The organism is Micromonospora sp. NPDC047465 (assembly GCF_040643125.1).
Lineage (GTDB): Bacteria > Actinomycetota > Actinomycetes > Mycobacteriales > Micromonosporaceae > Micromonospora.
Genome location: NZ_JBEYTP010000003.1, coordinates 158,112 through 214,301, shown reverse-complemented (window position 1 = coordinate 214,301; position 56,190 = coordinate 158,112). Strand labels below are relative to the sequence as shown.

The 56,190-nt window shown below is 73.3% G+C and carries 50 protein-coding genes (2 of these 50 running past the window's edge); 25 read left to right on the top strand and 25 right to left on the bottom strand.

Annotated features, from left to right (window positions below):
- From ABZ793_RS04980 to ABZ793_RS04965, 4 genes are all read right to left on the bottom strand, one after another.
- A protein-coding gene (locus ABZ793_RS04980; RefSeq protein WP_357452040.1) for a Na+/H+ antiporter crosses the window boundary here: on the bottom strand, window positions 1-1,183 show its 5' portion. It extends 392 nt beyond the left edge of the window; only the first 1,183 of its 1,575 coding nucleotides appear in the window; the start codon lies at window positions 1,181-1,183; its stop codon lies off the left edge, out of view.
- Between the two features lie 27 nt (window positions 1,184-1,210).
- The gene (locus ABZ793_RS04975) at window positions 1,211-2,176 is read right to left on the bottom strand and encodes a TIGR03885 family FMN-dependent LLM class oxidoreductase (protein WP_357452037.1); all 966 of its coding nucleotides are present in this window, start codon (window positions 2,174-2,176) and stop codon (window positions 1,211-1,213) included.
- Between the two features lie 68 nt (window positions 2,177-2,244).
- Entirely contained in the window at window positions 2,245-3,657 is a 1,413-nt protein-coding gene (locus ABZ793_RS04970) for an NADP-dependent succinic semialdehyde dehydrogenase (RefSeq protein ID WP_357452034.1), read from the bottom strand.
- Between the two features lie 12 nt (window positions 3,658-3,669).
- Window positions 3,670-3,933: a DUF6343 family protein gene (locus ABZ793_RS04965; RefSeq protein ID WP_350682876.1), complete on the bottom strand. Its 264-nt coding sequence runs from the start codon at window positions 3,931-3,933 to the stop codon at window positions 3,670-3,672.
- A 158-nt stretch (window positions 3,934-4,091) separates the two neighbouring features.
- Between ABZ793_RS04965 and ABZ793_RS04960 the strand changes: the two genes are divergently transcribed.
- Window positions 4,092-4,703: an antibiotic biosynthesis monooxygenase gene (locus ABZ793_RS04960; RefSeq protein WP_357452030.1), complete on the top strand. Its 612-nt coding sequence runs from the start codon at window positions 4,092-4,094 to the stop codon at window positions 4,701-4,703.
- A 156-nt stretch (window positions 4,704-4,859) separates the two neighbouring features.
- Window positions 4,860-5,711, top strand: coding sequence for a GDSL-type esterase/lipase family protein (locus tag ABZ793_RS04955; RefSeq protein WP_357452027.1), 852 nt, complete (start codon window positions 4,860-4,862; stop codon window positions 5,709-5,711).
- Between the two features lie 111 nt (window positions 5,712-5,822).
- On the opposite strand, the gene ABZ793_RS04950 is transcribed toward ABZ793_RS04955, so the two are convergent.
- The 3 genes from ABZ793_RS04950 to ABZ793_RS04940 all read right to left on the bottom strand — a co-directional run bounded on the left by ABZ793_RS04950 (window position 5,823) and on the right by ABZ793_RS04940 (window position 7,582).
- Window positions 5,823-6,590, bottom strand: coding sequence for an EcsC family protein (locus ABZ793_RS04950; protein ID WP_357452024.1), 768 nt, complete (start codon window positions 6,588-6,590; stop codon window positions 5,823-5,825).
- A gap of 34 nt (window positions 6,591-6,624) precedes the next feature.
- A complete protein-coding gene (locus ABZ793_RS04945; protein ID WP_350706387.1) occupies window positions 6,625-6,768 on the bottom strand; it encodes a hypothetical protein in 144 nt (47 codons plus the stop codon).
- A 103-nt stretch (window positions 6,769-6,871) separates the two neighbouring features.
- Complete coding sequence (locus ABZ793_RS04940; protein ID WP_357452019.1) at window positions 6,872-7,582, bottom strand: peptidase M23; 711 nt, start codon at window positions 7,580-7,582, stop codon at window positions 6,872-6,874.
- Window positions 7,583-8,121: 539 nt separating this feature from the next.
- Between ABZ793_RS04940 and ABZ793_RS04935 the strand changes: the two genes are divergently transcribed.
- The 3 genes from ABZ793_RS04935 to ABZ793_RS04925 all read left to right on the top strand — a co-directional run bounded on the left by ABZ793_RS04935 (window position 8,122) and on the right by ABZ793_RS04925 (window position 10,251).
- Window positions 8,122-9,042, top strand: coding sequence for a PAC2 family protein (locus ABZ793_RS04935; RefSeq protein ID WP_357452016.1), 921 nt, complete (start codon window positions 8,122-8,124; stop codon window positions 9,040-9,042).
- A gap of 68 nt (window positions 9,043-9,110) precedes the next feature.
- The gene (locus ABZ793_RS04930) at window positions 9,111-9,908 is read left to right on the top strand and encodes an exodeoxyribonuclease III (RefSeq protein ID WP_357452013.1); all 798 of its coding nucleotides are present in this window, start codon (window positions 9,111-9,113) and stop codon (window positions 9,906-9,908) included.
- 28 nt (window positions 9,909-9,936) lie between these two features.
- Window positions 9,937-10,251 (top strand): antibiotic biosynthesis monooxygenase, encoded by a 315-nt coding sequence (locus tag ABZ793_RS04925; RefSeq protein ID WP_357452010.1) that lies wholly within the window; start codon window positions 9,937-9,939, stop codon window positions 10,249-10,251.
- A 16-nt stretch (window positions 10,252-10,267) separates the two neighbouring features.
- On the opposite strand, the gene ABZ793_RS04920 is transcribed toward ABZ793_RS04925, so the two are convergent.
- Window positions 10,268-10,945, bottom strand: coding sequence for a class F sortase (locus tag ABZ793_RS04920; RefSeq protein ID WP_357452007.1), 678 nt, complete (start codon window positions 10,943-10,945; stop codon window positions 10,268-10,270).
- A gap of 8 nt (window positions 10,946-10,953) precedes the next feature.
- On the bottom strand, window positions 10,954-11,592 hold the full coding sequence (locus ABZ793_RS04915) for a hypothetical protein (RefSeq protein WP_357452331.1): 639 nt from the start codon (window positions 11,590-11,592) through the stop codon (window positions 10,954-10,956).
- A 225-nt stretch (window positions 11,593-11,817) separates the two neighbouring features.
- Here ABZ793_RS04915 and trmB point away from each other — a divergent pair, with 225 nt between their 5' ends.
- Together trmB and ABZ793_RS04905 are read left to right on the top strand one after the other, a co-directional pair.
- Window positions 11,818-12,447, top strand: a complete 630-nt coding sequence (trmB, locus tag ABZ793_RS04910) for a tRNA (guanosine(46)-N7)-methyltransferase TrmB (protein ID WP_357452326.1) — start codon at window positions 11,818-11,820, stop codon at window positions 12,445-12,447.
- A 109-nt stretch (window positions 12,448-12,556) separates the two neighbouring features.
- Window positions 12,557-15,061: a DUF3516 domain-containing protein gene (locus tag ABZ793_RS04905; protein WP_357452004.1), complete on the top strand. Its 2,505-nt coding sequence runs from the start codon at window positions 12,557-12,559 to the stop codon at window positions 15,059-15,061.
- Window positions 15,062-15,229: 168 nt separating this feature from the next.
- Here ABZ793_RS04905 and ABZ793_RS04900 read toward each other — a convergent pair whose 3' ends face one another.
- The gene (locus ABZ793_RS04900) at window positions 15,230-15,958 is read right to left on the bottom strand and encodes a class I SAM-dependent methyltransferase (protein WP_357452001.1); all 729 of its coding nucleotides are present in this window, start codon (window positions 15,956-15,958) and stop codon (window positions 15,230-15,232) included.
- A 190-nt stretch (window positions 15,959-16,148) separates the two neighbouring features.
- Here ABZ793_RS04900 and ABZ793_RS04895 point away from each other — a divergent pair, with 190 nt between their 5' ends.
- From ABZ793_RS04895 to ABZ793_RS04885, 3 genes are all read left to right on the top strand, one after another.
- Window positions 16,149-16,958, top strand: a complete 810-nt coding sequence (locus ABZ793_RS04895; RefSeq protein WP_357451998.1) for a hypothetical protein — start codon at window positions 16,149-16,151, stop codon at window positions 16,956-16,958.
- A gap of 191 nt (window positions 16,959-17,149) precedes the next feature.
- Window positions 17,150-17,794 carry a hypothetical protein gene (locus ABZ793_RS04890; protein WP_357451995.1) on the top strand — a complete coding sequence of 215 codons (645 nt, stop codon included), beginning with the start codon at window positions 17,150-17,152 and terminating at the stop codon, window positions 17,792-17,794.
- Window positions 17,795-18,191: 397 nt separating this feature from the next.
- A complete protein-coding gene (locus ABZ793_RS04885) occupies window positions 18,192-18,638 on the top strand; it encodes a DoxX family protein (protein WP_357451992.1) in 447 nt (148 codons plus the stop codon).
- Window positions 18,639-18,719: 81 nt separating this feature from the next.
- Here the strand turns inward: ABZ793_RS04885 and ABZ793_RS04880 are convergent, their stop codons facing one another.
- From ABZ793_RS04880 to ABZ793_RS04865, 4 genes are read right to left on the bottom strand one after another with little or no spacing between them, the layout of a single operon-like run.
- Entirely contained in the window at window positions 18,720-19,664 is a 945-nt protein-coding gene (locus tag ABZ793_RS04880; protein WP_357451989.1) for an iron-siderophore ABC transporter substrate-binding protein, read from the bottom strand.
- A complete protein-coding gene (locus ABZ793_RS04875; protein WP_357451986.1) occupies window positions 19,664-20,575 on the bottom strand; it encodes an ABC transporter ATP-binding protein in 912 nt (303 codons plus the stop codon). Before ABZ793_RS04875 ends, ABZ793_RS04880 begins: the two co-directional genes overlap by 1 nt.
- A 25-nt stretch (window positions 20,576-20,600) precedes the next feature.
- Complete coding sequence (locus ABZ793_RS04870; RefSeq protein WP_357451983.1) at window positions 20,601-21,704, bottom strand: iron ABC transporter permease; 1,104 nt, start codon at window positions 21,702-21,704, stop codon at window positions 20,601-20,603.
- Window positions 21,701-22,747: an iron ABC transporter permease gene (locus tag ABZ793_RS04865; protein ID WP_357451980.1), complete on the bottom strand. Its 1,047-nt coding sequence runs from the start codon at window positions 22,745-22,747 to the stop codon at window positions 21,701-21,703. Before ABZ793_RS04865 ends, ABZ793_RS04870 begins: the two co-directional genes overlap by 4 nt.
- A gap of 125 nt (window positions 22,748-22,872) precedes the next feature.
- On the opposite strand from ABZ793_RS04865, the gene ABZ793_RS04860 reads away from it, so the two are divergent.
- A complete protein-coding gene (locus ABZ793_RS04860) occupies window positions 22,873-23,232 on the top strand; it encodes a YciI family protein (protein ID WP_357451977.1) in 360 nt (119 codons plus the stop codon).
- A gap of 4 nt (window positions 23,233-23,236) precedes the next feature.
- Here ABZ793_RS04860 and ABZ793_RS04855 read toward each other — a convergent pair whose 3' ends face one another.
- Window positions 23,237-23,677, bottom strand: coding sequence for a cytidine deaminase (locus ABZ793_RS04855; RefSeq protein WP_357451975.1), 441 nt, complete (start codon window positions 23,675-23,677; stop codon window positions 23,237-23,239).
- 133 nt (window positions 23,678-23,810) lie between these two features.
- On the opposite strand from ABZ793_RS04855, the gene hrpA reads away from it, so the two are divergent.
- Entirely contained in the window at window positions 23,811-27,845 is a 4,035-nt protein-coding gene (gene hrpA / locus ABZ793_RS04850) for an ATP-dependent RNA helicase HrpA (RefSeq protein ID WP_357451972.1), read from the top strand.
- Window positions 27,846-27,878: 33 nt separating this feature from the next.
- On the opposite strand, the gene ABZ793_RS04845 is transcribed toward hrpA, so the two are convergent.
- Complete coding sequence (locus ABZ793_RS04845) at window positions 27,879-29,201, bottom strand: FAD-dependent monooxygenase (RefSeq protein WP_357451970.1); 1,323 nt, start codon at window positions 29,199-29,201, stop codon at window positions 27,879-27,881.
- Window positions 29,202-29,288: 87 nt separating this feature from the next.
- Window positions 29,289-30,218 carry a LysR family transcriptional regulator gene (locus ABZ793_RS04840; protein ID WP_357451968.1) on the bottom strand — a complete coding sequence of 310 codons (930 nt, stop codon included), beginning with the start codon at window positions 30,216-30,218 and terminating at the stop codon, window positions 29,289-29,291.
- Window positions 30,219-30,295: 77 nt separating this feature from the next.
- Here ABZ793_RS04840 and ABZ793_RS04835 point away from each other — a divergent pair, with 77 nt between their 5' ends.
- The 6 genes from ABZ793_RS04835 to ABZ793_RS04810 all read left to right on the top strand — a co-directional run bounded on the left by ABZ793_RS04835 (window position 30,296) and on the right by ABZ793_RS04810 (window position 37,447).
- Window positions 30,296-30,985: a succinate dehydrogenase cytochrome b subunit gene (locus tag ABZ793_RS04835; RefSeq protein ID WP_357451965.1), complete on the top strand. Its 690-nt coding sequence runs from the start codon at window positions 30,296-30,298 to the stop codon at window positions 30,983-30,985.
- A gap of 1 nt (window position 30,986) precedes the next feature.
- Window positions 30,987-32,924 (top strand): fumarate reductase/succinate dehydrogenase flavoprotein subunit, encoded by a 1,938-nt coding sequence (locus ABZ793_RS04830; RefSeq protein WP_357451962.1) that lies wholly within the window; start codon window positions 30,987-30,989, stop codon window positions 32,922-32,924.
- The gene (locus ABZ793_RS04825) at window positions 32,921-33,685 is read left to right on the top strand and encodes a succinate dehydrogenase/fumarate reductase iron-sulfur subunit (protein ID WP_350706426.1); all 765 of its coding nucleotides are present in this window, start codon (window positions 32,921-32,923) and stop codon (window positions 33,683-33,685) included. The genes ABZ793_RS04830 and ABZ793_RS04825 overlap by 4 nt, the downstream gene beginning before the upstream one ends.
- Window positions 33,686-33,855: 170 nt before the next feature.
- Window positions 33,856-35,037 (top strand): zinc-dependent alcohol dehydrogenase, encoded by a 1,182-nt coding sequence (locus ABZ793_RS04820; RefSeq protein ID WP_357451958.1) that lies wholly within the window; start codon window positions 33,856-33,858, stop codon window positions 35,035-35,037.
- A gap of 134 nt (window positions 35,038-35,171) precedes the next feature.
- Window positions 35,172-36,185 (top strand): serine hydrolase, encoded by a 1,014-nt coding sequence (locus tag ABZ793_RS04815; protein WP_357451956.1) that lies wholly within the window; start codon window positions 35,172-35,174, stop codon window positions 36,183-36,185.
- A gap of 116 nt (window positions 36,186-36,301) precedes the next feature.
- Complete coding sequence (locus tag ABZ793_RS04810) at window positions 36,302-37,447, top strand: MBL fold metallo-hydrolase (protein WP_357451953.1); 1,146 nt, start codon at window positions 36,302-36,304, stop codon at window positions 37,445-37,447.
- A gap of 6 nt (window positions 37,448-37,453) precedes the next feature.
- On the opposite strand, the gene dgt is transcribed toward ABZ793_RS04810, so the two are convergent.
- The gene (gene dgt, locus ABZ793_RS04805; RefSeq protein ID WP_357451950.1) at window positions 37,454-38,965 is read right to left on the bottom strand and encodes a dGTP triphosphohydrolase; all 1,512 of its coding nucleotides are present in this window, start codon (window positions 38,963-38,965) and stop codon (window positions 37,454-37,456) included.
- Window positions 38,966-39,220: 255 nt separating this feature from the next.
- On the opposite strand from dgt, the gene ABZ793_RS04800 reads away from it, so the two are divergent.
- Together ABZ793_RS04800 and ABZ793_RS04795 are read left to right on the top strand one after the other, a co-directional pair.
- Window positions 39,221-41,677 carry a Tex family protein gene (locus tag ABZ793_RS04800; protein ID WP_357451947.1) on the top strand — a complete coding sequence of 819 codons (2,457 nt, stop codon included), beginning with the start codon at window positions 39,221-39,223 and terminating at the stop codon, window positions 41,675-41,677.
- Window positions 41,678-42,019: 342 nt separating this feature from the next.
- On the top strand, window positions 42,020-42,454 hold the full coding sequence (locus tag ABZ793_RS04795; protein ID WP_357451944.1) for a hypothetical protein: 435 nt from the start codon (window positions 42,020-42,022) through the stop codon (window positions 42,452-42,454).
- 6 nt (window positions 42,455-42,460) lie between these two features.
- Here ABZ793_RS04795 and ABZ793_RS04790 read toward each other — a convergent pair whose 3' ends face one another.
- A complete protein-coding gene (locus ABZ793_RS04790) occupies window positions 42,461-43,420 on the bottom strand; it encodes a DUF389 domain-containing protein (protein ID WP_357451941.1) in 960 nt (319 codons plus the stop codon).
- Window positions 43,421-43,649: 229 nt separating this feature from the next.
- On the opposite strand from ABZ793_RS04790, the gene ABZ793_RS04785 reads away from it, so the two are divergent.
- The 4 genes from ABZ793_RS04785 to ABZ793_RS04770 all read left to right on the top strand — a co-directional run bounded on the left by ABZ793_RS04785 (window position 43,650) and on the right by ABZ793_RS04770 (window position 48,150).
- Window positions 43,650-44,345 carry a sugar transferase gene (locus ABZ793_RS04785; protein ID WP_357451938.1) on the top strand — a complete coding sequence of 232 codons (696 nt, stop codon included), beginning with the start codon at window positions 43,650-43,652 and terminating at the stop codon, window positions 44,343-44,345.
- Window positions 44,342-45,490, top strand: coding sequence for an aminotransferase class I/II-fold pyridoxal phosphate-dependent enzyme (locus ABZ793_RS04780; protein ID WP_357451935.1), 1,149 nt, complete (start codon window positions 44,342-44,344; stop codon window positions 45,488-45,490). Before ABZ793_RS04785 ends, ABZ793_RS04780 begins: the two co-directional genes overlap by 4 nt.
- Window positions 45,487-46,131, top strand: coding sequence for an acetyltransferase (locus ABZ793_RS04775; RefSeq protein WP_357451932.1), 645 nt, complete (start codon window positions 45,487-45,489; stop codon window positions 46,129-46,131). Before ABZ793_RS04780 ends, ABZ793_RS04775 begins: the two co-directional genes overlap by 4 nt.
- 147 nt (window positions 46,132-46,278) lie before the next feature.
- Window positions 46,279-48,150 (top strand): polysaccharide biosynthesis protein, encoded by a 1,872-nt coding sequence (locus ABZ793_RS04770; RefSeq protein ID WP_357451929.1) that lies wholly within the window; start codon window positions 46,279-46,281, stop codon window positions 48,148-48,150.
- A gap of 142 nt (window positions 48,151-48,292) precedes the next feature.
- Here the strand turns inward: ABZ793_RS04770 and wecB are convergent, their stop codons facing one another.
- From wecB to ABZ793_RS04750, 4 genes are read right to left on the bottom strand one after another with little or no spacing between them, the layout of a single operon-like run.
- Entirely contained in the window at window positions 48,293-49,417 is a 1,125-nt protein-coding gene (gene wecB / locus ABZ793_RS04765; protein WP_357451926.1) for a UDP-N-acetylglucosamine 2-epimerase (non-hydrolyzing), read from the bottom strand.
- Entirely contained in the window at window positions 49,414-50,652 is a 1,239-nt protein-coding gene (locus tag ABZ793_RS04760) for a glycosyltransferase family 4 protein (protein WP_357451923.1), read from the bottom strand. Before ABZ793_RS04760 ends, wecB begins: the two co-directional genes overlap by 4 nt.
- The gene (locus tag ABZ793_RS04755) at window positions 50,649-51,776 is read right to left on the bottom strand and encodes an NAD-dependent epimerase/dehydratase family protein (RefSeq protein WP_357451920.1); all 1,128 of its coding nucleotides are present in this window, start codon (window positions 51,774-51,776) and stop codon (window positions 50,649-50,651) included. Before ABZ793_RS04755 ends, ABZ793_RS04760 begins: the two co-directional genes overlap by 4 nt.
- Window positions 51,770-52,810, bottom strand: coding sequence for an SDR family NAD(P)-dependent oxidoreductase (locus tag ABZ793_RS04750; protein ID WP_357451916.1), 1,041 nt, complete (start codon window positions 52,808-52,810; stop codon window positions 51,770-51,772). The genes ABZ793_RS04755 and ABZ793_RS04750 overlap by 7 nt, the downstream gene beginning before the upstream one ends.
- A gap of 538 nt (window positions 52,811-53,348) precedes the next feature.
- Between ABZ793_RS04750 and ABZ793_RS04745 the strand changes: the two genes are divergently transcribed.
- Window positions 53,349-54,533 carry an O-antigen ligase family protein gene (locus ABZ793_RS04745; RefSeq protein WP_357451913.1) on the top strand — a complete coding sequence of 395 codons (1,185 nt, stop codon included), beginning with the start codon at window positions 53,349-53,351 and terminating at the stop codon, window positions 54,531-54,533.
- A 66-nt stretch (window positions 54,534-54,599) separates the two neighbouring features.
- On the opposite strand, the gene ABZ793_RS04740 is transcribed toward ABZ793_RS04745, so the two are convergent.
- Window positions 54,600-55,997 carry a glycosyl transferase family 1 gene (locus ABZ793_RS04740; protein ID WP_357451910.1) on the bottom strand — a complete coding sequence of 466 codons (1,398 nt, stop codon included), beginning with the start codon at window positions 55,995-55,997 and terminating at the stop codon, window positions 54,600-54,602.
- Window positions 55,978-56,190, bottom strand: the final stretch of a protein-coding gene (locus ABZ793_RS04735; RefSeq protein ID WP_357451907.1) for an oligosaccharide flippase family protein. It continues 1,188 nt past the right edge of the window; the window shows 213 of its 1,401 coding nt (coding positions 1,189-1,401); its start codon lies beyond the right edge, outside the window — the gene reads right to left on this strand; the stop codon is at window positions 55,978-55,980. Before ABZ793_RS04735 ends, ABZ793_RS04740 begins: the two co-directional genes overlap by 20 nt.

Genomic DNA, 56,190 nt, shown 5'->3' with positions numbered 1-56,190 from the left:
CGCCCTGGCCGACCAGGGTCACCACGATCACCGCGAAGGCCAGCCAGATGAACAGCGCGCGCGGGTAGGACCGGCCGTCGGCGAGGGTGAGCGGCAGGGCGAGGGCGGCGGCCAGGGTGACCACGCCGCGCATGCCGGCCCATCCGAGCACGATCGGGTAGCGCGGCGACGGCGGGGACTCCCGGCGACGGATCCTGGGCACCAGCCGGGCCAGGTAGGTGGCCGGGAAGAGCCAGACGAACCGGGTCAGGAAGACGGCGAGCAGCACCGCCGCGGTGATCGCGACCAGGAATCCGGCCGGCTCGTCGAGTTCCCGGAGCACCTCCGGCAGTTGGAGGCCGACCAGCAGGAAGACCAGGCCCTCCAGCAGGAACCGGGTCAACCGCCAGAACGCGCCGACCTGGAGTCGGGACGCGGCCGACATCAGCCGGGGCAGCCGGTGCCCGAGCGCCAGTCCCGTGACCACCACCGCGACCACCGCGGAGGCGTGGATCTCCTCGGCGGCGAAGGCGACCGCGAACGGGATGATCAGCGACAGCGCGTTGTCCAGCAGCGGATCGGTGATGTGCCGGTGCAGGAAGCCGAAGACGACCGCGCCGAGCACGCCGACCACGATGCCGCCGCCGGTGGCCGTGACGACCTCCACGGCCACCTCTGTGACGCCGACGGCGGCACCGATGCTGGCCAGGGTGGCGACCCGCAGCAGCACCAGCGCCGTCGCGTCGTTGAGCAGGCTCTCCCCCTCCAGGATCGTCACGACCCGTCGGGGCAGCCCGATGCGTCGGGCTACCGCGGTGGCGGCGACCGCGTCGGGCGGTGCCACCACCGCGCCGAGGGCCAGGCAGACCGCGAACGGCACCGCCGGCAGCATCAGGTGTACGACGAGGCCGACCGCGAACGCGGTGAACAGCACCAGCCCGACGGCGAGCAGCAGGATCGGCCGCAGGTTGAGCCGGAACGCCGGCACCGAGGTCTCGAGTGCGGCGACGTAGAGCAGGGGCGGCAGGATGCCCACGAGCACCAGTTCGGGGTCGAGCCGCACCTGCGGGAAGCCCGGCACGAAGGCGAGGGCGAGGCCGAGCACCACGAGCAGGATCGGCGCGAGCAGCCCGAGCTTCCGGGCCAGGGCCGCACCCAGCGTCGCGATCGCGAGGAAGACGACGACGTCGAACAGAGCTTCCATGACGTACGAGCCTAGGGCGCGCTCCGCTCACCCGACGCCGCGCAGCTTCGGCAGCACCTCCGCCCCGAACGTGTCGATGAAGGCCCGCTGTTCCTGCCCGACGTGGTGCAGGGCGACCTGGTCGAAGCCGAGGTCCAGGTACTCCTCCAGCCAGCCGACGTGCCGGCCCAGGTCGGCGGAGACGTTGACGACCTCGCGGACCCGCTCCATCGGCACCTGCTCCGACACCACGTCGAAGTGCTCCGCCGTGTCCAGGTCCCAGCAGACCGGCGGCGCGAAGACGTTGCCGCGCCACTGGTCGTACGCGAGCCGCTCGGCCTCGGCCTGCTCCCGCGCCCAGCTCAGGTGCACCTGCAGGTGCAGCGGCCCGCGCCCGCCGGCACCCCGGTACGCCTCGATCATCTGCCGCAGGTGCGCGGTCGGCGCGTTCACGGTGATCAGCCCGTCCGCCCACTCGGCGCACCAGCGGGCGGTGGCCACGCTGACCGCCGCGCCGATCAGCGCCGGCGGCTGCTCCGGCCGGGTCCACAGCTTCGCCCGGTCGACCCGGACCAGGCCGTCGTGGCTGACCTCCTCGCCGGCCAGCAGCGCGCGGATCACGTCCACGCACTCCCGCAGCCGCGCGTTGCGGACGTCCTTGCGCGGCCAGCCGTCGCCGGTGATGTGCTCGTTGCTCGCCTCGCCGGTGCCCAACGCCGCCCAGAACCGGCCCGGGTACATCGCCGCGAGGGTGCCGATCGCCTGCGCGATGATCGCCGGGTGGTAGCGCTGGCCGGGCGCGTTGACCACGCCGAAGGGCAGGTTGGTGGCCTGGAGGGCCGCGCCGAGCCAGGACCAGGCGAAGCCGGACTGGCCCTGCCGCTCGCTCCAGGGCGAGAAGTGGTCCGAGGACATGGCGGCGTCGAAGCCGGCCCGCTCGGCGTGGACCACCGCGTCCAGCAGGGCGCGGGGATGGATCTGCTCGTGGGACGCGTGGAAGCCGAACACCGTCATGGCGTCCCTCCGTACCCATGACGGTGTCCGGCTAAAGCTGCCCCCCGCCCGGCCGCGCCCGGGCGCTGCTACTCGGCGTGCGCGCCCGCGCCGGCCGTGGCGGCCCCCTCGCCCACCCAGACGGTCTTGGTGTTGCAGAACTCGCGCATGCCCAGCGCGGAGAGCTCCCGGCCGTAGCCGGAGTTCTTCACCCCGCCGAAGGGCAGTTCCGGATAGGACGTGGTCATCCCGTTGACGAACACGTTGCCGGCGTCCAGGTCGGTGGCGAAGCGCTCCTGCTCTTCGGGGTCGCGGGTCCAGGCGTTCGACCCGAGTCCGAAGGCGGTGCCGTTGGCCACCTCGATCGCCTCGTCGTACGACGACACGCGGTAGAGGCCGGCGACGGGCCCGAAGACCTCCTCGGACCACATCCGCATCTCCGGCCTCAGGTCGGTCACCACGGTCGGCGGGTAGAACCAGCCGGGGCCGGTGGGCGGCTCGCCGCCGCAGAGCACCGTGGCACCCCTGTCGACCGCGTCCCGCACCTGGGCGTGGATCTCGTCGCGCCCGCCCTCGCTGGCCAGCGGGCCGACGTCGGTGTCGGGGTCCATCGGGTCCCCGACCCGCAGGGCCGACATGTGCGCGGCGAACTTCTCGGCGAAGGCGTCGAACACGTCGGCGTGCACGATGAACCGCTTGGCGGCGATGCAGGACTGGCCGTTGTTCTGGCAGCGGGCGGTGGTCGCCACCTCGGCGGCCCGGTCGAGGTCCGCCGAGGGCATCACCACGAACGGGTCGCTCCCACCCAGCTCCAGCACCGTCTTCTTCAGCTCCCGGCCGGCGATCTGGGCGATCGAGCGGCCGGCGCCCTCGCTGCCGGTCAGCGTCGCCGCGCGTACGCGGGGGTCGCTGAGCACCCGGTCGACCTCGGCCGAGCCGACCAGCAGCGTGGTGAACGCCCCCTCCGGGAAGCCGGCACGGCGGAAGAGGTCCTCCAGCAGCAGCGCGGTCTGCGGCACGTTGGAGGCGTGCTTGAGCAGGCCGGTGTTGCCGGCCATCAGCGCCGGCGCGGCGAAGCGCATCACCTGCCAGAGCGGGAAGTTCCAGGGCATCACCGCGAGCACCGGCCCGATCGGCTGGTAGCGGACGAACGCCCGGGTGGCCTTGACCGCCGCCGCGTCGGCGGGCTCGTCGGCGAGGAACTCGGCGGCCTTCGCCGCGTAGAAGCGGCAGGCGGTGGCGCACTTGGTGACCTCGGCCTTGGCCGCCGCGTACGTCTTGCCCATCTCGGTGGTCATGAGCCGGGCGGTCTCGTCGCGTTCGGCCTCCAGCAGGTCGGCCGCCGCGGTCAGCCACCGCTCGCGCTGCGCGATCGTGGTGCCCCGCAGCTGGCGGTACGCCAGGTCGGCGCGCTCGATGGCGGCGTCGATCTGTTCGGCCGACATCGGGTCGTAGCTCTTGAGCACCTGTCCCGTGGCGGGGTTGGTGGTCGCGATGGGCATCTCGTACTCCTGTCACTCGAAGAGTGAGTGGCGGGCGCCCGGCTCCTCCCGGCGGCGGGCGGCACGGCGGCGCTGGATGATGATCAGGTCGACCACGGCGACCACCGCGAAGACCACGCAGAGGACCCCCAGCCACACCAGGTCGGCACGGAACGCCAGCACCGCGAACACGGCCATGGTGACCAGCCCGAACCCGGCGAGCAGGAGCCGCATGTTCAGCGCGCTGTAGGCGTGGCCGACCGTGCCACGGGCGCGCCGGGGCTGCGATCTCGTCATTGCACGGACCTACCCCCGATCGGCCGGCTTAACCCGCTCCGCGGCCACCCCGGCCCCCGCCGCGGGCCGCGTGGGCCGCGTCACGCCGCCGGTAAGGTGCGTTACACCCGGGCGCCATGAGCCGCCGGATCCGGCCCGGGCCGGGGAGGATGGTCGGCATGACCATGACCCACGCCCTGCCGGTGACCGTCGCCGTCGCGCGGCGCACCGATCCCGCCCGGACCAGCGAGATGGTGGCCTGGATGCGGGCCGGCACGGCGCTGGCCGAAGCGTTCCCGGGGTTCCTCGGGTCGGGCTGGGTACGCAGCGCGCCCGGCTCCGGCGAGTGGCACATCATCTACCGCTTCGCCGACCACGAGACGCTGCGCCGGTGGGAGGAGTCGCCGCAGCGGCACTGGTGGCTGTCCTCGGCGCAGGGCATCGTGGAGCACACCCGGGTGGAGCGGCGCACCGGGATCGAGGGCTGGTTCGACCCGCCGCGGGAGCACGTCGTCGAGACGGTGCCGGTCAGCGCCGATCCCACCGTGCCGCCGCCGTCCCCGCCACGCTGGAAGCAGGCCGTGACGATCTGGTTGGCCTTCTTCCCGCTCAGCCTCACCGCGACGCTGCTGACCAGCCGGCTCCTCCCCGACGTGCCCCTGGCCGCCCGGGTGCTGCTGATGACCCTCACGCTGACCCCGCTGATGACCTACCTGGTGCTGCCCCGGATCACGGCGTCCCTGCACTGGTGGCTGCACGGGCAGCGGCCGCCGTGGCGCCCGGCCCGCTGACCCCCCGTCGCCTGCCCCGCAGGCGGGCTGCCAATAGCAGGTCGAGGCGCGGCGGTACAGGGTTGTGCCGCATAGCCGACAGCAGCGGGTGACCGCACCCCGACCCGTGCGTACAGTTACCGCGCTGTTGCTCTCCGCTGCGGGACTGGGGAAGAGATGCCTCGACGCTGGGTCACCGCCGTCGCCTGTCTGCTGGCACTGGTCGCCCTCGCCTGCGAGGGCGGCGGGGACCCCGGCTCCCGCCCGCCGCGCGGGACGCCGTCGCCGGGCGGGTCCGGCGGCATCGCGGCGCTCGGCGACTCGATCAGCACCGGCTTCGGCTCCTGCCTGGTGCTGACCTCATGCCAGCGCAACTCGTGGTCCACCGGGGACGGGCTGCGCGTGGACAGCCTCTACCGCCGACTGCTCGACCGCACCCCCGCCATCCGCGGCCGGGCCTACAACCACGCCCGCCCGGGAGCGCGCGCGGCGTCGCTGGAGGGACAGGCCCAGCAGGCGGTACGCGACCGCGTCGACCACGTGACCGTGCTGATCGGGGCCAACGACGTGTGCCGGGGCGGCATCGAGGCGATGACACCCGTGACGCGGTTCCGCGCGGAGGTGGACCGGGGCCTGCGGGTGCTGCGGCAGGGCCGGCCGAAGGCACGGGTGCTGGTGGTGAGCATCCCGGACCTGTACCGGCTCTGGGAGGTCGGGCACACCGACGCCCGGGCGGTCCGCGCCTGGAAGCGGGGCGTCTGCCCGGCGCTGCTGGCCGACCCGGCCTCGACGGACCCGCTGGACCGGGCCCGCCGGGCGGCCGTCCGGGAGCGGATCGACGACTACAACGCCCAGCTCGCCGCCGCCTGCAAGGCGTACGGCTCACGCTGCCGCTACGACGGCGGGGCGGTGCACCGGGTGCGGTTCGACCTGGATCTCGTCAACCCGCTGGACTGGTTCCACCCCAACGCCGCCGGCCAGGACCGCCTGGCCGACGTGGCCTGGCGCGCCTCAGGCCTCGCCTCCTGACCGGCCCGGACCGGCCGTCACCGGCACGGACCGGTCGTCACGGGCACGGACCGGCCGTCACCGGCACGGACCGGCCGGGAAGCCGGCACGGGCGGGGAACCGACCCAGGGATCAGGGTCGGCGGGGTTCGGGGACGGCGCGGGTGCCGTAGTGGCGGTAGAGGGCGCGGGAACGGGCGGCCAGGTCCTTGGTGGCCGACGAGTTCGCCCAGGTGCCGAGGATGATCGCCGCCCCGGGCACCACCTTGGCGAAGAGCCGCTTCGCCGCGCGCACCCCGGCCATCTGGGCCAGGCGTACGCCCAGGCGCAGCATCACCTTCCCGAGCGGGTTCTGCCCGCCGCTGCCGAACAGGGCGCCGGCGCGCTCCCGCCCGGCGGCCACCCCGAGCGCGAGCCGGGCGCTCTCGGCCACCTTGTGCACCTTCTGCAGCACGAGCAGGTCGGTGGCCCGGTCGGGGTGCAGCGGGTCGACGCCGTACGCGGCGGCGACGTGCAGCACCATCCGAGCCTGGGTCCAGGCCAGCACGCCCACGTCGATCACGGCACCGGGCAGCCCGGCCGCCCCGGAGACGGCGCCGGAGAGCCGGGCATGGTTGACGAACTTGCGTACGGCCTGCTCCGCCAGGGCCTCGACGGAGGCCCCGGGCTGCTCGGCCCGGGCCCGCGCGGCCCACTGCGCCGCCTCCGGCCCCAGCCGGCGCACGGCCTCCAGGGCGAGGTGCTCCGGGGCGTACTGCGGATCCTCCCGCATCCGGTCCCAGAGCTTGAGCGGCGGCGCCTCCGGGACCTCCTGCGGAGGCGCCGGCACCACCGCCGGCGGCTGGGGCGCTCCCGCGGCGGGCTGGGTGGGCTGGCCGTCGACGGGCGCGGAATCGGTCACGGGTTCTCCCGGGGGTCGGAGAGGTCGTCTGGGGTCAGCGGCGGTTCTGGAGCTTGGCGGCGAGGCCCTTCAGCTTCTGCTGGGTGCCGGGCTTGGCCAGCTCGCGCCGGCCACGGTCGATCAGTTGCTGGCCCTTCGGCGAGCGCAGGAAGGTGCTGATCCGCTGCATCAGAGACATGTCGTCCTCCTGTCGGTGGTGCCTCTTCCATGTGTACCCCGGAACGACAACATCCGTACCCCGGACACCCGAACCGCAACCGTCCACTGTGGTCGGCGGAAGACTACTGGCCGGCCTCCAGGATCGCCTCCACGACCTCCGCGGCCCGCCACTCGTGCTTGGCGTAGTGCTCCGGGTAGGCCGAGATCTGCACCGCCTGGGCGGCGTCGGTCAGGCGCATCTGCCGCCAGCCGGGCACCTGCGCCAGCGCGGCGAGGAACTGCCGGGTGGCGAACTCCGGATCCATCAGCTGCCCCACCTCGCCCCACCCGCTGCTGGAGCGCTGCTGGAACAGCCCGACCGAGTCGTGGTCCCAACCGATGCCCTGGTGGGGGTAGTTCCGGGACTCGGGGAGCACCCCGCTGGCGACGTTGTAGAGGTTGCTCTCCCGCATCGCGGTGGCGACCGCGATGACGAACGCGCGCCGGGGCATGTCCATCTTCCGCCCCGTCCGCACGATCACCTCGGCGTTCTCCATCTGGGCGTTGTCGAGACCGGCCACGGGCGCGGGGTCGACGGGCCTGCGCTTGGTCTTCTTCGGGGCGGGGCTGGCGGTGTCCGGGTCGGCGGCGGGGGTGGAGGCGGGGGCGCGTTCCAGGCTGCGGGAGGCAGCGTCCGCCTCGGCGCGCTCCGCGAGCGCGGAGGGGGCGGCGACGGGGGCCGGGTCGGCGGCGGAGTCGTCCCGGGCGCCCTGGGCGACGGCGGCCAGGGCGAGGCAGCACAGCACGCCGGCGGCGAGGGCGACCCGGGCCCGGGCCGGTGCGGGCAGCAGCATCCGGGCGTACGTCCCGACGGAACGGAGGCCAGCCGGCCGATCGTGCGAGGGGTACCGTCCGAACGGTCAATCGGGTCACCAGGGGTGATCTGATTGTCGAGGGTGCGGTCGTCACGCATCAGCCGAGGCTAGGCAGACCCAAACTCCGATCACCCCGGGTGATCTCGTGGCATTTTTCACGAAAGCGCCCCACCTGCGGGACGCCTCGGCCCTCTCGGGTGAGCCGGGGACGCACCTCGCGCACCGGGCATACCTCGCGGCGGCGTCCGGGCGCCCCCTGGCCGCACGGGAGGGGACGTAGCGTCGACGCCGAGTGCATGATCCCCGGGTTCACCCTTTCGGCCGATAGGCTGGTCCACCTCACGGCCATCGCTGGGCGTCCGACGGTGGAGTTGCGGGGATACGCCCTGATTGCTGATCACGCGGCGGCCCCCCGGAAGCCGCCGGCAGGAATGCATGAGGATGGCGGGTACGTTCCCCGAACGGGTGCCGTCCCCCGCGCGGCGACCCGTACGCACGACCCAGGGAGGTCCACACCGGTGCTCGACCCACACGAGCTCTACGAACTCATCGACGAGCTGCCCGACCTCGGTCAGCCCGTCCTGATCCAGGCCCTCACCGGGTTCGTCGACGCCGGCAGCGCCACCCGACTGGCCAGGGAGCAGCTGCTCACCTCGCTGGACGCCCGCCCGATCGCCCGGTTCGACGTCGACCAGCTCTTCGACTACCGCTCGCGCCGGCCGGTGATGACCTTCGTCGAGGACCACTGGGAGTCGTACGACGCCCCGGCGTTGGAGCTGCACGTGCTGCGCGACGACGACGAGACACCCTTCCTGCTGCTCACCGGCCCGGAGCCGGACCTGCAGTGGGAGCGCTTCGTGGCCGCCGTCGGCGCGCTCACCGCGCGGCTGGACGTCCGGCTCACCGTGGGGCTCAACGCGATCCCGATGGCCGTGCCGCACACCCGCCCCGCCGGGGTGACCGCGCACGCCACCCGGCGCGAGCTGATCGCCGGCTACGAGCCGTGGTTGCAGCGGGTGCAGGTGCCGGGCAGCGTCGGGCACCTGCTGGAGTTCCGCCTCGGCGAGCTGGGCCGCGACGCCCTGGGCTTCGCCGCCCACGTGCCGCACTACGTGGCGCAGACCGAGTACCCGGCCGCCGCCGAGGTGCTGCTCGCCTCCGTGTCCCGCAGCACCGGGCTGCTGCTGCCCCGCGACGGGCTGCGCTCGGCCGCCGAGGTGGTCCGGCTGGAGATCGACCGGCAGGTCGCGCAGACCGACGAGGCCGCCCAGCTGGTGCAGGCCCTCGAGGAGCAGTACGACGCGTTCGCGCGGGGCCGGGGCGAGCGGAGCCTGCTCGCCAAGGAGACGGGGCCGCTGCCGACCGCCGACGAGCTGGGCGCAGAGCTGGAGCGGTTCCTGGCCGAGCAGACCCGCCCGGGCGACACCCCGAACACCTGACGGGCCGCCGGCGCGACACCCCGGGAGCTGACGCGGCGGCGCGGGCGCGGATGGGGCAGGCTGGACCCATGCGCCTGGCGACCTGGAACGTGAACTCGGTGAAGGCCCGCCTGCCCCGGCTGCTGGAGTGGCTGGCCGGCACCGGGCCGGACGTCGTCTGCCTGCAGGAGACGAAGTGCCCGGACGGGGCCTTCCCGGTGGCCGAGGTCGGCGAACTGGGCTACCACGTGGCCAGCCACAGCGACGGCCGGTGGAACGGGGTGGCGATCCTGTCCCGGGTCGGCCTGGCCGACGTGGTGGTGGGGTTCCCGGGCGAGCCGGGGTTCCCCGAGCCGGAGGCCCGGGCCATCTCCGCGACCTGCGACGGGTTGCGGGTCTGGTCGGTGTACGTGCCGAACGGCCGCACGCCGGACGACCCGCACTACGCGTACAAGTTGTCCTGGTTCGCGGCGCTGCGGGACGCCCTGGAGACGGAGTTGGCGAGCGGGGTGCCGCTGGCCGTCTGCGGTGACTTCAACGTCGCCCCGACCGACGCCGACGTCTGGGACCCGGCGGTGTTCACCCACTCCACGCACGTCACCCCGGCCGAGCGGGCGGCCCTCGCGGCGCTGCGCGACCTCGGACTCTCCGACGTGGTGCCCACCCCGATGAAGGGCCCCCACCCGTTCACCTACTGGGACTACCGGGCGGGGATGTTCCACCAGAACAAGGGCATGCGGATCGACCTCGTGTACGCCTCGGCGCCGTTCACGCGGGCGGTCCGCTCGGCGTACGTGGACCGGGAGGCCCGCAAGGGCAAGGGCCCGTCCGACCATGCCCCGATCGTGGTGGACGCCGACCTGGTTCCGGCGGTCGAGTCGTTCTGAGCCCCGACGGCGTGACTAGGGTGGAGCCATGGCAGTCGTGAAGATCAACGCGATCGACGTCCCTCCCGGCGCGGGCGAGGAGTTGGAGAAGCGGTTCGCCGCCCGGGCCGGCGCCGTGGAGAACTCCCCCGGGTTCCTCGGCTTCGAGCTGCTCCGCCCGGTCGCCGGGGAGAACCGCTACTTCGTCTACACGCGGTGGGAGAGCGAGGAGGCCTACCAGGCGTGGGCCGCCGGGCCCTCCCGCGCCGCCCACGCCGGCACGGGCGAACGGCGCCCCCCGGTCGCCTCGGGCGCCAGCCTCCTGGAGTTCGAGGTCGTCCAGCAGGTCCCGCCCCGCCCCTGACCCCGTCCCGGGTGGGTCAGGCGGGGCGGGAGGAGGTCAGGGTGGCGAAGGCGATGATGTTGTCGGCGTAGCCCGTCCCGCCGCCGAGCCAGTCGCCGCCGCAGGTGATGAGGCGCAGACCCGGCGGGCCCTCGTCGCCGTAGACCCGCTCCGCCGGCAGCCGCTCCTTCGGGAAGTGCTCCACCGAGTCGACCCGGAACACCACGACCGAGCGGTCCGCCCGGGTCACCTCGACCGTGTCGCCCGGGCGCAGCCTGTGCAGGTCGTAGAAGACCGACGGGCCCCTCTTGGTGTCCACGTGCCCCACGATGACCGCCGGGCCCGGCTCGCCCGGGGTCGGGCCCCGGTCGTACCAGCCGGTCTCGTCGGCCCGGTCGAGCGGCGGGACGGCGATCGAGCCGTCCCGGGCCTCGCCCACGGGCGCCACCGGCGCGGCCACCTCGATCGAGGGGATCGACAGGCGTACGGGCCGGCTGGCCGACAGGGCGCCGCTCTCGCCGCGGGCCGGACGCGACTCCCCCACGCCGGCGGCCCAGTCGAACGGCCCGGCCGTCCTCCCCAGCCCCGCCCCGGTGGCGAAGACCCCGACCAGCACCAGCACCACGGCCAGCGGCACCGACCAGGGGCGGCGTCCGGGCGGCGGACGCCGGCGGGCCGCTGCGGCGGGCGACTGGGGGGCGGGCGAGGTGGCCATGAGCGGGCTCACCGTCGGGCGGCGTCACGGGCGGAGCGCGGGCGGCGCGCCGCGACCACCGCGAGGACGATGCCGGCCACGGTCAGCGCGAGACCACCGGGAAGCAGCAGCCCGCCGGTGAACCCGCCGTCGCCTCCGCCGAAGCCCGTCGCCGGGCCGCGACTGGGCTTCACCGCCTTGACCACCTGGAGCATGGTCGAGGCGGTCTCCCCGTCGGGGCACTCCAGCTTGACCCGGTAGTTGCCGGGCCGGGTGCGCTCGCGCACCATCGGCGCGGCGGTCAGCAGCCCGAACTGCGGCTGCACCTGCACCCGGCCGAAGGCGTCCGAGACCACGATCGCGGGGATCGAGTTGTCCCGGCAACTGGCCCGGATGCCGACGAGGAAGCCCGGCTGCACGGTGCTCGGGCTGACCTCGACGAAGACGGTGGGCTCCGGCGGCTTCGGCTGCGGCGGGCCCCCCGGCGCGGGCTCCGCCCGCAATCCGGCAACGGGGAGGCCGACGGCGACAGGGAGGCCGACGGCGACAGGGAGGCCGACGGCAGCGGGGAGGCCGGTGGTCGGCGGGGCGGCCCCGGCCGGCCAGGCCGCGAGCAGCGGGCCGGCGAGCGCGGTCGCGATCGCCAGCGCCAGACCGCCGCGGTGCACTGACACGACGCCACCTCCCGGCGCGTTGAGGCAGTGCCGGGCAACACCAGGAGCCCGGTCTGCCGTACGGGATGGATCCTCTCATCCCCGGGCGAACATCACATCCGATCCGGCGCGGTCGTCGCGTACGCTCGGGTCGTTGTGACCTCCATCGACTCTCCCGCCGCCGCGCCCGCGCCGCCCGCCGCCCGGACGATCCGCACCTTCCATCCGCGCCGCGGCCGGATGAGCAGCCGCCAGACGGAGGCGTTGGACCGGCTCTGGCCGGTCCACGGCCTGCTCGTCCCGGACGAGCCCGGCACGCCGGTGGACCTGGCCGGCCTGTTCGGTCGTCGGGCCCCGGTGGTGGTGGAGATCGGGTCCGGGATGGGCGACACCACCGCCGCGATGGCCGCCGCCGACCCGGATCGAGACTATCTGGCGGTCGAGGTGCACACGCCCGGAATCGCCAACCTGCTGGACCTGGTGGACCGGCACGGCCTGCGCAACGTGCGGGTGGCGCAGGGCGACGCGCTGGACCTGGTGGCCGGCCTGCCGGCGGCGTCGCTGGACGCGGTGCACGTCTTCTTCCCGGACCCGTGGCCCAAGTCGCGGCACCACAAGCGGCGGATCATCCAGCCGGCCCACGTCGCGCTGCTGCGCTCCCGGCTGGCGCCCGGCGGCACCCTGCACTGCGCCACCGACTGGGCCGAGTACGCCGAGGCGATGCGGGAGACCCTGGACGCCGACCCGGGGCTGGTCAACGCGCACGACGGCTTCGCCCCCCGCCCGCCACACCGCCCGGTCACCAAGTTCGAACGCCGAGCCCTGACGGCCGGCCGCCCGGTCTTCGACCTGATCTACCGGCGGGCGTGACAGAAGGCCCGGTCACCGTATTCCATGGTGCGGGGTCTCCTTCCCCACGCCCGACGGTCCGGGGCCGGTTGGCGCGCGGGGGCATGATCCAGGCACCATGGGACCCGCTATGACGCTCACCGCCGCGCTGCCGACCAGCGCCGACCCCGACACCCTCTTCGACGCGTTCGCCGGCTGGGCGAAGGAGCGCGGCCTCGACCTCTACCCCCACCAGGAGGAGGCGGTCATCGAGATCGTCTCCGGCGCCAACGTGATCATGAATACGCCGACCGGCTCCGGCAAGAGCCTGGTGGCGATCGCGGCGCACTTCGCGGCCCTGGCCGACGACCGGACCACCTTCTACACCGCCCCGATCAAGGCCCTGGTGTCGGAGAAGTTCTTCGCCCTCTGCGAGGTCTTCGGCGCCGACAACGTCGGCATGCTGACCGGCGACGCCAGCGTCAACGCCGACGCCCCGATCATCTGCTGCACGGCGGAGATCCTGGCCAACCTGGCGCTGCGCGAGGGCGACCGGGCCGACGTCGGCCAGGTGATCATGGACGAGTTCCACTTCTACGCCGAGCCGGACCGCGGCTGGGCGTGGCAGGTGCCGCTGATCGAGCTGCCGCAGGCCCAGTTCGTCCTCATGTCGGCCACGCTCGGCGACACCACCCGCTTCGTCGACGACCTGACCCGGCGCACCGGCCGGCCCACCGCCGTCGTCCGCTCGGCCGAGCGGCCGGTCCCGCTCCTCTTCTCGTACGCGATGACGCCGCTGCACGAGACCCTGGAGGAGTTGCTGGAGACGAAGCAGGCGCCGGTCTACGTCGTGCACTTCACCCAGGCCGCCGCCCTGGAACGCGCCCAGGCCCTGATGAGCGTGAACGTCTGCACCCGGGCCGAGAAGGACATGATCGCCCAGGCCATCGGGAACTTCCGGTTCACCTCCGGCTTCGGCAAGACCCTGTCCCGGCTGGTCCGGCACGGCATCGGCGTGCACCACGCCGGCATGCTGCCCAAGTACCGCCGGCTGGTGGAGACCCTCGCCCAGGCCGGCCTGCTCAAGGTCATCTGCGGCACGGACACCCTCGGCGTCGGGATCAACGTGCCGATCCGCACCGTGCTGTTCACCGGCCTGTCCAAGTACGACGGCGTGCGCACCCGGCTGCTCAAGGCCCGCGAGTTCCACCAGATCGCCGGACGGGCCGGTCGGGCCGGCTTCGACACCATCGGCCGGGTGGTGGTACAGGCCCCGGAGCACGTCATCGACAACGAGAAGGCCCTGGCCAAGGCCGGCGACGACCCGAAGAAGCGGCGCAAGGTGGTGCGCAAGAAGCCACCGGAGGGGTCGATCGGCTGGGGCAAGCCCACCTTCGAGCGCCTGGTCGAGGCCGAGCCCGAGCCGTTGACGTCCAGCTTCCAGGTCAGCCACTCGATGCTGCTCAACGTGATCGGCCGCCCCGGCGACGCGTTCGCGGCGATGCGGCACCTGCTCACCGACAACCACGAGGACCGGGCCGCCCAGCGCCGGCACATCCGGCGCGCCATCGCCATCTACCGGGCGCTGCGCGCCGGCGGGGTGGTCGAGCAGCTCGACGAGCCGGACGAGACCGGACGGCGGGTCCGTCTCACCGTCGACCTCCAGCTCGACTTCGCCCTCAACCAGCCGTTGTCACCGCTGGCCCTCGCGGCGATCGAGCTGCTCGACGTCGAGTCCCCCTCGTACGCCCTCGACGTCCTCTCGGTGATCGAGTCGATCCTCGACGACCCGCGCCAGGTGCTCTCCGCGCAGCAGTTCAAGGCCCGCGGCGAGGCGGTCGCCGCGATGAAGGCCGAGGGGATCGAGTACGAGGCCCGACTCGAACTGCTCGACGAGGTGACCTGGCCCAAGCCCCTCGCGGAGCTGCTGGAGTCGGCGTACGAGATGTACCGGCAGGGCCACCCGTGGGTGGCCGACCACCAGCTCTCCCCCAAGTCCGTGGTGCGGGACATGTACGAGCGGGCGATGACCTTCACGGAGTACGTCCAGTTCTACGGGCTGTCCCGCTCCGAGGGCCTCGTGCTGCGCTACCTCGCGGACGCGTACAAGACGCTGCGGCAGACCGTGCCCGAGGACGCGAAGACCGAGGAGCTGGTCGACCTCATCGAGTGGCTCGGCGAGCTGGTCCGCCAGGTCGACTCCAGCCTGATCGACGAGTGGGAGCGGCTGCGCAACCCCACCGACGCCGCCGAGGCGGCCGAGGCGCTGGACGACCGCGTCCCGGCGGTCACCCGCAACGCCCGCGCCTTCCGGGTGCTGGTGCGCAACGCCCTGTTCCGCCGGGTCGAGCTGGCCGCGCTGCGCCGCTGGCACGACCTCGGCGAACTGGACGCCGCGTCGGGCTGGGACGCCGACGCCTGGGCCGACGCGCTGGAGCCGTACTTCGAGGCGTACGACTCGATCGGGGTGGGGCCGGACGCGCGCGGGCCGGCGCTGCTCATGATCGAACAGGGTCGGGAGAAGTGGAGCGTACGGCAGATCCTGGACGACCCCGAGGGCGACCACGACTGGGGCATCAGCGCCGAGGTCGACCTCGCCGCCTCCGACGAGGCGGGCGCCGCGGTGGTCCGGATCACCTCCGTCGGCCAACTCTAGGTCGTTCCATGGGACCGCCCGGGATGCCCCGGGCGGTGTCCCGTCCGATCGAGGATGACGAGTCACGCCGGTGCGGAGCTGAGGTCCGTCACGTAGACAGGGGCGACCGGACCCGTCCAGGTCTGGTTGGCTGGCTCAGCGGATCTTGCGCGGGCACGGTGCCGATGGTCATTCGGGACGCTGTGCGATGAAGACCATCTCGCGACCTGGCCGATCCGGTGCCTGCCGTACCTCGCTGACGAGATAGCCCGCGCCGGCGAGGGATGCGGCCACCTCGTCGCGGCGACGAAACCGCAGGGTGGAGTCGGACGTCAGCCGCGTGCCGTCCGACGTGAAGACGAACGTCCAGCGGAAGGAGACCAGGTCGCCGCTGACGTCGATCAGGTCGACCCACGTCTCGACCTCGCCAACGCCTGGGATCATCGTGTGCTTGTGCGATCGTTCGTGGTTCCACTCCAACCACGCTTTCGCCGTCGGGTCGCGGGTCTCGAAGACCAGGCGTCCTCCTGGGCGCAGCGCCGCGTGCGCCGCCAGCAGAGTCGAGGCCCAGTCCTCGTCGGTCAGGAAGACCTGGGCGACGTTCGCGGTCATCGTCGCCAGATCCACCTGGAGCGGGGGCAGGTCCACCGCGTAACCGTGCAGCCACCGCACCCGATCGGCACCGGGCTTGGTCCGTGCGACCTCCAACGATGCCGCCGCCGGGTCCACCGCTGTCACGTCCAGGTCCTGGTGGGCGAGCAGACACGCGAAGGTGCCGGTGCCGCAGCCGATATCGAGGACGCTGTGCGCGCCGAACTCCCGGGCCATGGCCGCGTATACGTCCAGGTCACTGCGGTCGGGGTCCAGGGGGTCGTAGACCTCGGCCAGACGGCGCTCCGCGAAGATCGGGTCAGCCACGCGGTCACCGTATCCTCTTGGTCCGGAGTGGACGAGCGAGATCGCGTTGTCCAGGCCGGCAGACAAGTCGGCGGCGTGACCACGGCTTTTGGGGCAACTCTGGGCGTCGGCCGGGTCGGCTACGCTGCGCTGGCTCACTGCCCGGCGATCGTGGTCGGCCGGGTCCCACCCTCCTGTGAAGAGAGACGACGTGAACATTCGACGGTGGGGCGTCGGCGTGCTCGCCGCCACCCTGTTCGTGCCCGGTCTGGCCGCTTGCAAGTCGGACGAACCGGCGCCGGCTGCCGGCGGCCCGGCCGCGTCGGCCGTCCCCTCCGATCCGAAGGAGGCGCTGCTCGCCTCCATGAAGGAGATCGAGAAGGGCAACTTCACCTTCGTCGTGACCAGTGACGGGGACTTCGCCGTAAGCGGCACGGTGCACCTGCCGTCGAAGAGCGCCGAGATGAAGATGGGTGGCCAGGCCACCGAAGACCTCACCATGCAGACGCATTTCGTCCACATCGACGCCGACACCTGGGCCCTGCTCGAGTTCGGTGGCGCGATGGCCGAGATGATCCCCGAGGTCAACGCCCTCAAGGGCAAGTACCAGCATCTCGACCGGTCGAAGATCAAGGACGTCAAGGATCTCCAGTTCGACTTCGTCGATGTCGACCCGGCCGGCACCAAGCCACTCATCGAGGCGATCACCGAGGTCGAGAAGACCGGCGAGGGCGCGTACGCGGGAACGGTTGACGGGTCCAAGGCCACCGACTCGGATTGGTTCGACGCCGACACGCTGAAGGAACTCGGCGGCAAGGCTGGAGCGGTTCCCTTCACCGCGCAGCTCGACGGCCAGGGGCGGCTGAGCAAGATGACCCTTCAGATGCCCGCGTCGGCCACGAGCAAGGCGCAGGAAATCACCGTCACCTACGCCGACTACGGAACCGCCACCCCGGTGCGGAAGCCACCGGCGGACAAGATCGTCGAGGCGTCCGACGACGTCTACGACATGCTCACCTGAGCATCGGTCTGCGGGGACGGGGCGGCGTTCTGCCGCCCCGTCCCGCGTCACACCCAGCTCCTCGTGCCGCTCGGCGGCCATCTCATCGCAAGTTGCTCGGTCACAGACAACCTCGTTCGCCGCCTGGGCGATGTCACACCGGTCGATTAGAATGTATGTACTAATCGAGTTCCTGACCTGGGAGGACGTCCGTGACCACGCCCGCCTCCGGCTCACCCACCCCCTACGCCACCCTGCTCGGCTTCACCCGCTACGTCGACCGCACCGGCCCCACCAAGGCCACCTTCGTCGGGGGCCTGCGCAAGCAGCGGGTCAGCCGCTCCGGCTTCAACCCGCACGGCCAGTTCGTCAAGGCGCTCAAGGCCGACATCGCCTTCCACACCGGCGGCACCCACCTCGACCAGGTGGTCGACGTGGTCAAGCCCCGCTGGCGCCCGCTCTACGAGGCCCTCGTCCCCGGCGCGCGGGCCTGGCTGCACTCCCTCGGCGAGCCGAGGGCCGTCGACCTCGCCCAGACCCGCGACGCGCTCGCCATGCTCGGCGACCTGCCCGTCAAGATCAACCCCCAGTTCGGCGTACGCCACGCCGACGGTCGCGTCGAGGCCGTCCGCCTGCACTTCGACGAGGCCCCGCCCAGCCCGGAGGCGGTGCTCGCCACCCTGCACCTGATGGCCCGGCACATGGACGCGGTGCTCCCGCACGCCGAGCCGGTCCTGGTGGACGTCCGCCGGGGCGAGGCCCACCGCATGCCCGCCGACGCCCGGCCCGAGCAGATCGAGCGTTGGCTGGCCGGCGAGGCGGCCGCCTTCCAGGCGATCTGGGCCACAGCCGCCTGACCCCACCCACCACCCGCCCCCTCGACGGGCCCACCCTGGGCCCCGACGCGCGCCACCTTCCGGAGCCGGCCGACACCGCGCCCGGGAGGTGGCGCGTCGCCGTTCCGGCGGTCCGCCGCGCCCCGGCGACCACCCGGAGGCCACGTCCTTCGGGCGCGATTCGCCCAGGTCGGCGACAGAACGGCGGCGCGGCGACAATCACTTTCCGTGTCAACGGTTGAGCCTTCAACCATCTCCGGGTACGGTGGTCCCCGGCGGTATCCGACAGGCCCGGCGGACCGAGATCCGGGCCGCGAGGCGTTCCGCCCGCCGGTCGCGTCGCGCCCGGCCGTCCGCGACACGGCGCGCGTCGATCCGACCGGCCGTTCGGCAGTCCACCAGCATGAGGAGCAGAACCATGACCCTGCCCACCACCGTCCGTGACGTCGCGATGTTGCTCGCCCGGATCGGCGTCGGCATCGTCTTCTTCGCCCACGGCTGGCAGAAGCTGGTCACCAACGGCGTCGACGGGACCGCCGCCTTCTTCGACCAGGCCGGCGTACCCCTGCCGACCCTGTCCGCGTGGTTCGCCACGGGCGTCGAGCTGCTCGGCGGCGCGGCGCTGCTCCTCGGCGCGGTCGTCCCGATCGCCGGTGTCCTGCTCGCGCTGGACATGCTCGGCGCGTTCATCTTCGTGCACGCCGGCAACGGCCTGTTCGTGGACAAGGGCGGCTACGAGCTCGTCCTCGTCCTCGGCGCGGCGAGCCTGCTGCTGGCGGCGGTCGGGGCCGGCCGGCTCAGCGTCGACCACCTGCTGACCGGCCGCCGCCGGGCCGCCGAACCGGCCCCCGCCGGCCGGGCCTGACCCGCACAACGCAGTGGTGGCCGCACCGGGGACGGTGCGGCCACCACAGGCGGTTGCCCGGCGGACCCGGGCGGACGTCGGTCAGGCGGTGAGGTACTTCGCCAGGTCGTCGAGGATCCGGCTGGCGGCGCCGACGCCGATGCCGGTCATCCAGATCTGGTCGGAGACGACGTGCGCCTTGCCCGCCTTGACCGCCGGCAGGGCCTTCCACAGCGTCCCGCCGGTGACCTTGGCCTGCTCGGCGGCGGCCTTCTCGCCGTACGCGGTCACGAAGATGACGTCACCGTCGACCTCGCCGATGCGCTCCGGGCTCACCCGGTCCATCCGCCGGTCCTCCTTGCCGGTCAGCAGCTGCCGCTCGGGGCGGCCCAGGCCGGTGTCGCCGATCACGATGCCGGAGAACGAGTCCGGCCCGTACACGCGGATCTCGGTCGGCATGAAGCGGACGATGGACACCTTGCGGTCGGCGGCGTCGCCCAGCTTGGCGCCGAACTCCTTGGCCCGGGTCTCGTACGCGGTGAGCAGGTCCTTGGCCTGCTGCTCCTTGCCGAGCGCCTTGCCGTCGAGGAGGAAGTTCTCCTTCCAGGTGGTGCCGACCTTCTCGGTGAACACGGTCGGCGCGATGGCCTTCAGCTCGTCGTAGAACTTCTCCTGGCGGAACTTGCTGCCCAGAATCAGGTCCGGCTTGAGGGCGTTGATGGCCTCCAGGTCGGGCTCGGTGAGCACCCCGACCTCCTTGATGCCGGCGAGCTTCTCCTCGCCGAAGTAGGTCGGCCAGCTCTTCGCCTCGCCCGCGGTGGCGGCGCCGACCGGCGTGACGCCGAGGGACAGCGCGGTGTCGATCTTGTCGGTGTCGAGCACGACGACCCGCTTCGGGTCGGCCGGCACCTTGGTGGTGCCCATGGCGTGGGTGATCTCCCGGGTCTCCCCGGTGGTGGTGCCGGCGACCGGGTCGCTCTCACCGCAGGCGGTGAGGCCGACGCCGAGGGCCAGCGCCGCGGTGAGGGCGGCGGCGAGACGACGCATCAGATTCCTTTCGAGGGGTACGAGCCGGTGCGCGGGGTGAGCGCGTCCTCGGCCGGGGGGCGGGCCGCCGGGGCCGGCGGTCCCGCCGGAGCTGAGCCGACCAGGTCGGCCGCGTCGGACGGCCGGGTCAGCGAGGGGCTGGTGAGCGCGGGCACCACGAGGGGCGCCCCGGTCACCGGGCAGGGCACGACCACGCAGTCGAGCCCGAAGACGTCCCGGACCAGTTCGGCGGTGAGGATCTCCCGGGGCGGCCCGGCGGCCACCACGGCGCCGGACCGCATCGCGACCAGGTGGTCGGCGTACCGGGCGGCCTGGTTGAGGTCGTGCAGCACGGCCACCACCGTCCGGCCCCGCTCGGCGCGCAGCCGGTGCAGCAGGTCCAGCACCTCCACCTGGTGGGCGAGGTCGAGGAAGGTGGTCGGCTCGTCGAGCAGCAGCGCCTCGGTGTCCTGGGCGAGGGTCATGGCGATCCAGACGCGCTGCCGCTGGCCGCCGGAGAGGGTGTCCACGGGCCGGCCGGCCAGCCCGGCCACGTCGGCGAGCGCCATGGCCCGGTCGACGGCGGCGCTGTCCTCCTCCGACCACTGCCGCCACCACCGCTGGTACGGCTGCCGGCCCCGGCCGACCAGGTCGGCGACGGTGACCCCCTCCGGCACCAGCGGACTCTGCGGCAGCACGCCGAGCCGCCGGGCGACCTCGCGGGTCGGCAGGTCCCGGATGGCGGCGCCGTCGAGCAGCACCGCGCCCCGCCGGGGTGTGAGCAGGCGGGCCATGGTGCGCAGCAGGGTGGACTTGCCGCAGGCGTTGGGCCCGACGATCACGGTGAACGCGTCGGCGGGCAGCTCCAGGTCGAGCCCGTCCAGCACCGTCCGCTCGTCGTAGCCGGCGACCAGGTCGCGGGTGGAGAGCATCATGCCTCCTTGCCAGGGTGGGACATCACGAGGGCCGCCGGCGGCCGCGGACCAGCAGGAAGATCAGGTACGGGCCGCCGATGGCGGCGGTCAGCACCCCTGCGGGCAGCTGGGTGGGGGCGAAGAGCCGCCGGCCGGCCAGGTCGGCCAGCACCAGCAGCAGCGCCCCGAGCAGGGCGGCGCAGACCAGCGGGGGGCGCTCCGCGCGGACCAGCCGCCGGGCCAGTTGCGGGGCGACCAGGGCGACGAAGTCGACCGCGCCCACCTGGGCGGTGACCATCGCGGCGGCCAGCACCCCGGTGCCGGCGAGGCCGACCCGGCGGGCCACCGGGCGCAGGCCGATCCCCCGGGCGGTGTCGTCGTCCAGCGCGGTGCTGTTCAGCGCCCAGCCGGCCCAGGCGAGCACCGGCAGGAGCGCGACGAGGGTGGCGGCGATCCAGAGGGCCTCGGTCCAGCCCTTGCCGGCGAGCGTGCCGATCAGCCAGATCTGCGCGCGCAGCCCGTCGATCGGGTCGGCGGTGAGCATGACCACCTCGGTCAGGGCCCGCAGCGCGAAGGCGACCGCCACGCCGGCGAGCACGAACCGCTGGGCGGCCAACCCGTGCCGGGCGCCGAGGACGAACAGCAGCGCGGCGGCGGCCAGGCCACCGGCCAGCGCCGCCGGCGCCACGATCACCGCGGCGGCCCCGCCGGTCAGGGCCACCGTGGCGGCGAGGCCGGCGCCCTGGGTGATGCCGACGACGTCCGGGCTGGCGAGCGGGTTGCGGGCCACGCTCTGGATCAGCGTGCCGGCGACCCCGAAGGCCGCGCCGGCCACCGCGGCCAGCACCAGCCGGGGCAGCCGCAGGTCGAAGACGACCAGGTCGTACGGGGTGCCGGCGCCGGAGAGGGCGCGCAGCACGTCGACCGGGGCGACGTACGGGGTGCCGAGGGAGAGGCTGAGCACCCCGGCGCCCAGCAGCAGCACGACCAGCGTGGCGGCGACCAGCACCGAGCGGCGGCGGATCTGCACGCTGACCGGGCCGACGCGCACCAGCGAGCGCCCGGGCAGCGCGACGACTCCGGCACGGGGGCGGCCCGTCGACCGGTCGGCCGGCTTCCGGGCGGCGGGGCGGGTGGGGGCGGTCACGCCGTCACCACCTTCGCGCGGCGGACCAGCCAGGCCAGCAGCGGGGCGCCGACGAGTGCGGTGACGATGCCCGCCGGCACCTCCCCGGGCGGGGCGACCAGCCGGCCGACGACGTCGGCGCCGAGCAGCAGCGCGGGCCCGAGCAGCGCGGAGACCGCCAGGGTCCAGCGGTGGTCGGCGCCGACCAGGGCGCGGGCCAGGTGCGGCACGGCGAGCCCGACGAAGGCGATCGGACCGGCGGCGGCGACGGCCGCCCCGGTGAGGAGCACGGCGGCGACGCCGCCGCCGAGGCGGACCAGCCCGATCCGGTGCCCGAGGCCCCGGGCCACGTCGTCGCCGAGGGCGAGGGCGTCCAGGCCGCGGGCGACGAGGGCGGCCAGCACCAGCCCGGCGAGCACGAACGGCAGCACCTGGGCGGCCACCGAGACATCCCGCCCGGTGAGCCCGCCGACCACCCAGAACCGGTAGTCCTCGAACGTGCGGGCGTCGATGCTGAGCAGCGCGTACACCACGGAGGCGAGACTGGCGTCGAGGGCCGCGCCGACCAGCGCGAGAGTGACCGGGCTGGCGCCCTCGCGGGCGCGGGTGGCGACGGCGAAGACCAGCAGGCCGGCGAGGAGCGCGCCGCCGATGCCGAACCAGACGTAGCCGGCGAGGCTGCCGACGCCGAACACGGAGATGGCGAGCACCACGCCGAACGACGCGCCGGCGCTGATCCCGAGGATGCGCGGCTCCGCGAGCGGGTTGCGGGTCAGCGCCTGGAAGAGCACCCCGGCGACGGCGAGCGCCAGCCCGACGACGAGGCCGAGGGCGGTGCGCGGCATCCGCAGCTCCCGGACGATGGTGGTGGCCTCGCCGCCGTCCGGGGCGACCAGGGCGCGCCACACCTCGTCGACGGCGAGCGACCGGCTGCCGAGCGCGAAGCTCGCCAGCACGGCCAACAGCAGCGCCAGCGCGGCGGCGACGGCGACCGCCGCCCGGCGACCGCCACGCGCGCGGGGCCGGGTGCCGGCCGGGGCCGGTGGGGTGGCGAGGGTGGTCACGAGTCTCCCGCAAGCTGTGCTTAGGTTCGCCTTACCTTAGACCACCCGGTTAGGGCCGCCTAACCAGCGGTGGTCGATCCGCCGCGCCGCCGCCCGGCGGCACGTCCCGGCCCTACGCTGGAGGGATGCGATTCGACCAGCACACGGTGGTGCTCCTGGTGCGCCCGCCGGACGCCCCGGAGCTGCCGCTGGACGCGGCCGACCGGTTGCAGGACGCCCACCTGGCCCACCAGGCGGGGCTGGTGGACCAGGGTCTCGTCCTGGCGGCAGGGCCCTTCGTGGCGGCCGACGACGACCGGCTGCGCGGGTTCGTCGTGCTCCCGATCAGCCCGGAGGAGGCCCGCGAGCTGTATCACAACGACCCGGCCGTGCGGGCCGGGCAGCTGGCCGTGCAGGTGATGAGCTGGATGGTGCCGGAGGGCAACGTGCGGTTCGAGAGCGTGCCGATCCCCCGGTCGATGCTGGAGGCGGCGGCCGGCGACTGAGCCGTCAGTCCCCGGCGCCCGTGCGGGCCGCCGGCAGCGACGGGCCGTCGAGCTGGTGGTCGGCCCAGACGTAGGTCTCGGGCAGCAGCTCGGCGACCGGCACCACGCGCAGCGCGTCCATCGGCCCGACGATGACCCCGATGGTGGGGAAGTAGTCGCGCAGCACCTGCCGGCAGCGCCCGCAGGGCGCGATCACCCCGCGCCCCCGGTCGCCCACCGCGACGATCGTCTCCAGCTCGGTGACGCCCTGGGTGGCGGCGGCGCCGACCGCGACCACCTCCGCGCAGGGGCCGCCGGTGAAGTGGTAGACGTTCACGCCGGTGAAGACCCGACCGTCGGTGGTCCGCGCCGCGGCGGCGACCGTGTGGTTCTCGCTGCGGCAGCGCAGCTTGGCGACCGCCGTGGCGGCCTGCACCAGGGCCCGGTCGGTGTCCCGCATCGTCATCGCGCATCCCCGTGGTTCGACGTCGGTCGGCGGTCAACTCTAGACCCGCGTCCGCCCGCGCGGGCGGACGCGCGCGGGCGGACCGGTAACCCGGGAGCGGTCCGGCCGCCGGCTGCCTATCCTTGGCGACGACATGCAGAATCCAGCCGCACCCGCCGCGACCGATCCCGCCCGCGAGCTGCACCGCCGCCTCCGTCCCCTGATGTTCCGCGACCAGCGTCGCCTGCAACGGCGGCTGGACGGGGTGCGCAGGCTCAGGGACCCGCAGCGGCGCGACGAGGCGCTCGCCGAGATCGCCGCCGACGTCGCGCGGGCCGAGGCGCGGCTGGAGAGCCGGCGCGCCGCCGTGCCGGTGGTCACCTACCCGGCCCAGCTGCCGGTCAGCGAACGCAAGGACGACATCGCCGCCGCGATCCGCGACCACCAGGTGGTGATCGTGGCCGGCGAGACCGGCTCCGGCAAGACCACCCAGCTGCCCAAGATCTGCCTGGAGCTGGGGCGCGGGATCAACGGGCTGATCGGGCACACCCAGCCGCGCCGGCTGGCCGCGCGTACGGTGGCGGACCGGATCGCCGAGGAGCTCGGCACCGAGCTGGGCGACGTGGTCGGCTACAAGGTGCGCTTCACCGACCAGGTGAGCGACCGGAGCCTGGTAAAGCTGATGACCGACGGCATCCTGCTCGCCGAGTTGCAGACCGACCGGATGCTGCGCCAGTACGACACCCTGATCATCGACGAGGCGCACGAGCGCAGCCTCAACATCGACTTCATCCTCGGCTACCTCCGGCAGCTCCTCCCCCGCCGCCCCGACCTCAAGGTGATCATCACCTCGGCGACCATCGAGACCGAGCGGTTCGCCCGGCACTTCGCCGGGCCGCCCACCGACGACGCGCCGGACGGCGTCCCGGCGCCGGTGGTCGAGGTGTCCGGGCGCACGTACCCGGTCGAGGTGCGCTACCGGCCGCTGGTCGAGGTCGCCGAGGGCGAGGACGACGGGGACGACGAGGAGAACGTCCGGGACCAGATCCAGGCCATCGGCGACGCCGTCGAGGAGCTGGCCGCCGAGGGGCCCGGCGACGTCCTGGTCTTCCTCAGCGGCGAGCGGGAGATCCGGGACACCGCCGACGCGCTGGGCAAGCTGGTGGAGAAGAAGCCGGCGCTGCGCGGCACGGAGATCCTGCCGCTCTACGCCCGGCTCTCCACCGCCGAGCAGCACCGGGTCTTCGCCCCGCACGCCGGGCGCCGGGTGGTGCTCGCGACCAACGTCGCGGAGACCTCGCTCACCGTGCCCGGCATCAAGTACGTGGTGGACCCGGGCACGGCCCGCATCTCCCGCTACAGCAGCCGGCTCAAGGTGCAGCGGCTGCCGATCGAGCCGGTCTCGCAGGCCTCCGCCAACCAGCGCAAGGGGCGCTGCGGGCGCACCTCGGACGGCATCTGCATCCGCCTCTACGACGAGCAGGACTTCCTGTCCCGCCCCGAGTTCACCGACCCCGAGATCCTGCGTACCAACCTCGCCTCGGTCATCCTCCAGATGACCTCGATCGGGCTCGGCGACATCGCCGCGTTCCCGTTCATCGACCCGCCGGACCGGCGCAACATCGCCGACGGCGTCAACCTGCTGCACGAGCTGGGCGCGCTGGACCCGACCGAGACCGACCCGGCGAAGCGGCTCACCCCGCTGGGCCGGCGGCTCGCCCAGCTCCCCGTCGACCCGCGGCTGGCCCGGATGGTCGTCGAGGGTGAGCGCAACGGCTGCGCCACCGAGGTGATGGTGATCGCCGCCGCGCTGTCGATCCAGGATCCCCGCGAACGGCCCGCGGACCGGCAGGCCCAGGCCGACCAGGCGCACGCCCGGTTCACCGACCGCGAGTCGGACTTCGTGACGCTGCTCAACCTGTGGCGGCACCTGCGCGAGCAGCAGCGCGAGCTGTCCTCCAGCGCGTTCCGCCGGATGTGCAAGGCGGAGTTCCTCAACTACCTGCGGGTACGCGAATGGCAGGACATCGTCAGCCAGTTGCGCCAGGTGCTGCGTACCCCCGAAGAGGGGCGACCGGCGCGGGACGCCGACGGCGGCGGCCGGCGCCGGGGCGGCGCGGACCTGCCGGAGGAGATCGACACTCCCAAGGTGCACCAGTCGCTGCTCGCCGGCCTGCTGTCGCACATCGGGCTCAAGGACGCCCAGAAGCACGAGTACCTGGGCGCGCGGGGCGCCAAGTTCGCGCTCTTCCCCGGCTCGGCGCTGTTCAAGAAGCCGCCGCGGTGGGTGATGGCCGCCGAGCTGGTGGAGACCTCCCGGCTCTGGGGCCGGGTGAACGGCCGGGTCGAGCCGGAGTGGGTCGAGCCCCTCGCCCAGCACCTGGTCAAGCGCAGCTACAGCGAGCCGCACTGGGAGAAGAAGCAGGCGGCCGTGATGGCGTACGAGAAGGTGACGCTCTACGGCGTCCCGCTGGTCACCTCACGCAAGGTCAACTTCGGCCGGATCGACCCGGCGCTGTCCCGCGAGCTGTTCATCCGGCACGCCCTGGTGGAGGGCGACTGGCAGACCCACCACCACTTCTGGCGGGACAACCAGCGGCTGCTGGCGGAGATCGAGGAGCTGGAGAACCGGGCCCGCCGCCGCGACATCCTCGTCGACGACCAGACCGTCTTCGACTTCTACGACGCCCGCGTCCCGGCGGACGTGGTCTCCGGGCGGCACTTCGACGCCTGGTGGAAGAAGACCCGCCGCGAGCAGCCGGACCTGCTCACCTTCACCCGGGAGCTGCTGGTCAACGCCGGCCGCGGCGGGGTGGACGAGGCCGACTACCCCGACGAGTGGTCGGCCGACGGGGTGACCCTGCCGCTGACCTACCGGTTCGAGCCGGGCACCGCGACCGACGGCGTGACCGTCGACATCCCGCTGCCGCTGCTCAACCAGGTGCCGGCGGAGAGCTTCGACTGGCAGGTCCCCGGGCTGCGCGAGGAACTGGTGGTCGCGCTGATCCGCTCGCTGCCCAAGGCGGTGCGCCGCAACTTCGTCCCGGTGCCGGACTACGCCCGCGCGGCGCTCGCCGCGATGCCGGCCGGCGAGGAGCCGCTGCTGGACGCGCTGACCCGGCAGTTGCGCCGGATGACCGGCGTCACCGTGCCCCGCGACGCCTGGGACCTCGACCGGCTCCCCGCGCACCTGCGGGTGAGCTTCCGCGTGCTCGACGAGGAGAACAAGCCGGTCGCCGAGGGCAAGGACCTGCCGGCGCTGCAACGCCAGCTCAAGGCGGAGGTACGCCAGGTGGTGGCCGCCGCCGCGCCGGACGTGGCCCGCACCGGGCTGACCGACTGGGGCATCGGCACGCTGCCGCGCACCATCGAGCAGGTCCGGGCCGGGTACGCGGTGACGGCGTACCCGGCGCTGGTGGACGAGGGCGCCACGGTCGGGGTGAAGGTGTTCGACTCGCCGGCCGAGCAGGAGGCCGCACACTGGGCGGGCACCCGGCGACTGCTCCGGCTGACCGTGCCGTCGCCGGCGAGGTTCCTCCAGGGGCGGCTGAGCAACGAGGCGAAGCTGGCCCTGAGCCGCAACCCGCACGGGGGTGTGCAGCAGCTCATCGAGGACGCCGCCGGGGCGGCGATCGACAAGCTGATCGGCGACGCCGGCGGGCCGGCCTGGGACGCCGAGGGCTTCGCCGCCCTGCGCGAGAGGGTCCGCGCCGACCTGGTGGACACCGTGGTCGAGGTGATGGACCGGGTGCGCCGGGTGCTCGCCGCCGCGCACGCGGTGGAGCAGCGGCTCGGCAAGACCCAGAACCTGGCCGTGGTGGCGGCGCTGGCCGACATCCGGGCCCAGCTCACCGGCCTGGTGCACGCCGGCTTCGTCACCGAGACCGGGTACGCGCGCCTTCCCGACCTGCTGCGCTACCTCACGGCGATCGAGCGGCGGCTGGACCGGCTGCCCGGCAACCCGCAGCGCGACAAGCAGCAGCAGGACCGGATCGCGGTGGTGCAGAAGGAATACCAGGACATGCTCGCCGCGCTGCCGCCGAGCCGCCGGCAGTCGGCGGCGGTCCGGCAGATCCGCTGGATGATCGAGGAGCTGCGGGTGAACGTCTTCGCCCAGGCCCTGGGCACCCCGTACCCGGTGTCTGAGCAGCGGATCTACCGCGCGATGGACGACGCCGAGGGCAGGTAGTCCGGGCGCGGGCCGGCGGGGCGGGCCGGCGGGTCAGCGCGCCGACGCGGACGCGCCGCGCAGCACCCGCAGCAGCACCGCCGGGGAGAGCAGCCGCGCCGGCGGGTCGACGAGGTTGAGCACCCGCAGGAACGCCGCGCCCAGCGCCGCGTCCCGGGCCGCCGCGGCGTGCAGCCGGCCGACGTACGCGTTGACCAGGCGCACCCGCGGCGAACGCCGACCGGGCACCTCGGGGAAGCGCAGGTCGGTGCCGACCGCGATGGACCACGGCCCGTCGATCAGGCGACGCGCGCCCCGGAAGAAGCTCCGGGCGAGCCGGTCCGGCCGCCGCCGGACCAGCCGGCGCAGCAACAGCGCCTCCAGCGCGGCCACGGTCATGCCCTGCCCGTAGACCGGGTTGAAGCTGCACAACGCGTCGGCCACCACGAGATAGCCGGCCGGGAAGCGGCGCAGCCGCTCGTAGCGGCGCCGCACGCTGGCCGGGTACCGCATCGTCACCGGTGGGCTCGCCGGCCGCGCCGTACGCAGCAGCTCGGCGATCTGCGGGGCGGCGAGGCGGTCGGCGAAGGCGGCCATCCCCTCGTCGTCGGCCGGCGGCTCCTCGCCGAGCATGCCGCTGAGCGCCACCGCGAACCGGTCCTGTTCCTGCACGGCGACGATGCCGCCCCACGGCTGGCCGGGCACGGCGTTGGTGAGCGCGCCGAGCAGCCCCTCCAGGTGGTGCGGCTCGCGGCGGTAGGTGCGGGTGACGTAGGTGACCCCGATCCGGACCCGGTCCTCGGGCGCCGGCCGGTAGCCCAGCTCGGCCAGCCACACGGGGCTGCGGCTGCCCCGGCCGCCGGCGTCCACCACCAGGTCGGCCTCGACGGTGTGCGGCTCCCCGTCGCGGGGGCGCAGCCGCACACCGGTGACCCGGCGCCGGTCGGCGGTGGTGGTGAGCCCCTCCGCCTCGCAGCCCGCCACGATCCGGACCCCGGGCAGGGCGGCGACCCGCTGCCGGACCACCTGCTCCAGCAGCGGCCGGCTGACCCCGAAGCCGAGCAGCGGCGACGGCGCGCGCCGCATCCGGTGGCCGTCGTTGTACCAGTGGACCTGCTCGTGCAGGTCGACCGTGGGCACGCCGTTCGCGGTCAGCTCGGCGGTGATGCCGGGCAGCAGTTCCTCGAACGCCTGCCGGCCCCGGGCCAGCAGGACGTGCAACTGCCGCCCCTGCGGCACGCCCCGGCGGCTGGCCGCCCGCTCGGGCAGCACGTCGCGGTCGACGAGGGTGACCCGGTCGTACGCCTCGGTGAGTGCGCAGGCGACCAGCAGGCCGCCCATGCTGGCGCCGATCACCACGGCGCTGCCGGTTGCCATGCGGGCAGCCTAGGTCGACCGCCGGCCGGGATTCGCCTTCCGCCTTGCGCACCCGAGGTCGCCTTGCCGACGGGTCGTCCCGGCGGGTCAGAGCGGCTCGACGCCGGGCGGCAGGTCGCCGTTGGTGGTGGCGTCGCGGACGTACTCCAGCAGTATCCGGCGCAGCTCCCGGCCGGCGTGGGTGGGCACCACGTCGCGGCGTCGGGCGACCGCGATGGTCCGCCGGACGCCGGGCGGGGCCAGCCGGGTGACCCGGACGCCCGCCCGGCGGGCCACCACGATCCCGGGCACCAGCGCGACGCCCAGCCCGGCCTCGACGAAGCTCAGCACGGCGTCCATCTCGCCGCCGTCGACCGCGATGGTGGGCTCGAAGCCGGCCTCCCGGCATGCCTGGATGGTGGCGTCGCGCAGGTCGTAGCCCTCCCGGAACATCACCATCGGCTGGTCGCGCAGGTCGCCGACGCGCAGCTGGCCGGCGCCGGGGGCGACCGGCAGCTCCTCCACCGAGGCGACCACCAGGCTCTCCCGCAGGATCGGGTCCGCGCGCAGCCCGGGATCGCTGCCCTGCGCCGGCATGATGATCAGCGCCAGGTCGAGGTCGCCGCGGAGCAGGTCGCGGACCAGGTCCTGCGAGCCGCTCTCCTCCACCCGCAGGTCGACGGTGGGGTGGGCGTCGCGGAACCGGCGCAGCACCGGCGGGGCGAGCGAGGTGGCCAGGCTGGGGGTGGCGCCGAGCCGGACCCGGCCGCGCCGCAGGCCGACCAGCTCCTGCACCTCGCGGGTCGCCGTGTCCACGTCGGCGAGGATCCGCTTGGCCAGCGGAAGCAGCACCTCCCCCGCCGCGGTCAGCGCGATGTTGCCCCTTACCCGCTCGAAGAGGGGGGCGCCGAGGGCGTCCTCCAGGGCGTGAATTTGCTTACTCAAGGAGGGTTGCGTGATGCCCACCAGATCGGCGGCTTGGGTGAAATGTCGGACTTCGGCGACCGCCACGAAGTACTTCAGCTGATGGAGCTGCATCTACATAGCCTATAGCTATCAAGACTGCGAGGTCGATGCATTGGACGACTGATCCATGTGCTCCTAGCGTCGTTCGCGTGGTAGTCACGAGAACACGGTCGCCCATCCGCTCCAACGTCGGCCTCAAGGCCGTCATGGCGGTGACGGGCATCATCCTGGTGCTGTTCCTCATCCTGCACATGCTCGGCAACCTGAAGGTGTTCACGGGGGAGACCTCGTTCGACCACTACGCGCACTGGCTGCGCGACATCGGCAAGCCGCTGCTGCCGGGCGTCTGGTTCCTCTGGATCCAGCGCGGCGCGCTGACCGTCGCCGTCGTGGCGCACATCGCCGCCGCCACCGTCCTGGCCCGGCGCTCCCGCGCCGCCCGCCCGGTCCGGTACGCACACCGCCCGAAGGTCCAGGGCAGCTACGCGGCCCGCACGATGCGCTGGGGCGGGGTGATCATCCTGCTCTTCGTGATCTACCACCTGCTGGACCTGACCACCGGTCACCTGAACCCGGTCGGCGACCCGACGAAGCCGTACGCCAACGTCGTCGCCGACTTCGCGCCGGAGCGCTGGTACGTCACGCTCTTCTACACCCTGGCGATCGTCGCGCTGGGCTTCCACCTGCGGCACGGGGCGTTCAGCGCGTTCCGCAGCCTGGGGCAGCAGACCCCGAAGGGCGAGCGCCGGGCGCGCACCGCCGCGCTGGTCTTCGCCGTCGCGCTCTGCGCCGGCTTCCTGGTGGTCCCGTTCGCCGTACTCACCGGATTGGTGTCCTGACATGGATCTCTACACCGAGGGCGACCCGATCGCCGACACCAAGGCTCCCGAGGGCCCGATCGAGACCCGCTGGGACCGCCGCCGCTTCGAGGCCAAGCTGGTCAACCCGGCCAACCGCCGGAAGATGACCGTGATCGTGGTCGGCACCGGCCTGGCCGGCGGATCGGCCGCCGCCACGCTCGCCGAACAGGGCTACCGGGTCAAGTCCTACTGCTACCAGGACAGCCCGCGCCGGGCGCACTCCATCGCCGCGCAGGGCGGCATCAACGCCGCCAAGAACTACCGCAACGACGGCGACTCGGTGCACCGGCTCTTCTACGACACCGTCAAGGGCGGCGACTTCCGGTCCCGGGAGTCGAACGTCCACCGGCTGGCCGAGGTCTCGGTCAACATCATCGACCAGTGCGTCGCCCAGGGCGTCCCGTTCGCCCGCGAGTACGGCGGCCTGCTCGACACCCGCTCCTTCGGCGGCGCGCAGGTGCAGCGCACCTTCTACGCCCGGGGCCAGACGGGTCAGCAGCTGCTGCTCGGCGCGTACCAGGCGCTGGAGCGGCAGATCGGCCTCGGCAACGTCGAGATGAACGCCCGGCACGAGATGCTGGAGCTGATCGTCGTCGACGGCAAGGCCCGGGGCATCGTCGTCCGGGACATGGTCACCGGCGAGATCACCACGGAGTTCGCGGACGCCGTCGTGCTCGCCTCCGGCGGCTACGGCAACGTCTTCTACCTCTCCACCAACGCCAAGGGCTGCAACGTCACCGCCACCTGGCGGGCGCACCGCAAGGGCGCGTACTTCGCCAACCCCTGCTACACGCAGATCCACCCGACCTGCATCCCGGTCTCCGGCGACCACCAGTCGAAGCTGACCCTGATGAGCGAGTCGCTGCGCAACGACGGCCGGGTCTGGGTGCCCAAGGCCAAGGGCGACACCCGCAGCCCGAAGGACATCCCCGAGGACGAGCGGGACTACTACCTGGAGCGGATCTACCCCTCCTTCGGCAACCTGGTCCCCCGGGACATCGCCTCCCGCGCCGCCAAGAACGTGTGCGACGAGGGACGCGGCGTCGGCCCGACCGGGCTCGGCGTCTACCTGGACTTCGCCGACGCGATCAACCGGCTCGGCCGCAAGGCCATCGAGGCCAAGTACGGCAACCTCTTCGAGATGTACGAGCGGATCACCGGCGAGGACCCGTACGAGGTCCCGATGCGGATCTACCCCGCCGTGCACTACACGATGGGCGGCCTCTGGGTCGACTACGACCTCCAGTCGACCATCCCGGGCCTGTTCGTGGTCGGCGAGGCGAACTTCTCCGACCACGGCGCGAACCGGCTCGGCGCCTCGGCGCTGATGCAGGGCCTGGCCGACGGCTACTTCGTGCTGCCGAACACCATCGCCAACTACCTCGCGGCCGGGCCGTTCGACAAGGTCGACGCCAGCCACCCCGCGGCCGTGCAGGCGCGCGCCGACGTCGAGGACCGCATCCAGCGGCTGCTGGCGGTCGACGGCGACCGGACCGTCGACTCGTTCCACCGCGAGCTGGGCCAGATCATGTGGGAGCACTGCGGCATGGAGCGCAGCGCGACCGGGCTACGCAAGGCGATCGACGAGATCCGCGCCCTGCGCGACCAGTTCTGGCAGCGGGTCCGGGTGCCGGGCAACGGCGAGGGGCTCAACCAGTCGCTGGAGAAGGCCGGCCGGGTGGCCGACTTCTTCGAGCTGGCCGAGCTGATGTGCATCGACGCCCTGCACCGCGAGGAGTCCTGCGGCGGCCACTTCCGGGCCGAGCACCAGACGCCCGACGGCGAGGCGGAACGCGACGACGAGCGGTTCGCGTACGTCGCGGCCTGGGAGTTCACCGCCACCGGCGAGCCCTCGGTGCTGCACAAGGAAGACCTCAAGTTCGAATACGTCCACCCCACGCAGCGGAGCTACAAGTGAACCTGACCCTGCGCATCTGGCGCCAGTCCGGCCCCGAGGACAAGGGTCGGATGGTGACCTACAAGGTCGACGACGTCTCCCCGGACATGTCGTTCCTGGAGATGCTCGACGTGCTCAACGAGCGGCTGATCCTCGCCGGCGAGGAGCCGGTGGCGTTCGACCACGACTGCCGCGAGGGCATCTGCGGCATGTGCGGCCTGATGATCAACGGCAACGCGCACGGGCCGCAGCGCGGCACCACCGCCTGCCAGCTGCACATGCGGCAGTTCTCCGACGGCGACACGATCGACATCGAGCCGTGGCGGGCCCGGGCGTTCCCGGTCATCAAGGACCTGGTGGTCAACCGGGGCGCGTTCGACAAGATCATCGCGGCCGGCGGCTACATCACCGCGCCGACCGGCAGCGCCCCCGAGGCACACTCCACCCCGGTCGCCAAGGCCAACGCCGACGCCGCCTTCGAGGCGGCCGAGTGCATCGGCTGCGGCGCCTGCGTCGCCGCCTGCCCCAACGGCTCCGGCATGCTCTTCACCGCCGCCAAGATCACCCAGCTCTCACTGCTGCCGCAGGGCCAGCCGGAGCGCTACACCCGGGTGATCGGCATGGTCGACGCGCACGACGAGGCCGGCTTCGGCGGCTGCACCAACGCCGGTGAGTGCACCGTGGTCTGCCCGAAGGGCATCCCGCTGAACACCATCGGCCGGCTCAACCGCGACTACCTGATGGCCACCTCGAAGCGGGGCGACAACACCCCCGGCGCCTGACCCTTCCGGCAGCACGCCGACGGCGGGCCGTCGCACCCCTGCGGGTGCGGCGGCCCGCCCGCTTTCCGGCACCCACCCGCCCTGTCGAGCTGCCCCGTCCACCGCACCCGGTTCAAGCCGGCTTGGACGGGTAGCAGTCCACCGGAGGCCGCGAGAGGGGACATCGGGACATGAAGGCACTGACCTGGCAGGGCAAGCGGGACGTACGGGTCGAGGAGGTGCCGGATCCGCGGATCGAGGAGCCGACCGACGCGATCGTCCGGATCACCTCGACCGCCATCTGCGGCTCCGACCTGCACCTCTACGAGGTGCTCGGGCCGTACCTCAAGCCCGGCGACGTCCTCGGTCACGAGCCGATGGGAATCGTCGAGGAGGTCGGCCCGGGGGTGACCCGGCTCAAGCCGGGCGACCGGGTGGTGGTGCCGTTCAACATCTCCTGCGGCACCTGCTGGATGTGCCAGCGGCAGCTCTACGCGCAGTGCGAGACCACCCAGGTGACGTCCGAGGGCAAGGGCGCCGCGCTGTTCGGCTACACCTCGCTCTACGGCTCCGTGCCCGGCGGACAGGCGGAGTACCTGCGGGTGCCGCAGGCCCAGTTCGGCCCGATCAAGGTGCCGGAGACCGAGCCCGACGAGCGGTGGCTCTACCTGTCCGACATCCTGCCGACGGCGTGGCAGGCGGTGAAGTACGCCGACACCCCGCGCGGCGGCACCCTCGCCGTCTTCGGGCTCGGCCCGGTCGGCCAGTTCTGCGCCCGCGTCGGCAGGCACCTCGGCGCCGACCGGGTGATCGGGCTGGACCTGGTTCCGGAGCGGCTGGCGATGGCGCGCCGGCACGGCATCGAGGTGCTCGACGTCAGCGAACTGGACGACGTACCGGGTGCGCTGATCGACCTGGTGGACGGGCGCGGCCCCGACGCGGTGATCGACGCCGTCGGCATGGAGGCGCACGGCGCTCCCCTCGGCAAGCTCGCCCAGACCGCCGCCGGGCTGCTACCCGACAAACTCGCCCAGACCATGATCGACAAGGTCGGCGTCGACCGGCTCGTCGCGCTCAAGGCGGCGCTCAAGGCGGTCCGGCGCGGTGGCACCGTCTCCATCTCCGGCGTGTACGGCGGCGAGGTCGATCCGATGCCGCTGATGGAGATGTTCGACCGGGGCATCCAGGTGCGGATGGGCCAGTGCCACGTGCGTCGGTGGACCGACGAGATCATCCCGCTGCTCTCCGACGACGACCCGCTGGGTGTGGCGGACCTGCGCACCCACCGGGTGCCGCTGGCGCAGGCGCCGCAGGCGTACGAGATGTTCCAGAAGAAGCGGGACGGCTGCGTCAAGGTCGTGCTCGCGCCGTGAGCCGGACGGTGGTCGTCACCGGCGCGACCAGCGGGATCGGCCGGGTGAGCGCGTCGTGGGATCACCGGCGTCGATCGTTTCGCCTAGGGTGGTGGGCCGGAGAGCACGCCCGACCACCACGACGGGAGAGACGATTGACCATCCGGGTGAACCGCAGGACCGCGCTGGGACTCGGCACGGTGGCCACCGCCGGGACGGTGCTCGGCACCGCCGCGCCGGCGTCCGCCGCCCCCGAGGTCACCGAACCGGCTCCGGCCACACCCCGGCAGGCCGCCCTTCGGGTCGCCGAGAGCTACGCGCGGGAGACCGACCGCGCCGGCGGCAACTGGCAGGCGTACGTCAGCGTCGCCGACCCGGCCGGCGAACCGGCGGTGGCGGTGGCCGACGAACCGGACCGGCGGATCGAGGCGTACAGCGTCAACAAGATCGCGGTGGCGGCGGCGGTGCTGGACAAGGTCGACCGGGGGCTGCTGACGCTCGACCAGCGGGTCGAGGTCACCGCCGCGATCGTGGTGCCCGGCGGGGACGGCATGTTCAGCCTGGACGGCGCCTACCCCAGCTCGGTGACGCTCGGCCACGCGCTGGCCAACCTGCTGACCGTCTCCGACGACACGGCGGTGCGGCTGTGCGGCCTGGTCTGCCCCGCCGCCGAACTCAACCAGATCCTGCGGGACAAGGGCTTCCCGAACACGCAGGTGCAGCCGGTGGCCAACCCGAACCGGTTCTTCCTCGGCACCAGCACCCCCCGCGAGACCCACGACCTGCTGCGCGCCCTGGTGGGCGGCACCCTGCTCTCGCCGGCCGCCACGGCGTTCGTGCTGCGGCTGTTGCGCGCCCCCGTCGCGTACACCGACGGGGTCCGGCGCGTCATGTCCTCGGCCGAGCGGGCCCGGATCGCCACCAAGGCCGGCTGGTTCGCCGACGCCCGGCACGAGGCCGGGGTGATCTTCGACGCGGCCGGCGCGCCCCTGCTGACGTACGCCCTCTTCGCCGACGGGCAGGTTGGCGCCGACGACTACGGCGCCACCCATCCCGCCGTCGAGGCCCGGGCCCGGATGGGCCGGCGTTTCCTCGCCGCGGTCGACCGCCTCACCGGCACCGGCGTCACCCACCGTCCGGCCGTGCAGCGGCCGAGCAACGGCGGCTGAGCCGCCGCGCGGCGCGGGTGGTCCCGGCGGTCGTGCGGCCGGGGCCACCCTGACCGCCCGCAGACCCGCCGGAGACCCGGCTACCGTGTACGACGGGACACGGCGGAGGGACGGCGATGGGCGCACCAGCGGAACGCGCGGGACTCGACCGGGCGTTGGGTCGCCAGCTGCGCGGGGCGGCCGGGCTGGCCGCGCTGGCCGGGCTGGCGTGGGTGGCCCGGGACGTGCCGGCGGCGCTCGGCGGCCGGCTCACCGGCGCGCGGGCGGAGCGGGCGGCGCGCTCGCCGCAGTTCCGCGACGGCACCTTCCACAACCCCGGCGGCGCCCGCTCGATGGCCGGCGCGCCCGACCGGGGCCTGATCCGTGAGTTGATCTTCGGCAAGCAGAAGCGCCGCCCGAGCGCCCCGGTGCCGCTGCTGCGCCCGGGCGCCGCCCCGGCCACCGACGTCGCACGCGAGCTGAACGTCGTCTGGTACGGCCACGCCTCCGCGCTGATCGAGATCGAGGGCCGCAAGGTGCTGCTCGACCCGGTGTGGAGCGAGCGGTGCTCGCCGTCGGCCCTGGTCGGCCCCCGCCGCCTGCACGAGCTGCCGGTCCGCCTCGACGAGCTGCCCCCGGTCGACGCGATCCTGATCTCGCACGACCACTACGACCACCTCGACATGGCGACCGTCCGGGCGCTGACCGACCTCCAGTCGGCGCCGTTCCTGGTACCGCTCGGGGTGGGCGCCCACCTGGACCGCTGGGGCGTCCCGGCGGCGCGGATCGTCGAGCTGGACTGGTCCGAGAGCCACCGGGTGGCCGGGCTGGAGATCACCGCCACCGCCGCCCAGCACTTCTCCGGCCGGGGGCTGCGCCGCGACGGCACGCTGTGGGGCTCCTGGGTGGTGGCCGGCGCGCACCGGAACGTCTTCTACACCGGCGACTCCGGCTACTTCGACGGCTACGCGGCGATCGGCGCGGAGCACGGGCCGTTCGACGTCACGCTGATGCAGATCGGCGCGTACGACCGGGCCTGGCCGAGCATCCACATGTTCCCCGAGGAGGCCGTCGCCGCCCACCTCGACCTGCGCGGCGGGCTGCTCCTCCCCGTGCACTGGGCGACGTTCAACCTCGCCCTGCACGACTGGTCGGAGCCGGTGGACCGGATCTGGGCCGAGGCGAAGGCCCGCGACGTGCGGCTCGCCGTGCCCCGCCCCGGCGAGCGGGTGGTGGTGGACGACCCGCCGGCCGTCGACGGCTGGTGGCAGGCCGTCGCCTGACCGTCCTCAGAGGACGAAAGCGTCGGTCCAGAGCGCGCCGGAGCGGCCCGACAGGGAGTCCAGCATGGCGACCGCCTGGCCGTCGGTGAGCTGGGCGACGAAGTCGACGATCGCCCGGCCGCGGGCCCTGCCGAGCCGGTCCGGCGTACGCGGGTGCAGCTCCGCCTCGGCCAGCTCCACCAGGTCGTGCAGGCGGCGCGGCAGCCGGGACTCCTCCTCGGGGTCGAGCAGCCAGTCCAGCAGCGCCTCCACCAGGGTGCCCAGCAGCCGGGCCTGCCCGCGCTGGTGCAGGGCCAGGTCGGGCCGGGCCAGCACGAACCGGTGGTGGACGAACTTGAGCACCTGCACCTCGTGCCACTGCGCCGGGGCGAGCAGCACGTGCCCGGAGCGGACCGAGGGCTGCTCGACCACCGTGATCGCGTCGACGAAGCGGGTGGTCCAGCGGGCGGAGAAGCGGGCCACGTACTGCTCCGCCTCGATGGAGCCGTCGAAGGGCATCGCCAGCAGCCCCTCCACCAGCTCCTCGCGGACGTGCTCGACGGAGGCGGCGAACGCCTCGTCGTCGGCGATCCAGGCGTCCTTGCGGTGCAGTTGCCGGCGCAGCCGCTCGATCGCCGAGCCGGGCCGGCGGGCCGCGGCGGTCAGGGCCGCGTCGGTGATGGCCCGGAAGTGCCCGCTCTCGCGCTGCCAGGCCATCAGCTCGGCGGAGACCGCGCCCTGCTGGAGCACCCCGACGCGGTAGAAGTCCTCCACGTCGTGGATCGCGTACGCGATGTCGTCCGCCGTGTCCATCACCGACGCCTCGACGGTCTGCTGCCAGTCCGGAATCCGGCCGACGAACGGCTCCCGAGCCTGCCGCAGGTCGTCGACCTCCGTCCGGTACGCGCCGAACTTCGAGGAGCCGCTGCCGGGGTCGTCGGGCGGCGGGGTGGCGCCGCGCGGCGGCGGGTCCAGCAGCCGGGGGTGCGGGTCCGGGTGGTCCAGGCGCGTCCACGGGTACTTCAGCATGGCCGCCCGCACCGCCGCCGTGAGGTCCAGGCCGGTGGTCGCCGCGCCGCGGATCTCGGTGCTGGTGACGATCCGGTACGACTGGGCGTTGCCCTCGAAGCCGTCGGTGAGCCCGAGCCGCTGCCGGGCCAGCCGGTCCAGCACCCGCTCCCCCAGGTGCCCGAACGGCGGGTGGCCGAGGTCGTGCGCGAGGGCGGCGGCCTCCACCACGTCCGGGTCGCAGCCGCCCAACTTCTCCAGCAGGTCGCGGTGCTCGCCGTCGGCCGTGAGCCGCTCGGCGATCGCGCGTGCCACCTGGGCGACCTTGAGGCTGTGGGTCAGCCGGTTGTGCACCAGCAGGCCGGAGCCGCCGGGGCTGACCACCTGGGTCACACCGTTCAGCCGGGCGAAGAACGGCGAGGCCACGATCCGGTCCCGGTCGGCCCGGAACGGGCTCGCGGCGAGGTCGCCGAGGGCCCGGGCGCTGCCGCCGAAGAGCCGCCGGGCCCGCGGGTCCGCGGGAGGTTCCATGATCGCCACGCTAGCGCAGGGCGGGCCGGACCGACGACCGGTCGCCGCCGGCACGCCCGCCGGGAGGGGCGGCGACGGGCGCCGGACCGAGGAGACGGCACCCGGCGGAGCGGCGACGTGCCGGCACGGGCTCGCCGGGCGGGGCGGCGGCGCGCTCGGGCAGGGCCGCGACGCGCCGGGGCGGGGGCGGCGACGGCAGTCGGTCGGGGCCGGCACAATGCTCAGCGGAACCCACACCGAAGGCGGATCGAGATCGTGACCCTCTCTGTTCATCAGCGGATCGCCGAGGAGCTCGGCGTCGCCGAGCGTCAGGTACGGGCGGCCGTGGAGCTGCTCGACGGCGGCGCCACCGTGCCGTTCATCGCCCGCTACCGCAAGGAGGCCACCGGCCTGCTCGACGACACCCAGCTGCGCACCCTCGAGGAGCGGCTGCGCTACCTGCGCGAGCTGGACGAGCGGCGCGCGGCGGTGCTGGAGTCGATCCGCGGCCAGGGCAAGCTCGACGAGGCCCTGGAAGCGCAGATCATGGCGGCCGACTCGAAGTCCCGCCTGGAGGACATCTACCTGCCCTACAAGCCCAAGCGGCGGACCCGGGCGCAGATCGCCCGCGAGGCGGGGCTGGAGCCGCTCGCCGAGTCGCTGCTGGCCGACCCGTCCCGGGATCCCCGCGAGGTCGCCGCCGGCTACGTCGACGCGGACAGGGGGGTCGCGGACCCCGCCGCCGCCCTGGAGGGCGCCCGGGCCATCCTCATCGAGCGGTTCGCCGAGGACGCCGACCTGATCGGCACGCTGCGCGAGCAGATGTGGTCGCGGGGCCGGCTCGTCTCCCGGGTACGCGACGGGCAGGAGTCGGCCGGCGCGAAGTTCGCCGACTACTTCGACTTCGCCGAGCCGTACCCGAAGCTGCCCTCGCACCGGATCCTCGCCATGTTCCGGGGCGAGAAGGAGGGCGTGCTCGACCTGACCATGGAGCCCGAGGAGGCCGGCGAGGCCGACGCGGCGCCCACCGGGCCGAGCCGCTACGAGGCGGCGATCGCCGGCCGGTTCGGCGTCACCGACAAGGGCCGGCCGGCCGACCGGTGGCTGGCCGACACGGTGCGTTGGGCCTGGCGCACCCGGATCCTCATCCACCTCGGCGCCGACCTGCGGATGCGGCTGTGGCAGGCGGCCGAGGAGGAGGCGGTGCGGGTCTTCGCCACCAACCTGCGCGACCTGCTGCTCGCCGCGCCCGCCGGCACCCGGCCCACGATGGGGCTGGACCCGGGCCTGCGTACCGGCGTGAAGGTCGCCGTGGTGGACGCCACCGGCAAGGTGGTCGCCACCGACACGATCTACCCGCACGAGCCGCGCCGGCAGTGGGACGCCTCGATCGAGACGCTCGCCCGGCTCGCCGGCGCGCACGGCGTCGAGCTGGTCGCCATCGGCAACGGCACCGCCAGCCGGGAGACGGACAAGCTCGCCGGCGAGCTGATCAAGCGGTACCCGCAGCTCAACCTGACCAAGGTGGTGGTCTCCGAGGCAGGGGCGTCGGTCTACTCCGCGTCCGCGTACGCCGCCCAGGAGCTGCCCGGACTGGACGTCTCGCTGCGCGGCGCGGTCTCCATCGCGCGCCGCCTGCAGGACCCGCTCGCCGAGCTGGTCAAGATCGACCCGCGTTCGATCGGCGTCGGCCAGTACCAGCACGACCTGTCCGAGGTGAAGCTCTCCCGGTCGCTGGACGCGGTGGTCGAGGACTGCGTCAACGCGGTCGGGGTCGACGTCAACACCGCCTCCGCGCCGCTGCTGACCCGGGTGTCGGGCATCGGCGCCGGGCTGGCGGAGAACATCGTGCTGCACCGCGACGCCAACGGGCCGTTCCGCACCCGGGCCGAGCTGAAGAAGGTCCCGCGGCTCGGGCCGAAGGCGTTCGAACAGTGCGCGGGCTTCCTGCGCATCCCGGGCGGCGACGACCCGCTGGACTCGTCCAGCGTGCACCCGGAGGCGTACCCGGTGGTGCGCCGGATCCTGTCCAGCACCGGGCAGGACCTGCGGTCGCTGATCGGCAGGAGCGCGATCCTGCGCGGGCTGCGGGCCACCGACTTCGTCGACGACACCTTCGGCCTGCCCACCGTCACGGACATCCTCGCCGAGCTGGAGAAGCCGGGCCGCGACCCCCGGCCGGAGTTCCGCACCGCCACCTTCGTGGAGGGCGTGGAGAAGATCAGCGACCTGACGCCCGGGATGGTGCTGGAGGGCGTGGTCACCAACGTGGCCGCGTTCGGCGCGTTCGTGGACGTCGGGGTCCACCAGGACGGCCTCGTGCACGTCTCGGCCATGTCCCGGACGTTCGTGAAGGACCCGCGCGAGGTGGTCAAGTCCGGCGACGTGGTCCGGGTCAAGGTGCTCGACGTCGACGTGCCCCGCAAGCGGATCTCGCTCACCCTGCGGCTGGAGGACGACGCGGAGGCCGGCGCCGGTCGCGGCGGTCCGGAGGGCGGTCGCCGCGAGCGCGGCGGGCAGCCCGGGCAGGGCGGGCCGCGCGGCGACCGGGGTGGCCGGGGTGGCCGGGACGGCGGTCACGGCGGTGGGCAGGGCGGCCGGGACGGCGGTGGGCAGGGCGGCCGCGGCGGGCGCGGCGGATCGCCGCAGCGGCAGGGCGGCCGGGGCGGCGCCGCGCCGGCAGCGGCCAACAGCGCCATGGCCGACGCGCTGCGCCGGGCCGGCCTGGCCTGAGGCCATCCCGCCGGGCGGGGCGCGAGCGCGCACCGCCCGGCGGGCCCGAGGCCGGCGGGGGCAGCCGGTGGCGACCGTGCCCGAGATCAGCGGACGGCCGGGGTCCGGCGCCGGGAACAAGGCCGGCAAGAACCCGGGCGACGGGCCGGCAGCAGAACCGGGGCCACGGTCACCTCGCTGGAGCGTTCCGGCGTCGGGCCGCCCCGCACCACGACTCGGGCGCGGGCGGCGCGGACGCCACGGGTACCGGGGGCGGGCGGCGCGGAAGCAACCGGTACCGGGGCGGGCGGCGCGGGAGCCACAGGTACCCGGGGGCGGGCGGCGCGGCGTACCGTCGCGGTCGTGGACGAGGGCGACGGCCTGGAGTGGCGGGAGCGGCAGCGACGGGCGGTGCGGGCGCACGCGGCGGCCGACGAGCGGCGCCGGGCGGCCGAGCAGGCGGAGGCGGCGGAGCTCGTGGCCTGGTTCGTCGCCGAGGCGATCCGGCGCGGGCTGCCCACGGAACGGCTCACGGCCCGGGCCTACGACGGTCGCGGCCGTTACCGGACGCGGCTGCGCGGCTGGTACGTCGACCGGGCCCGGACCCGGGCGGTCGACGTGGACGGGCGGTTCCACCTGCTGACCGTGTCGGGCGGCCTGCGCGCCCGGCTGCTCGGGGCCGAGCCGCAGCCCAGCCCGCCGCCCCTGGTCGTCGGCGCGGGTGGCCGGGACGGCGAGTCCATCCCTCTGCGAACGCTGCTCACCCGCCGGCTGGACGGCGGCGACGAGGGGCCCTGACGGGGGTCAGCGACGGGCAAGGCCGGGCCGGTGCCCGGGGCCGCGCCGGGCCAGGTACCACCACCACGACTGCTGCACCACCAGCGTGACCAGGCCGGCGAGCACGATCGCGCAGAGGTTGATCACCAACTGGAGGGCCGAGCCGGCCGCCTCGTGCCAGACGCCGTACGCGGCGGCGACGGCCACGTTCGCGGCGGCCGGCACCGTGGTCACCGAGATCAGCACCCCGACCAGGCTGCCGGACTTCTTCGAGGTCAGCGAGAGCATGCCGGCCACACCGGCGAGCAGGCCGACCACCCAGGAGAGCGCGTCCGGCCGCCAGATGAAGTCCGTGAGCGGGCGATCGGCCAACAGCATCCCGCGGTCGACCAGGCCGGCGGCGGTCAGCGCCCAGGTGCTGAGCACGGTGACCACCATGGCGACGAGGAAACCGACCACCAGCGCCTGCACCGACCGGGCGATGACCGGCAGCCTGCGGCGCAGCAGCGCCACGCAGAGCGCGGCCAGGGGGCCGAACTCGGGGCCGACGACCATCGCGCCGACGATGAGGATCGGCTGGTCGAGCAGGACACCGATGCCGGCGAGCATGGTGGCGACGGTGATCAGCACGAGGTAGGTGGCGGACAGTTCGGTCTGCTCGCCGGTCTTGGCGGCGATCTCGTCCCAGACCACCGCGTCCGCGCCGCTGCCGGGCGCCGTCCGGGCCGCCCGGTCGGCCGCCGCGGAGATGGCCAGCTCCACGTCGTCGGCCGCGATGGCCCCGCGCGCCTCCACGCCGAACTGCCGCAGGTCGCGCAGCACGCCGTCGGCGCTCTCCCGGACCACGTCGCAGAGGATGAGGTCGCCCTCGGGCTGGCGGGCGGCGCCGGCGAGCACGGCCAGATGGGTCACCCCGGGGTCGGCGGCCAGCAGCTCGGCCACCACGGCGGACTGGTCCGGTGGAGCGATCACCCTCAGGTGCAGCACGGCCCTCCCCCTCGCCCTGTCGACGGTCGAGCACTCTACTGCCGGTCGGTCCGGATGGAAGGTCACGTCTTGGTAGCCGGCCGAGTCCTGACGGACGGTTGGGCGGTTGACCTGTCGGGATCAGAACCTAGTGGGGCGATTCTGCCCTCTTGACGCTTTCATGCCTGATACAACCTCTCTGGTCCATGATGACTCGATTGGCTTGGAGGTCGACACCGTGCATGGTTCCGTGAGCGCGCCGGGGGATCTGGCGGAGCGGGCCCGACCGGAGGGTCTCAAGCGGGCCATCGACCTGGCGGCAGCCGTGGTGCTGCTGGTGCTGACCGCGCCGCTCGTCCTCGTGGTGGCGGCGCTGGTGGCCGCGGGGCTCGGCCGGCCGGTGCTGTTCCGGCAGCCGCGCGCCGGCCGGCACGGCCAGGTGTTCGAGCTGGTCAAGTTCCGCACCATGCTCCCGCCCGATCCACGGCGGGGACGGGTGCGCGACGGGGACCGGCTGACGCCGCTGGGGCGCTTTCTGCGCTCCACCAGCCTGGACGAGCTGCCGACGCTGTGGAACGTGCTGCGCGGCGACATGAGCCTGGTCGGCCCCCGTCCCCTGCTCACCCAGTACCTGTCGCGCTACTCCCCCACCCAGGCCCGCCGGCACGAGGTCAGGCCGGGCATCACCGGGCTGGCCCAGGTACGTGGACGCAACAGCCTGGGCTGGGAGGAGAAGCTGGACCTTGACGTCTGGTACGTCGACCACCGCAGCCTGCGGCTGGACCTGTCGATCCTCGCCGCGACCGTCCGCACCGTGCTGCGCCGCGAGGGGATCTCCGCGGCGGGCTCCGCCACCGCGCCGGAGTTCCTCGGCACGCCCTCGCTCGTTCCCGCCGCGCCGGGCCGGGAGACCGAACTGACCGTTCCCGCCGGAGGTGGCCGATGAGCCGCACCATCCATCTGTCCCCGCCCGACGTCGGGCCGCTGGAGGAGTCGTACGTCGTCGCGGCCCTGCGGTCCGGCTGGGTCGCGCCCGTCGGGCCGGACCTCGACGCGTTCGAGTGCGAGGTCGCCGCGCGGGTGGGGACCCGCGGGGCCGTCGCCGTGAGTTCCGGAACGGCCGCGCTGCACCTGGCGCTGCTCGGGGTGGGAGTCGGGCCCGGGGACGCCGTCATCGTGCCGACGCTGACGTTCGTGGCGACCGCGAACGCGGTCCGGTACACCGGCGCCCGACCGGTCTTCGTCGACTGCGACCCGCACACCGGCAACGTCGACGTCGCCCTCGTCGCCGAGCTGATCCGAAACCTGACCTTCCGGGGCCAGCGGGTCGGGGCGGTCGTCCCGGTGGACCTCTTCGGCAGCTGCGTCGACTACACCGCGCTGCTGCCGGCCTGCGAGGCGGCGGGCGTCCCGATCGTCGAAGACGCCGCCGAGGCCCTCGGCGCCACCCATCGCGGCCGGCCCGCCGGCTCCTTCGGCCAGGCGGGCATCCTCTCCTTCAACGGCAACAAGATCATGACCACGTCGGGCGGCGGCATGCTCGTCTCCGACGACACGGCCCTGCTGGCCCGGGCCCGTCACCTCGCAACCCAGGCCCGCGAACCGACGCCGCACTACGAACACCGCGAGACGGGCTACAACTACCGGCTGAGCAACCTGCTCGCCGCGCTCGGCCGAGCCCAGCTCGTCAGGCTGGACGGGATGATCGCCCGGCGCCGGCAGCTCCGCGACCGGTACGCCAAGCTCTTCGCCCCGGTCCCCGGCGTACGCCTGCTCGGCATGGAGGACGCGGGCTCCAACTGCTGGCTGACGACCATCGTGGTCGATCCGGAGCGGTCCGGGTGGCGGGCCGCCGACCTGGCGGCCCACCTGGCCCTGCGGGACGTCGAGACCCGACCGGTCTGGAAACCGATGCACCTGCAACCGGCGTACGCCGCCGCCGAGCGTCTCGTCACCGGCGCGGCGGAGCGGTTGTTCGCCGACGGGCTGGCACTGCCGAGCGGCAGCGTCCTCGACGAGGCGCAGATCGGCCACGTCCTCGCCGCCGTGGACGAGTTCCTGACGGTGCGGGCGGGGGCGTCGACGGCGTGACGACTCCCCTGGTGGTCGTCGGCTGCGGTGGCCACGGCCGGGAGGTCCTGACGATCGCCCGGGCGGCGGAGGCCGCAGCCGGCCGGCCGCGCTGGCGCCTCCTCGGGTTCGTCGACGACCGCCCGTCCGAGGAGAACCTGAAGCGGGTGCAGCGGCTCGACGTCCCCTACCTCGGCGAGGTCGCCTGGCTGCGCGACGCACCCCCGGAAACGCACCACGTCATCGGCATCGGCGACCCGCGCGTCCGGCTGGCCGTCGCGGGGCGCGTCGACGCGTACGGCGTGCCGGCGGCGAGCCTCGTGCACCCGGCGGCGACGATCGGGCCGGACACCGTGCACGGTCCCGGATTCGTCGCCTTCGCAGGGGCCCGCGTCACCACGAACGTCACCGTCGGCCGGCACGTGCACCTCAACCAGAACGCCACCGTCGGCCACGACTGCACCCTCGCCGACTTCGTGTCGGTCAACCCACTCGCCGCCGTCTCCGGCGACTGCCACCTGGCGGAGGGGGTGCTCGTCGGTACGACCGCAGCCGTGTTGCAGGGCCTGCGGGTGGGCCGGCACAGCACCGTCGGAGCTGGCGCCTGCGTCGTCCGGGACGTGCCGGACGGGGTCGTCGTCAAGGGCGTACCCGCCCGTTGACCCGACACGACCTCGACTCCTTGGGCAAAATTCGGTCATCAAACCTGAAAACTCCCAAACATCGCTTTCGGGCATGTATCAACTAAAGGAGTTCAAAGCTCCTTCCGCCCCGCGGCGGAAGCGGTCGGAGACGGACAGGGAGCACATATGCCGCCGGAGACAGAGACGACCCGACTCAGCGAGCAGGGGTCGTACCGGCCCAGGGCGCGCCGCCGGACCATCGGATTTCTCGCCACCGACAGCACCGCCTGGGTCTGCGGGTTCGTCGCCGCGGTCTGGTTCCGTTACGAGTTCGAACTGACGCCCGACCAGCTCGCGCGCGCCGTCGCCTGCGGCGCCCTCGCCGCCGTCGTGCACGTGGCCGTCGCGGCGGTGCGCCGGATCTACTCCGGACGCCACCCGCTGGGCAGCCTCCAGGAGGTGCAGGGGGTCGCCGGCACCGCAGCCACCACCGCCGCGATCCTGCTGGTCGGGCTGCTCCCAGCCGGCGTACGGCCGGTGCCGGCGAGCGCCCCGCTGGTCGGGGGCGCCCTGGCACTGCTGTTCATGCTCGCCGCCCGGTTCACCTACCGGCATCGCCGCGACCTCGCCATGCGACCGGACGTCCGGTCCTCGAACCCGGTGCTGCTGTTCGGGCTCGGCGACGCCGGGCAGGGACTGCTGCGGGCCATGCTCAGCGACCCGCGCGGGCGGTACCGGCCCGTCGGCGCCCTCGACGACGACCCCGACAAGCGGGACCTGCGCATCGGCGGAGTACGCGTGCTCGGCGGCCGGCGGGACGTCCCGGAGGCCGTCCGGCGTACCGGTGCGACGACCGTGATCTTCTCCGTCGCGAACGCCGACGCCGCGCTGATCCGGCAGATCCGGGAGGCCACGCTGCAGACCGGGGCGGCGTTCAAGGTGCTGCCTCCCGTCCGGGACCTCGTCGACCACCGGATCACCGTCACCGACGTCCGCGACGTGCAGATCGGCGACCTGCTCGGGCGCCGGCAGGTGGTGGCCGACATGCCGATGAGCACCAGCGGGCTCACCGGCCGACGGATTCTGGTCACCGGCGCCGGCGGCTCCATCGGCTCGGAGCTGTGCCGGCAGGTGATGAAGGCGGACCCGGGCGAACTGATGATGCTCGACCGCGACGAGTCGGCCCTGCATGCCCTCCAGATGTCACTGGCCGGCCGGGCCCTGCTGGACGGTCCCGAGCTGATCCTCGCCGACCTTCGGGACGACGAGGGGATCCGACGGATCATCCGCGAGCGCCGGCCGGAGGTCATCTTCCACGCCGCCGCGCTGAAGCACCTCACGCTGCTCCAGCGGCACCCCGGCGAGGCGGTGAAGACGAACGTCTGGGGCACGCTCTCCGTGCTCGACGCCTGCCGCGACGTCGCCCGGTTCGTCAACATCTCCACCGACAAGGCGGCCGACCCGATCAGCGTCCTCGGCTACTCGAAGCGGATCACCGAACGGCTGACCGCGCACGCCGCCTCCCGCTTCCCCGGCACCTTCCTCAGCGTCCGCTTCGGCAACGTGTTGAGCAGCCGCGGTTCGGTGGTGACGGCGTTCCAACGGCAGATCGAGCTGGGCCGACCGCTCACCGTCACGCACCCCGAGGTGACCCGCTACCTGATGACGGTGCAGGAGGCGGTGCACCTGGTGTTGCAGGCCGCCGAGATCGGCCGGGACGGGGAGGCGTTGGTGCTGGACATGGGCGAGCCGGTCCGCATCGCCGACCTGGCGCGGCAGATGGCCGAGCAGGCGGAGAGCAGCGTGCCGATCGTCTACACGGGGCTGCGGCCCGGCGAGAAGCTGCACGAGGACCTCTTCGGCACCGGGGAGGTCGACACCCGGCCGCTGCACCCGCTGGTCTCGCACGTGGCGGTGCCCGCGCTGGACCCGATGGAGGTCAGCGGCCTCGACCCGTACGACGCCCCCGAGAAGGTCGTCGCCCAGCTCGCCCAGCTCTGTGCCCACCCGACCGGACCTGTCCACGCCGCCTCCGTGCAGGTTCCGTTGTCGCGCTGAAGTCTCCCCGTGGACGCCGCCGACCCGCCGGGTCGGCGGCGTCCACACGTCCAGGCCGACTACGGGCCCGCGGCGGGTCCTGTCGGCACGGGGCACGAGAAGGCCGGCGACCGGGGCTCCGGTCGCCGGCCCCTGTCGCACCTCAGCGGCGGATGCCCGCCCAGTCGTGGTGCCGCCGAACGGTGGAGAGGATGAAGTCGACCACCCGACGGGAGGTGTCCGGGACCCGGTAGTCGACCGGGCACGGCACCCCCTGGGCGGCGACCTGGTCCACGGTCACCTCGACCGCCTCGACCACGCCCTGCGGGTCGAGCCCGGTCATGATGATCCCGCCGGCGTCCAACGCCTCGGGACGCTCGATCGACTCGCGCAGCGTCACGGCGGGGAAGCCGAGGATCGCGGCCTCCTCGCTGATCGTGCCGCTGTCGGAGAGCGTGCAGTAGGCCCTGGTCTGGAGGTGCACGTAGTCGAAGAGGCCGAACGGCTCGTGGAACGCGATCCCCTCCAGGGCGGTCGCGTCCGGCGCCAACGCCTCCAACCGCTTGCGGGTACGCGGGTGCGTGGAGACCAGCACCGGATACCCCCACCGGTCACGGACCGCCCTGAGGCAGTCGAGCAGACGCTGGAGGCGGGCCGGCTGGTCGACGTTCTCCTCGCGGTGCGCGCTGACCACGAAGTACCGGCCGGGCGCGAGGTCGAGCTGTCGCAGGACCGCCGACGCGGCGATGTCGGACCGGTAGTGCGCCAGCACCTCCCGCATGGGCGAGCCGGTGTGCAGGATCCGGCGCGGGTGCAGCCCCTCGGCCAGCAGGTTGCGCCGGGCGTGCTCCGTGTAGACCAGGTTGAAGTCGGCGACGTGGTCGACCAGCCGTCGGTTCGTCTCCTCCGGGACGTTCAGGTCGAAGCAGCGGTTGCCGGCCTCCATGTGGTAGACCGGCACCCGCATCCGCCGGGCCATCAGTGCGGCGATGCAGCTGTTGGTGTCGCCGAGCACGAGCAGCGCGTCCGGCCGCGTCTCGGCGACGACCGCCTCCATGCCGATCAGCACGCCGCCCAGCACGCGACCGAGCGACGAGGTGTCCACCCGCAGGAACCGGTCCGGCTCGCGCAACCGCAGCTCCTTGAAGAAGACGTCGGAGAGCGTGCTGTCCCAGTTCTGCCCCGTGTGCACCAGCAGGTGGTCCACCGTGTCGTCGAGCCGGGCGATCACCCGGGACAACCGGATGATCTCGGGTCGGGTGCCGACCACCGTCATGATCCGGGTCATGCCCGTCCTCTCTCTGCTGCCAGCTTGCTCATGATGTCCTCGAACTGGTCCACGCCCACCCGCAGCGACATGCGCTCCTGGTAGACGCGCCGGGCCCGCAGGCCCAGCTCCGCCCGCGCCGCCGGGGACTCGGCCGCCGCGACGGAGAACCGCGCGGCGAGCGCCTGCCAGTCCCCCGGCGGGGAGACCAGTCCGACGCCGGTCGAGCGGACCAGGTCCGCCGCCTCGCCGCCCACGGAGGCGATCACCGGGGAGCCGCACGCCAGGGCGGCCTGCAGCTTCGACGGGATGCTGCCGCGCAACGCGGGCAGGTCGCGCAGGCAGACGAGCTGCCAGTCCGCGGCGGCGTACAACTCGGCCATCTGCTCGGCCGGGCGCCGGCCGACGAAGCGGACGTTGTCGGCGCCGAGGTCAGCGGCGAGCCGCCGGGCGGCGTCCTCGCCGGCGCCGGAGCCGACCAGCACCAGGTCGATCCGGTCGCGGGCGGCGGCCGCCGCCCGGATCGCGGTCTCGATGCCCTGCAACAGTCCGATGTTGCCGGCGAACATCACCGTGCAGCGTCCACGGTGGCCGAGCGCCGCGCGGGCCGCGTCGGTGGCCGGCACCGGCCGGAACAGCGCGTCGTCGGTCCAGTTCCACACCACCCGGACGCGGGCCGGGTCCGCGCCGCGGGCCACCACCAGGTCGGCCATCGCCGGCGAGATCACCACGACGGCGCTGGCCAGGCGGTACGTCGCGCGCATCAGCGCGGCGATCCCCCGCTGCAACGCCCGGCCGGTCCGGCCGGTCGGCGCCATGCCCGACCCGAGCACGGACTCCGGCCACAGGTCCTGCACGTGGAGCACGATCGGCGTACGCCGGGCCGCGCGGGCGATCGCCGCCGCGGCGAACGAGGTGGGCGGCGGGTGGTAGACGTAGGTGACGTCGGTGCCCGCCAACCAACGGACGCCGCCCAGCGCGCTGCTGGCTCCGAAGGAGAGGTGGCTCAGCGCGCGCCGGGCGGCGGACGTGTCGTGGCTGGGGTAGGCGGGCACCCGCCGGACGGCCACCGGGCCGTCGGCCTCGGTGTGTCGCCAGCGTTGCCGCCAGCCCGGGAAGATGCGGCCGTGCGGGTAGCTCGGAAAGGTGGTGAGCACCCGCACCTCGTGGCCCCGCTCCGCCAACTGGCGCGCCAGGTTGCCGGGGATGAACACCCCTTCCGGCGGATACCACTGGCTGACCAGGCCGATCCTCACGCGTCGACCACCGGCTGCTCCGCCCGGGGGGCCTCCACCGGCTCGGGCCAGGTGTCCGGCCGGTCCGGGTCGAACACCTCGTTCGTCCAGAACATGGTGACCAGCTCGTCCGATCCGGTGTTGACCAGCTTGTGCACCCACATGGTGGGCATGTCCACCAGCACCGGCTCGTCGCCGGAGACGGGAAACCGCACCACCTCGGTGTCGCCGACCCTGCGCAGGCTGATCTCGGCCGTGCCGTGCAGCACGACGAACCGCTCCATCTTGGCCAGGTGGAAGTGCTCGCCCCGGGTGATGCCGGGACGGGTCGTGGAGCAGAAGGTCTGGCCGCCTCCCCCGTGCGCCTTGACCGTCTCGACCAGCTCGCCCCGGGTGTCCGCCCGGCGCGGCAGCGCCAGCGGATAGTGCGCGGGGAAGCAGTGCGACCGGTACGTGTTGAACAGCCGGACGTCGTGCCGGTCCAGCAGAGCCGGGATTTCCCCCGTCCCGTACGTGGCGGCCATGTCGGCGAGCCGGTCGGCGAGGGCCCGCACGCCGATCCGCAGCGCCGGCATGGCCGGATCCCACGATCCCCCGGCCGGAACACCGACGAGTCGGGCCGCCGCGTCGGTGACGTGTACCAGGCTCAGCTCCCGGTCGGCGTGCACCTCCGGCCGGCCGCCCTCGGCGAGCAGCCGACAGAAGGTCGCGACCGCGGAGTTGTAGAACGGCCGCCCGTGTTCCCCGTACAGGTTCGGCAGCAGGACGTCGTCGACCGGCAGGCCCGTGTCGGCCAGGATGCCGGCGGCGGCAGCCTTCGCGTCGCCGTAGGGCGTGCCGTTGCCGGCCTGCACCGAGTTGGCGAAGACCACCGTCCCGGGCGGCGTCGGGCAGTGCTTGAGACCCTGCGCGAGCTGGGCGGCGAGCTGCACGTTGCCGGCGGACACGTCCGCCGGCTCGCCCCGGTTGACCCCGGCCAGGTGCAGCACCCGGTCGACCCCGCCGATCTTCGCGGCGACCCGCTGGGGGTCGGCCAGGTCGGACCGGGTGACGACGACCGGCTCCGGCCAGCCGAGGACGCGCAGCAGCACCCGTACGTGCCAGCCGAGGAAGCCGCCGGCTCCGGTGACCGCGAGCCTCAGCATGCCAGCACCGGCTCCCGCAGGGCCAGCTCCGCGCGGACCTCGGGCAGCGTCTTCAGCAGCTCGATGATCTCCGGTACGCCCATCCGCGGCGCGTTCGCCGAGTTGAAGTCCTCGGTCGGCCCGTCGCCCAGCTCACCCTCGGAGACATAGAGCGCGTAGTTGAGGTCGCGGGCGTCCAGCGGCACGCGGTAGAAGTTCCCGAAGTCGTCGGCCTGAGTGAGCTCCTCGCGGCTGGCGAGCGTTTCGTGCCACTTCTCGCTGTGGCGTACACCAATCACGTCGAGCTTGAACGGCACGTCGAAGAGCTGGCAGACGGCCTCGGCGAGATCCCCGATCGTGCAGGCCGGCGCCTTGCGGATGAAGACGTCACCGGGACGCGCGTTGTGGAAGGCGTGCTCGACGAGGTCCACCGAGTCGGCCAGGGACATGAGGAAGCGGGTCATGGTCGGATCGGTGACGGTGAGCGTGCGTCCGGCCTTGATCTGCTCGATGAAGAGCGGGATCACCGACCCACGCGAGTACATGACGTTGCCGTAGCGAACACAGGAGACGGTGGTAGCGCTGTTCGGGTTGTTCCGGGCGTGCGCCTGGGCGACCTTCTCCATCAGAGCCTTGCTCATCCCCATGGCGTTCACGGGGTAGACGGCCTTGTCCGTGCTGAGCAGCACGACAGACCCGACGCCGTTCTGCGCCGCGGCCTCTACGACGTTGGCGCTGCCCAGGATGTTCGTCCGGACCGCTTCGAGCGGGAAGAACTCGCAGGACGGGACCTGCTTGAGCGCTGCCGCGTGGAAAATGAAGTCGACGTCGCGGGTCGCCCGCTCCACGCTGTCGCGGTCCCGGACATCCCCCACGTGGTAGCGCACGCGCTCGTCACCAAGGGTGCGGCGCATCGCGTCCTGCTTGGCCTCGTCACGGCTGAGGATCCGCACCTCGGCAACGTCGCGGTCCAGCAAGCGGCGGGTCATGGTCTGTCCGAAGGAGCCGGTGCCGCCGGTGATGAGCACTCGGCGTCCAGCGGTCATGAAGCTCATGGATTCTCCCGTGTCGTTGCTCGGCGGGCCGCCACCGGCTGCTTCAGCAGACGGGGCCGCCGGGTGACGCCTCGGCAAACCATCCGGCAGCAGGGCCGTGACTTGCATGGGGCACCCGGGACAACGACATGTGGCCGGTCGAGATACGCTTTTCATCCCAAACCAGTCAAAACGCCTGATAACCCCATACGGGTCGTCGGCGGATCGTTCAGATCATCCACTTTATGCCATGTTTTGGGTCTCTTCCCGCGCTCTGCCTGGTACAAACGATCCGGTGTCGCCCGCGCCACGCGCCTGAGGCTTCGACACCACCGCCCGCAGCGCAAACCGGCGTCCCGGGGGGAAACGCCCGAGGGAAAGGCCAGGGGTGACCGCCTCCTTGACTCGCCAGCGCCGCCCGCAGTTCGTCAGCTCCGATCAGTCACGCGATCAGGGGGCGAGACGCGCCGCGGCACCTGCACGCCGGCCGGAAGTCCACAAGCCGTCGGGCTCCCGGGACGGCCACGGCCGTATCCGCCCCCCGCTGAGCCTGCCCCCGGTGCTGGTGTTGGCTCTGGTCGCCTTCATGGCCGCCCGCCCGCCGTGGTGGTCGTTCAACTACGCGGCACCGCTGGCCCTGCTCGCCCTGGCCCTCAGTGGACGCGTGCCCCGACCACGACTGCCTGACGTGCTGGCGATCGCGACCGGCGCATGGGCGCTGGCCGCTGCCCTCTGGACGGATCACCCGGAGCTGACCATCCCGGCTGGCTACCGGTACGCCACGGTCTGTCTGCTGTTCGTGGTCTGCCGGCACGTGGTGCGCCGCCGGCGGGATCTCCTCCTGCTCGGTTCGACGTATCTCGCAGGCTGCGTGGTCGTGGCACTGGAGTTGGTTGTAAGCGCGGGCAGCGAGCTACGCCAGCAGGGTGAGCTTCTTGACGTCGCCACCAGGTACGGCATCGAGGGCCGGGAGATCAACGCCACCGCGTACACCCTGGCCGTCGGAGTGGTCGTGGCGATACTTCTGACCGCCGCCGTACACCGCCGGCCGATCTTGCGGGTCGCCCCGCCCCTTCTCGCACTTCCGGTGGTCTGGGGCATGCTCCTCACCGGCTCCCGGGGGGCGGCCATCGGTGCGCTGCTCGGCGTCGTCGTGTTGGGGCTGGCCTGGCTGTTTCCCCGGGCCACCGTCATCGGGGTGGGTGCCATCGCCGGGCTCCTGATCGTCATCGTGCCGTTCGGCTTCGCCCCCCACCGGGTGGCGCTCTGGCTCGACGAACTCTACGGTCGCCCCACGGGCGACATCTCCGGACGCTTGGAGCTGTGGCCGTACGCCTTGTCGACCTGGAGCGAGGCGCCCCTGACCGGTTCCGGCCCAGGTGTCTTCATCGGCACGAATCCGTTCCAGATCGGTCCCCACAACCTGCTGCTGATACTCGGTAACGACCTCGGTCTGGTCGGCGCGGTTCTCTACCTCGGTGTCCTTCTTGCCGCCTGTTGGACCGCGGCCCGTGTCTCGCGGCAGGGACTCGTCCTGACGTCTGTCTTCACCGCCGTGCTGCTGCCGATCTGGCTGAGTGGCCAGTGGGAGGCGGCGCTCGCGATGTGGCTCGCGCTCGCACTGGTCACCGCCCTGTCGGAGCTGCCGGCATCGCCCCGGGCGGCACACCGCGCGCTGCCAGGGGAGCTGTCCTGGGGCAAGCGTCCGATCCTTCCGCAGCTTTCCGGACCGAATGCCCAATAGCGGGTCGACAAACCTGACGGGGCGCGACGGTCGAGAACCGTCGCGCCCCGTGACTCTTTCGACTCGTCACCGAACGACGTGAGTAAGGGAACGGGTCGGTGGTTCCGCCCGAGGCGCCGACGGAGGACCGATGGACCGGCGGGCGGCCTCGCCCAGGACCTCCGCCAGGCGCAGGGCCACCTGGTCGGATCGGTGATGGCGTACCGCGAAGGCCAGCCCCTGCCGGCCGAGGCGCTCCCGCAGGCCCGCCTCCTGGCACAACCGGGCCAGCTCCCGGCTCAGGGTCACCGGGTCGTCGACGCCGACGACGACGCCGGCGTCGGCCTCCCTGAGGTGTGCCATCGAGGCCAACTCGACCGGTCCGAACCCGAGCACCGGCCGGCCGGCGGCGAGGTACTGCGGGATCTTCGTGGAGAGCGAGTAGCGGGTGTAGGCCCGGTTGTCCTCGGCGAACGACTCCACGTGTACGAGAACATCCGCGCCCCGCAGGACCGCGGCCACCTCCGTGCTGCTGAGCGATCGACCAAGGCGTACAGCGGCCAGATCGGCCAGATGGCCGCCGTACCGGGCGACGTCCTGCTGCGGCATGTGCACGGTCAACCGCGCCGCCACCCCCTCGCCGGCCAGCTGGTCCATCGCCTCGCCGATGCGCCGCAGCGACCGCCAGCGCCCCAGGTGCAGGCCGCCCACATAGACCAGCTCGATCGCCGCGCCGTCGGGACGTGGTGGCACGGGGTGTCCAGGGACGGCGAAGTCCTCCGCGTCCACGCAGTTGCCGAAGGCGGCGAATGGCAGCCGGTAGCGGCGCTCGTACTCCCTGGCCATCGGGCCGCTGATGCCCAGCCCGTACGAGGATTGCCGCAGCACAGCGCGCAGCTCGCGGCGCACCGCCTGCCGGGGCAGGCCGAGCACCTGTCCCTGGGCGTACAGCGTGGTCGCCCAGTCGTCCATGAAGTGCGGCACGAGCGGGACGTCGCACTCACGGGCGGCCATCAGTGCCAGCCGCATCATCCGGATACTTCCCAGCGTCGCGTACACCACCTGCGGCTGTTGCGCCCGTACCCAGTCCCGCAGGTGGGCAGGCGGCCGAATCGGAGTCAGATCGAAGAAGGCGGTCAACTCCTTCCGCAGCCACGCCCGAACCGGCCCGGGATCCTGATCCATGCGGACCGTCCCGTTCGCTCGCGCGCCGCCCGTCGCTGTCACACGCTCCGAGCGCTGCGTCCACCTCCGCAGCCGGATCAGGTGATGCTCGACCGGGGCGATTTCCTGACCGACGTGCGCGAAGCTGGCGCAGACATCTGTCGTGGGCTCCCGATCCTCTGTGTACAGCTGGGCGAGCCGGTCGCGGGGCCAGCCGGCGAACAGGTTCGACAGCGTGATGCCGGTGCCGGAAGTACGGCTGAAAGCAGCCCCTCCCACCACCAGCACGCGCGGATACTCCTCAGGCAGCAATCGGCTCACCCTTCCTCTCCTGCGCCGCCGGCGCGCGGTGCCTCCGCAGCGTCCGGCGGTATCCGTAGAGTGCGGCCGGCAGGACGGTCAAGGCGTAGCCCGCCGCCCCGACCCAGGGCACAGCGGTGACGCCGAACCACCGGGCGCCATACCACTTGCCGAGGATCGAGAGAGCCAGAAAGGCCACCCAGCCCACCAGTTG

What these genes read in the sequence shown, in the direction of transcription:
- dgt (WP_357451950.1), bottom strand. Translation starts at nt 38,965, where the DNA reads ATGGAACCTCCCGCGGACCCGCGGGCCCGGCGGCTCTTCGGCGGCAGC.
- ABZ793_RS04840 (WP_357451968.1), bottom strand. Translation starts at nt 30,218, where the DNA reads ATGCAGCTCCATCAGCTGAAGTACTTCGTGGCGGTCGCCGAAGTCCGA.
- ABZ793_RS04880 (WP_357451989.1), bottom strand. Translation starts at nt 19,664, where the DNA reads ATGCGTCGTCTCGCCGCCGCCCTCACCGCGGCGCTGGCCCTCGGCGTC.
- ABZ793_RS04830 (WP_357451962.1), top strand. Translation starts at nt 30,987, where the DNA reads ATGGATCTCTACACCGAGGGCGACCCGATCGCCGACACCAAGGCTCCC.
- ABZ793_RS04975 (WP_357452037.1), bottom strand. Translation starts at nt 2,176, where the DNA reads ATGACGGTGTTCGGCTTCCACGCGTCCCACGAGCAGATCCATCCCCGC.
- ABZ793_RS04960 (WP_357452030.1), top strand. Translation starts at nt 4,092, where the DNA reads ATGACCATGACCCACGCCCTGCCGGTGACCGTCGCCGTCGCGCGGCGC.
- ABZ793_RS04820 (WP_357451958.1), top strand. Translation starts at nt 33,856, where the DNA reads ATGAAGGCACTGACCTGGCAGGGCAAGCGGGACGTACGGGTCGAGGAG.
- ABZ793_RS04905 (WP_357452004.1), top strand. Translation starts at nt 12,557, where the DNA reads ATGACGCTCACCGCCGCGCTGCCGACCAGCGCCGACCCCGACACCCTC.
- ABZ793_RS04810 (WP_357451953.1), top strand. Translation starts at nt 36,302, where the DNA reads ATGGGCGCACCAGCGGAACGCGCGGGACTCGACCGGGCGTTGGGTCGC.
- ABZ793_RS04885 (WP_357451992.1), top strand. Translation starts at nt 18,192, where the DNA reads ATGACCCTGCCCACCACCGTCCGTGACGTCGCGATGTTGCTCGCCCGG.
- ABZ793_RS04970 (WP_357452034.1), bottom strand. Translation starts at nt 3,657, where the DNA reads ATGCCCATCGCGACCACCAACCCCGCCACGGGACAGGTGCTCAAGAGC.
- ABZ793_RS04925 (WP_357452010.1), top strand. Translation starts at nt 9,937, where the DNA reads ATGGCAGTCGTGAAGATCAACGCGATCGACGTCCCTCCCGGCGCGGGC.
- hrpA (WP_357451972.1), top strand. Translation starts at nt 23,811, where the DNA reads ATGCAGAATCCAGCCGCACCCGCCGCGACCGATCCCGCCCGCGAGCTG.
- ABZ793_RS04965 (WP_350682876.1), bottom strand. Translation starts at nt 3,933, where the DNA reads ATGACGAGATCGCAGCCCCGGCGCGCCCGTGGCACGGTCGGCCACGCC.
- ABZ793_RS04920 (WP_357452007.1), bottom strand. Translation starts at nt 10,945, where the DNA reads ATGGCCACCTCGCCCGCCCCCCAGTCGCCCGCCGCAGCGGCCCGCCGG.
- ABZ793_RS04875 (WP_357451986.1), bottom strand. Translation starts at nt 20,575, where the DNA reads ATGCTCTCCACCCGCGACCTGGTCGCCGGCTACGACGAGCGGACGGTG.
- ABZ793_RS04945 (WP_350706387.1), bottom strand. Translation starts at nt 6,768, where the DNA reads ATGTCTCTGATGCAGCGGATCAGCACCTTCCTGCGCTCGCCGAAGGGC.
- ABZ793_RS04955 (WP_357452027.1), top strand. Translation starts at nt 4,860, where the DNA reads ATGCCTCGACGCTGGGTCACCGCCGTCGCCTGTCTGCTGGCACTGGTC.
- wecB (WP_357451926.1), bottom strand. Translation starts at nt 49,417, where the DNA reads ATGACCCGGATCATGACGGTGGTCGGCACCCGACCCGAGATCATCCGG.
- ABZ793_RS04940 (WP_357452019.1), bottom strand. Translation starts at nt 7,582, where the DNA reads ATGCTGCTGCCCGCACCGGCCCGGGCCCGGGTCGCCCTCGCCGCCGGC.
- ABZ793_RS04755 (WP_357451920.1), bottom strand. Translation starts at nt 51,776, where the DNA reads ATGCTGAGGCTCGCGGTCACCGGAGCCGGCGGCTTCCTCGGCTGGCAC.
- ABZ793_RS04855 (WP_357451975.1), bottom strand. Translation starts at nt 23,677, where the DNA reads ATGACGATGCGGGACACCGACCGGGCCCTGGTGCAGGCCGCCACGGCG.
- ABZ793_RS04780 (WP_357451935.1), top strand. Translation starts at nt 44,342, where the DNA reads ATGAGCCGCACCATCCATCTGTCCCCGCCCGACGTCGGGCCGCTGGAG.
- ABZ793_RS04845 (WP_357451970.1), bottom strand. Translation starts at nt 29,201, where the DNA reads ATGGCAACCGGCAGCGCCGTGGTGATCGGCGCCAGCATGGGCGGCCTG.
- ABZ793_RS04860 (WP_357451977.1), top strand. Translation starts at nt 22,873, where the DNA reads ATGCGATTCGACCAGCACACGGTGGTGCTCCTGGTGCGCCCGCCGGAC.
- ABZ793_RS04750 (WP_357451916.1), bottom strand. Translation starts at nt 52,810, where the DNA reads ATGAGCTTCATGACCGCTGGACGCCGAGTGCTCATCACCGGCGGCACC.
- ABZ793_RS04770 (WP_357451929.1), top strand. Translation starts at nt 46,279, where the DNA reads ATGCCGCCGGAGACAGAGACGACCCGACTCAGCGAGCAGGGGTCGTAC.
- ABZ793_RS04930 (WP_357452013.1), top strand. Translation starts at nt 9,111, where the DNA reads ATGCGCCTGGCGACCTGGAACGTGAACTCGGTGAAGGCCCGCCTGCCC.
- trmB (WP_357452326.1), top strand. Translation starts at nt 11,818, where the DNA reads ATGAGCAGCCGCCAGACGGAGGCGTTGGACCGGCTCTGGCCGGTCCAC.